The 57,671-nt window shown below is 62.7% G+C and carries 47 protein-coding genes and 4 pseudogenes (1 of these 51 running past the window's edge); 16 read left to right on the top strand and 35 right to left on the bottom strand.

Annotation, left to right across the window (positions count from 1 at the left end; translation table 11 throughout):
• The first annotated feature begins 22 nt into the window (after positions 1–22).
• Together MHEC_RS20450 and MHEC_RS20445 are read left to right on the top strand one after the other, a co-directional pair.
• Positions 23–595, top strand: coding sequence for a hypothetical protein (locus MHEC_RS20450; protein WP_071700359.1), 573 nt, complete (start codon positions 23–25; stop codon positions 593–595).
• Entirely contained in the window at positions 583–894 is a 312-nt protein-coding gene (locus MHEC_RS20445) for a hypothetical protein (protein ID WP_048892801.1), read from the top strand. Before MHEC_RS20450 ends, MHEC_RS20445 begins: the two co-directional genes overlap by 13 nt.
• An 81-nt stretch (positions 895–975) precedes the next feature.
• Here the strand turns inward: MHEC_RS20445 and MHEC_RS20440 are convergent, their stop codons facing one another.
• From MHEC_RS20440 to MHEC_RS20425, 4 genes are all read right to left on the bottom strand, one after another.
• The gene (locus MHEC_RS20440) at positions 976–3,750 is read right to left on the bottom strand and encodes a DUF1156 domain-containing protein (protein WP_048892800.1); all 2,775 of its coding nucleotides are present in this window, start codon (positions 3,748–3,750) and stop codon (positions 976–978) included.
• 74 nt (positions 3,751–3,824) lie between these two features.
• Positions 3,825–7,280, bottom strand: a complete 3,456-nt coding sequence (locus MHEC_RS20435; protein WP_048892799.1) for a helicase-related protein — start codon at positions 7,278–7,280, stop codon at positions 3,825–3,827.
• A 1,529-nt stretch (positions 7,281–8,809) separates the two neighbouring features.
• Positions 8,810–9,667 (bottom strand): transposase, encoded by an 858-nt coding sequence (locus tag MHEC_RS24750; RefSeq protein WP_269097728.1) that lies wholly within the window; start codon positions 9,665–9,667, stop codon positions 8,810–8,812.
• Positions 9,553–10,176 carry an IS110 family transposase gene (locus tag MHEC_RS20425; protein WP_160315062.1) on the bottom strand — a complete coding sequence of 208 codons (624 nt, stop codon included), beginning with the start codon at positions 10,174–10,176 and terminating at the stop codon, positions 9,553–9,555. Before MHEC_RS20425 ends, MHEC_RS24750 begins: the two co-directional genes overlap by 115 nt.
• Before the next feature lie 435 nt (positions 10,177–10,611).
• Here MHEC_RS20425 and MHEC_RS20420 point away from each other — a divergent pair, with 435 nt between their 5' ends.
• On the top strand, positions 10,612–12,096 hold the full coding sequence (locus MHEC_RS20420; protein WP_160315061.1) for a GmrSD restriction endonuclease domain-containing protein: 1,485 nt from the start codon (positions 10,612–10,614) through the stop codon (positions 12,094–12,096).
• A 74-nt stretch (positions 12,097–12,170) separates the two neighbouring features.
• On the opposite strand, the gene MHEC_RS20415 is transcribed toward MHEC_RS20420, so the two are convergent.
• Positions 12,171–12,638, bottom strand: a complete 468-nt coding sequence (locus MHEC_RS20415) for a transposase (protein WP_435870349.1) — start codon at positions 12,636–12,638, stop codon at positions 12,171–12,173.
• Between the two features lie 275 nt (positions 12,639–12,913).
• Between MHEC_RS20415 and MHEC_RS24745 the strand changes: the two genes are divergently transcribed.
• From MHEC_RS24745 to MHEC_RS20400, 4 genes are all read left to right on the top strand, one after another.
• Positions 12,914–13,036 carry a hypothetical protein gene (locus tag MHEC_RS24745; protein ID WP_264016531.1) on the top strand — a complete coding sequence of 41 codons (123 nt, stop codon included), beginning with the start codon at positions 12,914–12,916 and terminating at the stop codon, positions 13,034–13,036.
• Positions 13,037–13,245: 209 nt separating this feature from the next.
• Positions 13,246–16,608, top strand: coding sequence for a TM0106 family RecB-like putative nuclease (locus tag MHEC_RS20410; RefSeq protein ID WP_048892797.1), 3,363 nt, complete (start codon positions 13,246–13,248; stop codon positions 16,606–16,608).
• A gap of 554 nt (positions 16,609–17,162) precedes the next feature.
• Positions 17,163–17,438 (top strand): type II toxin-antitoxin system Phd/YefM family antitoxin, encoded by a 276-nt coding sequence (locus MHEC_RS20405; RefSeq protein WP_048892820.1) that lies wholly within the window; start codon positions 17,163–17,165, stop codon positions 17,436–17,438.
• Positions 17,435–17,692, top strand: a complete 258-nt coding sequence (locus MHEC_RS20400; protein ID WP_048892796.1) for a Txe/YoeB family addiction module toxin — start codon at positions 17,435–17,437, stop codon at positions 17,690–17,692. The genes MHEC_RS20405 and MHEC_RS20400 overlap by 4 nt, the downstream gene beginning before the upstream one ends.
• A gap of 139 nt (positions 17,693–17,831) precedes the next feature.
• Here MHEC_RS20400 and MHEC_RS20395 read toward each other — a convergent pair whose 3' ends face one another.
• From MHEC_RS20395 to MHEC_RS20385, 3 genes are all read right to left on the bottom strand, one after another.
• A complete protein-coding gene (locus MHEC_RS20395; RefSeq protein WP_048892795.1) occupies positions 17,832–18,176 on the bottom strand; it encodes a hypothetical protein in 345 nt (114 codons plus the stop codon).
• Positions 18,173–20,602: an AAA family ATPase gene (locus MHEC_RS20390; RefSeq protein ID WP_048892794.1), complete on the bottom strand. Its 2,430-nt coding sequence runs from the start codon at positions 20,600–20,602 to the stop codon at positions 18,173–18,175. Before MHEC_RS20390 ends, MHEC_RS20395 begins: the two co-directional genes overlap by 4 nt.
• 139 nt (positions 20,603–20,741) lie before the next feature.
• Positions 20,742–21,089 (bottom strand): DUF732 domain-containing protein, encoded by a 348-nt coding sequence (locus MHEC_RS20385; protein WP_048892793.1) that lies wholly within the window; start codon positions 21,087–21,089, stop codon positions 20,742–20,744.
• Between the two features lie 302 nt (positions 21,090–21,391).
• Between MHEC_RS20385 and MHEC_RS20380 the strand changes: the two genes are divergently transcribed.
• The 8 genes and pseudogenes from MHEC_RS20380 (at position 21,392) to MHEC_RS20345 (ending at position 29,386) form a co-directional block, all read left to right on the top strand.
• On the top strand, positions 21,392–22,624 hold the full coding sequence (locus tag MHEC_RS20380; protein WP_048892792.1) for an AAA family ATPase: 1,233 nt from the start codon (positions 21,392–21,394) through the stop codon (positions 22,622–22,624).
• Positions 22,621–23,661, top strand: coding sequence for a tetratricopeptide repeat protein (locus MHEC_RS20375; RefSeq protein WP_048892791.1), 1,041 nt, complete (start codon positions 22,621–22,623; stop codon positions 23,659–23,661). Before MHEC_RS20380 ends, MHEC_RS20375 begins: the two co-directional genes overlap by 4 nt.
• A 91-nt stretch (positions 23,662–23,752) precedes the next feature.
• Positions 23,753–24,898: a MacS family sensor histidine kinase gene (macS, locus tag MHEC_RS20370; RefSeq protein ID WP_048892819.1), complete on the top strand. Its 1,146-nt coding sequence runs from the start codon at positions 23,753–23,755 to the stop codon at positions 24,896–24,898.
• Complete coding sequence (locus MHEC_RS20365) at positions 24,891–25,547, top strand: response regulator (RefSeq protein WP_048892818.1); 657 nt, start codon at positions 24,891–24,893, stop codon at positions 25,545–25,547. The genes macS and MHEC_RS20365 overlap by 8 nt, the downstream gene beginning before the upstream one ends.
• 369 nt (positions 25,548–25,916) lie before the next feature.
• Positions 25,917–26,303 (top strand): annotated as a pseudogene (locus MHEC_RS20360) (acyltransferase family protein); the annotation flags it as partial.
• Positions 26,304–26,386: 83 nt separating this feature from the next.
• Positions 26,387–27,733 (top strand): IS256 family transposase, encoded by a 1,347-nt coding sequence (locus tag MHEC_RS20355; RefSeq protein WP_081235376.1) that lies wholly within the window; start codon positions 26,387–26,389, stop codon positions 27,731–27,733.
• A 65-nt stretch (positions 27,734–27,798) separates the two neighbouring features.
• Positions 27,799–28,734 (top strand): annotated as a pseudogene (locus MHEC_RS20350) (acyltransferase family protein); the annotation flags it as partial.
• A gap of 214 nt (positions 28,735–28,948) precedes the next feature.
• Positions 28,949–29,386, top strand: coding sequence for a tautomerase family protein (locus tag MHEC_RS20345; protein WP_048890344.1), 438 nt, complete (start codon positions 28,949–28,951; stop codon positions 29,384–29,386).
• Positions 29,387–29,585: 199 nt separating this feature from the next.
• Here MHEC_RS20345 and MHEC_RS20340 read toward each other — a convergent pair whose 3' ends face one another.
• From MHEC_RS20340 to MHEC_RS20330, 3 genes are read right to left on the bottom strand one after another with little or no spacing between them, the layout of a single operon-like run.
• Entirely contained in the window at positions 29,586–31,109 is a 1,524-nt protein-coding gene (locus tag MHEC_RS20340; RefSeq protein WP_071700385.1) for a flavin-containing monooxygenase, read from the bottom strand.
• Entirely contained in the window at positions 31,106–31,522 is a 417-nt protein-coding gene (locus tag MHEC_RS20335) for an SCP2 sterol-binding domain-containing protein (protein ID WP_048890343.1), read from the bottom strand. Before MHEC_RS20335 ends, MHEC_RS20340 begins: the two co-directional genes overlap by 4 nt.
• A gap of 33 nt (positions 31,523–31,555) precedes the next feature.
• On the bottom strand, positions 31,556–33,037 hold the full coding sequence (locus tag MHEC_RS20330) for a carotenoid oxygenase family protein (protein ID WP_048890342.1): 1,482 nt from the start codon (positions 33,035–33,037) through the stop codon (positions 31,556–31,558).
• A gap of 354 nt (positions 33,038–33,391) precedes the next feature.
• Here MHEC_RS20330 and MHEC_RS20325 point away from each other — a divergent pair, with 354 nt between their 5' ends.
• Positions 33,392–34,459: an Lrp/AsnC family transcriptional regulator gene (locus MHEC_RS20325; protein ID WP_160315033.1), complete on the top strand. Its 1,068-nt coding sequence runs from the start codon at positions 33,392–33,394 to the stop codon at positions 34,457–34,459.
• A 215-nt stretch (positions 34,460–34,674) separates the two neighbouring features.
• Here MHEC_RS20325 and MHEC_RS20320 read toward each other — a convergent pair whose 3' ends face one another.
• The 24 genes and pseudogenes from MHEC_RS20320 to MHEC_RS20195 all read right to left on the bottom strand — a co-directional run.
• Positions 34,675–35,172, bottom strand: coding sequence for a hypothetical protein (locus tag MHEC_RS20320; RefSeq protein ID WP_071700384.1), 498 nt, complete (start codon positions 35,170–35,172; stop codon positions 34,675–34,677).
• A 591-nt stretch (positions 35,173–35,763) separates the two neighbouring features.
• Positions 35,764–36,072: a hypothetical protein gene (locus MHEC_RS20310; protein ID WP_053093974.1), complete on the bottom strand. Its 309-nt coding sequence runs from the start codon at positions 36,070–36,072 to the stop codon at positions 35,764–35,766.
• Positions 36,073–36,847: 775 nt separating this feature from the next.
• Positions 36,848–37,465 carry a hypothetical protein gene (locus tag MHEC_RS20305; RefSeq protein WP_053093973.1) on the bottom strand — a complete coding sequence of 206 codons (618 nt, stop codon included), beginning with the start codon at positions 37,463–37,465 and terminating at the stop codon, positions 36,848–36,850.
• 22 nt (positions 37,466–37,487) lie between these two features.
• A complete protein-coding gene (locus tag MHEC_RS20300; protein WP_235434746.1) occupies positions 37,488–37,985 on the bottom strand; it encodes a hypothetical protein in 498 nt (165 codons plus the stop codon).
• Between the two features lie 43 nt (positions 37,986–38,028).
• Positions 38,029–38,322, bottom strand: a complete 294-nt coding sequence (locus MHEC_RS20295) for a hypothetical protein (RefSeq protein ID WP_235434745.1) — start codon at positions 38,320–38,322, stop codon at positions 38,029–38,031.
• 229 nt (positions 38,323–38,551) lie between these two features.
• Positions 38,552–39,142 carry a hypothetical protein gene (locus MHEC_RS20290; protein WP_053093972.1) on the bottom strand — a complete coding sequence of 197 codons (591 nt, stop codon included), beginning with the start codon at positions 39,140–39,142 and terminating at the stop codon, positions 38,552–38,554.
• A gap of 181 nt (positions 39,143–39,323) precedes the next feature.
• Positions 39,324–40,025 carry a hypothetical protein gene (locus MHEC_RS20285; RefSeq protein WP_048890383.1) on the bottom strand — a complete coding sequence of 234 codons (702 nt, stop codon included), beginning with the start codon at positions 40,023–40,025 and terminating at the stop codon, positions 39,324–39,326.
• Between the two features lie 58 nt (positions 40,026–40,083).
• On the bottom strand, positions 40,084–41,028 hold the full coding sequence (locus tag MHEC_RS20280) for an MlaD family protein (RefSeq protein ID WP_048890337.1): 945 nt from the start codon (positions 41,026–41,028) through the stop codon (positions 40,084–40,086).
• Positions 41,025–41,957, bottom strand: a complete 933-nt coding sequence (locus tag MHEC_RS20275; protein ID WP_172442076.1) for an MlaD family protein — start codon at positions 41,955–41,957, stop codon at positions 41,025–41,027. Before MHEC_RS20275 ends, MHEC_RS20280 begins: the two co-directional genes overlap by 4 nt.
• A gap of 62 nt (positions 41,958–42,019) precedes the next feature.
• On the bottom strand, positions 42,020–43,126 hold the full coding sequence (locus tag MHEC_RS20270) for an MCE family protein (RefSeq protein ID WP_071700387.1): 1,107 nt from the start codon (positions 43,124–43,126) through the stop codon (positions 42,020–42,022).
• Positions 43,126–44,106 (bottom strand): MlaD family protein, encoded by a 981-nt coding sequence (locus MHEC_RS20265; protein ID WP_082169617.1) that lies wholly within the window; start codon positions 44,104–44,106, stop codon positions 43,126–43,128. The genes MHEC_RS20270 and MHEC_RS20265 overlap by 1 nt, the downstream gene beginning before the upstream one ends.
• Positions 44,094–45,095 carry an MlaD family protein gene (locus MHEC_RS20260; protein WP_048890336.1) on the bottom strand — a complete coding sequence of 334 codons (1,002 nt, stop codon included), beginning with the start codon at positions 45,093–45,095 and terminating at the stop codon, positions 44,094–44,096. Before MHEC_RS20260 ends, MHEC_RS20265 begins: the two co-directional genes overlap by 13 nt.
• Entirely contained in the window at positions 45,092–46,258 is a 1,167-nt protein-coding gene (locus MHEC_RS20255; protein WP_048890335.1) for an MlaD family protein, read from the bottom strand. The genes MHEC_RS20260 and MHEC_RS20255 overlap by 4 nt, the downstream gene beginning before the upstream one ends.
• Before the next feature lie 9 nt (positions 46,259–46,267).
• Entirely contained in the window at positions 46,268–47,074 is an 807-nt protein-coding gene (locus tag MHEC_RS20250; protein ID WP_048890379.1) for an MlaE family ABC transporter permease, read from the bottom strand.
• Positions 47,075–47,112: 38 nt separating this feature from the next.
• The gene (locus MHEC_RS20245; protein WP_048890378.1) at positions 47,113–47,940 is read right to left on the bottom strand and encodes an ABC transporter permease; all 828 of its coding nucleotides are present in this window, start codon (positions 47,938–47,940) and stop codon (positions 47,113–47,115) included.
• Between the two features lie 945 nt (positions 47,941–48,885).
• A complete protein-coding gene (locus MHEC_RS25140; RefSeq protein WP_363119396.1) occupies positions 48,886–49,014 on the bottom strand; it encodes a hypothetical protein in 129 nt (42 codons plus the stop codon).
• Positions 49,011–49,720, bottom strand: a pseudogene (locus MHEC_RS25135) (integrase core domain-containing protein). Before MHEC_RS25135 ends, MHEC_RS25140 begins: the two are co-directional and overlap by 4 nt.
• 306 nt (positions 49,721–50,026) lie before the next feature.
• Complete coding sequence (locus tag MHEC_RS20225; RefSeq protein ID WP_048890334.1) at positions 50,027–51,604, bottom strand: phytoene desaturase family protein; 1,578 nt, start codon at positions 51,602–51,604, stop codon at positions 50,027–50,029.
• Positions 51,605–51,626: 22 nt separating this feature from the next.
• Positions 51,627–52,538 (bottom strand): hypothetical protein, encoded by a 912-nt coding sequence (locus tag MHEC_RS20220; RefSeq protein ID WP_048890333.1) that lies wholly within the window; start codon positions 52,536–52,538, stop codon positions 51,627–51,629.
• 186 nt (positions 52,539–52,724) lie between these two features.
• Entirely contained in the window at positions 52,725–53,012 is a 288-nt protein-coding gene (locus tag MHEC_RS20215; RefSeq protein WP_048890332.1) for a cytochrome C oxidase subunit IV family protein, read from the bottom strand.
• Position 53,013: 1 nt separating this feature from the next.
• The gene (locus tag MHEC_RS20210; protein ID WP_071700380.1) at positions 53,014–53,610 is read right to left on the bottom strand and encodes a cytochrome c oxidase subunit 3; all 597 of its coding nucleotides are present in this window, start codon (positions 53,608–53,610) and stop codon (positions 53,014–53,016) included.
• Positions 53,607–54,341, bottom strand: a complete 735-nt coding sequence (locus MHEC_RS20205) for a hypothetical protein (RefSeq protein WP_160315031.1) — start codon at positions 54,339–54,341, stop codon at positions 53,607–53,609. The genes MHEC_RS20210 and MHEC_RS20205 overlap by 4 nt, the downstream gene beginning before the upstream one ends.
• A gap of 1,062 nt (positions 54,342–55,403) precedes the next feature.
• Positions 55,404–56,558, bottom strand: coding sequence for an FIST signal transduction protein (locus MHEC_RS20200; protein WP_048890329.1), 1,155 nt, complete (start codon positions 56,556–56,558; stop codon positions 55,404–55,406).
• A gap of 38 nt (positions 56,559–56,596) precedes the next feature.
• A pseudogene (locus tag MHEC_RS20195) lies at positions 56,597–57,671 on the bottom strand (YecA family protein); it runs 1,484 nt beyond the window's last position.

The raw sequence follows: 57,671 nt of genomic DNA, 5'->3' as shown, positions 1-57,671 counted from the left end.
CTCTGCAACGCTCGTGCACCAAATGGGTGCCAGCAACAAGCCTCCAACCGAACCGCCCGGCGACGGTCGGCTGGTGCACGCTGGCGAGGAACTCGAGACCGGGTGGATTGTTCGTGGCGTCGTGGCGGTTCATGTGCGTCCCGGCGGGGCGCCCCGCGAGAAGGTTCCGCCGAGCGTGGCCGAGCTCGAAGCCGCGGGGCTCGTCGCACCAGACGATGATCCGTACCGCTACTTCAGCCCAAAGGAACGGGTCCTCGCGGACTGGTTGACCGCGCACGGCATGACGGGTCTACGGTCGGTTCGCGCCCGTGACCGGCCCGGAAAGCCGACGCCCGATGCCGTCTTCGACCACGTGGATGGACGGGCCACCCTTGAAATGAAGACCCTCGACAGCCCCGCTGAGAACGCCGCCCGCGCTGGGGTGCGATCTGGCCGGAAACAGTCGCCGATTGTCGTCGTCGACGGGCGTGGTGTAGCCATCCCGCCGGATCGGGCGGCAACAGCACTACGCAAAGCTATCCGGGTGCACGGAGTCGATGTCCGGCAGGTGGTCGTGGTGCTTGCGGACGGATCGGCGCTAGGGTGGAAGCCGTGAGCATGGTCCGTGCTGTCTATGTCGGTGAGCAAGCCACCCTTGAGCAGGTGAGGGCGGCGGTCGAAACCTGGCAGCACCAGACCGGCGACGCTACTTATCTCGATGTCGAAGCCGATGGCGATGGCTACCCAGGCATGGGTTATGTGATCGATCTCCTCATCCGTGACGAAGATGCCCAACTCGCGGCTCGTGACCGGCTTGCAGAAGGAATCAAGCCTCTGCTTCCGGGGATTCCGGTCGCCACCGACACCGAGATGAACGATCGGCAAATCGCCGCCGCGCCTGAGCGGCATCGGTAAAAGCCGCGGCATGACCGTCCTTAACGCCTGCGAAGGCCATGATCCAGGGCTGCGTCGGCGGCTACTCTCCTGTGCTTAAGCTCAGGTGTAGTCGAGTGTCGGTCTTGCCGCGGTTGTCGGTGCGGTGCGGGCGATTTCGTTCCAGGCCGCGCCGAGCGCGTTGAAGTCGACGGCGAGCTTGGTGCGTTTGATGCCCTCGGCGATGTGAAAAAGCAGGGTGGCCAGCTCCTTGCAGTGGTCGCGGTCGATGCTGGGCGGCACCTGCCCGAGAAACGCAGCCGCTTCCGGGATGCCGCCGGAGGCGAAGCGTTTGGTGAGGTGCATGACGACCTCCCACACGCTGATCGACGGGTCGGCTGCCGGATCGTAATTGTCGTCGAGGTCGGTGTAGTTGACGAGCGCCGCATGACCGCCGCCTTTGGTCAAGATGCCCGCGCGTTGCAGGTGGTCGAGTGAGGCGTTGCGGGCGCGGGCCAGGTTGTCGGCGTCGCCGTAGGGGCCGCGGTCGAAACCGTGCTGGCGGAACCAGGCTATCGCGAAGCGGGTGTCGGCGTCGAAATCGCCTTCCTGCTCGTTGAGCACCTCGTCGAGGATCTCGTTGATCCGCTGCAGCGCGGTGCGCACACTCATCCGGGTGCCGTCGTCTTCGAGGACCGCGCTGTGGCGGGAGAATACCGCCATGCCCGGGCCGATCGCGGCCTGCGGCAGGTCGACGGGCGCGATCGCGCCCTGCCGCAGCTCCCGAAGTGCTTCCGGCAGCTCGGCTTTCAGGGTGGTAATGAACCTGCGGCCGTCAATGCGCGGGGCATTGTCCGGGCGTGGGCGAAGCGCAAGCACGATGGAGGAAGCCAGCGCGTTGGTGCCGACACTTAGCATCCGCCCGCCGCGTTCACTTCGCATCGGCCACGTCGCGGTGATCGCCCAGCCGGACTGAATCATCCCTTCCAGCAGGGTTTCCCATCCGGTCGACGAGTCACCGCCGAGTTCGGATTCCTTCTGTTTGAATGCGTAATACACGGTGATGGGGAAGTCGAGCAGCGTGGTTTCGCGAGCACGACGGAATACTTCGCGAAAACCTTTCTCGAAGAACTGGTGTGCGCCGTCTTTTCCGCCGTGCCGGTACGGGTTGGCCACCAGCTCCTCAGCCTTGGGAACGAGCATCGTGCCGAGAACGCTGGGATGGATGGCTCGGAGGGAACGCCGCAGCCAGACGTAGAAGAAATCCGACAGGTCGGAGTAGCCCACGTTGTCGTAGTAGGGCGGGTCTGTTGAAATGAGCATTTCCGAAGCAGCGATTTGACGTGCGTCGGCTTGCTCGACGTACGCGATTGTTTCCGCGGCCAAATGAGCCAAAGCATCGCGCATAGTTTCAGTGGCTATCGCCACCGAACCGGCAGCGTCAGCGAACGGATTTACCTCAACGAAGTCCCATGACATTGGTATCGCTTGGCGTGCAAACAAGTTTCGGGTCTGGTCGCGTGAGCTCGACCAAGTTGCAATCGAGTTCCCGAGGTCTGCTGTCCGACTCACCCCCAACCCCAAATACGTTGCGACGGCGTCGGCGTAGGCGGCGGCTCCGGTGCCGCCGGCGTCAAGGCGGTCGCCTTCGGGCATGCCAGCGGCGAGAGCGTCGCGCAGCACGAGCTCGCGCGCTTCACCAACAAGGTCGCTGAACGTGGTCAGCGCGGTGAGCTGGCGCGGGGTGAACAAGTCGGCGAAGGTGGTCAGGCCATATGGCGGTGTCCACACATTGCGCGGGTCGTAAGCCAATTCGCCTTCTGGCACGTCTTTGGGGCTCGGTACATCCGCCGCCCGCTCATGCTCCTCGGTCGGCTCCAGATAAATCCTTGTGCGATTGCCTTCGGCGACGGTAGCCATCAGCTGCGCGCCCATGCGACCGGCACGGCCTTCAGCCTTGATGTGTTCACGATCGACCGCCGCGCCGCAACCGATGCACCGGGCGCCCGAGCGATCGACGGTGCCGTCATCCTCCTGGCGGGGCGCACCGGCCAGACCATGTCCGATGGCGAAGCGCACTGTGCCGTTGTCGACGCGCGGGATGACGTAGGTTTCCTTGCCTTTCTTCTTGCCTAGCCACCACTTGCTGGTCAGCGGCATGGCGATCCCGCAGCGCGGGTTGGGGCAGGTGACGGTGCGCGCCCAGATCCAGGCGATCACCGTCGCTGTGGCGCCGCCGGGCAGGGTGGCTTTTGGATACAGGTGACCGATGCGTTTTTCGGCCTCGTCGCGCATCCATCGGCCGTAGCGGCGCACGTCTTCGGCCAGCCCGCTCGCCCCCGGCCAGGTGCTGAACGTTTCGTTGACCGCGCCGGGGAACACCGGTGTGCGCCCGGCGAATTTCGGTGGGATCTCGATGAGCGCCTTGGTGATCAGCACCGCCACCGGGTTGAGGTCGCAGGCGTGGGCTTGCAACCCGAGCCGCTGCGCCTCCAGCGGGATGGTGCCGCCGCCGGCGAACGGGTCGAGCACCGGCGGGGGGTTGCCGTCGGTGGAGTTCAGGATTTCTTGGTGGGCTTCGCGCAGCAGCTCCTGGTCGCCGATGTTTTCCCAGACCACCAGCCGCTCGATGAGCTCATGCAGGCGTTTGCGTTCCGCGGCCACGTCCTCGTCGGTGGGGAACCGGTCGGGGTGCGAGGACGGGTCGTCGACCAGCTGCGCGAACAGCACCGCGCGGGCGGTGGCCAGCGGCTTGCGCGACCACCACAGGTGCAAGGTGGAGGGGTGGCCGTGGCGGATCGACTTTTCGCGCGCGGACTCGGCGTTGATTTTCTCCAGCGGGATGGCCACCTCGATCAGCTTGCGGCGCGGAACGGCGGCTGTGGTGGGATCGGTCATCGGGCACCTGTTCAGGTCGGCGGTGAACAGAACAGCACAGCATACCCACGCGGCCCGACACGGCGGTGGTCATTTCAGAACGGGTCCGACCCGGCGGCCCACAGCTTGGCCCAAGTCAGCCTGGTGTCGGTGACCGGCAGCCCGCCCAGTTCGACCCGGGCGAACGCGTCGGCGATATAGCGCAGCTGATCATGCTCAGGCCCGTCGGGGCTGACTTCGACCAGGGCCAGCCGGTGCTGGGCCCCCATGTTCTTGCCGTGGATGAGCTCGCTGTAGGTGAGGGTCAGCGTGTCGGCTCCGGAAAGCCGGCCCTTGACCTCGATATGCACCACCGGCTCACCGTCGCGGGCCGAGGCGATGTCGTATCCCTTATTGGTGTGGGCCATCTCGATCGGCTGGCGGCCGATGCGGCGTTCGGCGGCGAGCACCGCGTCCAGCGCGCGGCGCTCCACCGCGGCGGTGTCACGGGCGTGCTGGGCGATAGTCGGTGAGAGCATGCCGGCGGGCAGGATCAGCGCCGCGGCAACCACCCGGGGCTCCTTGGCTGACAGCAGCATCTCCAGCTCCAGGCGTTTGGCACGCGCCGCCAGCCGGGCGTCGAGTTCCTCGGCGATGGCTTCCATCCGCTCGGGGCTGACCCGGATGCGCCGGCGAGTCCCGGCGGCGATCTCCTCACGCAGCCGGCCCGCCTCGCTGGAGAGATAGTTGATCTGCTGCAGCAACCGGGCCCGCACCGCGTCCTTGGTGCGCTGCACATACGGCACCAGACGAGCCCGAACCTCGTTGAGATGCTCGGGCTGAAAACTGCTGACCGCCCAGGTTGTCGCGATGGCGTCCACCCCGGCCGCCAGCCAGGGCTGCCGCAGCGCGGCGCGCACCGCGCCCTCGTGCTCGCCGGTGATCGGGTGGGCGTCCAGATAGGGGGCCGCCCCGGCGTCGACCGCGGCCCCGGAGGCCCCGACGCTGACGTAGGCGAATTTCTTGCTCACCGTCTGGCCGGTGCCGTCGACGATCTCGGCGGTCAGCGCGATCAGCAGCTTGGGCTCCTCGCCGGTGTCGGTGTCGTCGACCAGCACCGTTCCGCGGTCCAGGGCCGCACCATGGCGCTCGATGATCTCGTCGAGCACCGCGTCCAGCAGCGGATGACCCGGGGCCAGCAGCTCAGCGCGCGCGGCACCGGCTGGCTCGATCGCCGCCGGTTCGAAGGTGACCCGCTCGTAGCGCAGCGTCACCGGGACCAGCGACCCGGCGCGGCGTCGCACCCGCAGCGGCGCGGGCACGTGCGTGATTTCGAAGCGGTCGGTTTCCCGGCGCGACATTCGCCCGCCGAGGTGAGCAAACGCGGTCAGGAAAAAGTTTTCGATGAAATGTGGTTGCAGGCGCTGGCCCCGGGCCTCGTCCATCCGGCGGCGAATCTGGTCGACCTCGATCGGGGTCAGCGTCTCCCGGGCCAGGGCACGTTCCTGCGCGAGTTCTTTAAGCCCCGAGCCGATTTCGGCGTCGATCACCCGGTCGAACTCGGCCATCCGCGCTGGGTCGTCACCGTAGCGGATGGCCTCGATCAGCAGCTCCCGCAGCGGCCGCTCGGTGAACGCCTTACCCAGCACATCAAACAACCGCCCGCCGTAGGCTTTGCGCTGTGCCTCCATCTTGGCCAGCAAGGTGGTGAACACCTGGCCCTCGCGGGTGTCCTCGGCGACCAGGTTCCACAACCGGCATACCTTCTTTTGCCCGATGCGGTGGATGCGTCCGAAGCGTTGCTCGATGCGGTTGGGGTTCCACGGCAGGTCGTAGTTGATCATCAAGTGGGCGGCCTGCAGGTTGAGGCCCTCACCGGCGGCGTCGGTGGCCACCAGCACCTGGCAGGTGGGATCGTGGGAAAACCGCTCCCGAATCTGGCGGCGATCCTCGCGGCGGACGCCGCCGTGGATGACCACCACCGGGTCGTCGCGGCCCAGCACGTTGCGGATCTGGGCGGCCAGATAGTCGAGGGTGTCGCGGTGCTCGGTGAAGATGATGAGCTTGCGGGGCCTGCCGTCGTCGTCGCGGCGCAGCAGGTCGCGGTCGATGATCAGGGTGCGCAGCTCGGCCCACTTGCGGTCCTGCCCGAGGTTGCGCACCCGGGTGGCGCGCGCCACCAAGTCGTCGAGTACTGCGATCTCAGCCGCCAGCTCCTCGGCGGTGCGCGCCGCGGTGGCGGCGTCGACGACGTGTTCCTCCAGTTCCTCGGCCTCGGCGCTGTCGAGCTCGTCGTCGTAGTAGTCATCGATCGCCGCGTCTTGTGCCGGCAGGTCGAATGCCGCGCCGCGCAGCAGGGCTTGGCGGGTGGTGTCCAGGCGGGCGCGCCGGCGTTGCAGCGAACGCAGGATCGCGTGTGTGCTCGACGCCAGCCGGCGCTGCAGCACGGTCAACGCGAAACCCACTGTGCGTCGCCGCGGGGAATCCTCCAGCGCGTCAGCGCGATTCATCTCGGTTCGCACATAAGTGGTGACCGCCTCGTACAGGTCATGTTCGGGCGGGGAGAGCTGATAAGGCACCGTTTCGGCGATGCGTTCGGGAAACAGCGGCTTGCCGTCAAACGTCAACAGCTCTTCTTTGACCATCCGGCGCATCAGCCCGGCGGTGTCCGCCGAATGCACGTCCGGGACGTAGCGACCCTCGAAGCGGTCCGGGTCCAGCAGCGCCAAAAACAGCTGATAGTTCTCCTCGCTGCCGGCGTGCGGGGTGGCCGTCATCAACAACAGATGCCGCGACACCGCCGAAAGACGCTGCCCCAGTTCGTATCTGCGGGTACGGCGGACTTCCTGGCCGATCCAGGTCGCCGACATGCGATGCGCCTCGTCGATTACGGTGAGATCCCACTGGCTGGCGGCCAGGTGTTCGAGCAGATCCTCGTCGCGGGCCAACTGGTCCATCCGGGCGATCAACAGCGGATGCGCAGTGAACGGGTTGCCGTCCAGCGTGGCGGCGATCAGGTCGCGGGTGAGCAGCTCGGCGCGGACGTCGAAACGCAACGCCAGCTCGTCTTGCCACTGCTCGACCAGCCCACCCGGCGCGACGACCAGCAACCGGGCCACATCGCCGCGCAACATCAGCTCCTTGGCGTACAGGCCCGCCATGATCGTCTTGCCCGCGCCGGGGTCGTCGGCCAGCAGGAACCGCAGCGGGGTGCGCGGCAGCATCTCCTCATACACCGCCCGGATCTGATGGGGCAGTGGGTCGATCTCGCTGGACGACACCGCCAGCATCGGATCATGCAAGCCGGCCAGTTTGATGCGCATGGCCTCGGCGGCCAGCTGAAACTCCCGGGCATCGGCGTCAAAGCTCCAGCGTGACCCCGGTTCTTGTAGTGCCAGGCCGTCGAGGTCGGAGCGGTACAGCAGCTGCTCACCGAGCTGGCCGTCGGCCTGGCGGAACACCAGCGCGAGCGCGTCAGCGCCTTGGGGGCGCGCGTCCAGGATTGTCACCGGGTCGGAGCGCAGGCCGACCACAACCACGCCCGGCCTGATGGCGTCGAGGTCGATGGTCATCGTCGTACTCCCTGATCGGTCAGCCCAGACACGATACGCGCGTCGGGCGACAGCGAAAGGGACTCGGGGCACTGTTGGTGCACGTCAGCTTTATAGGTAGTGAACGTTTTACTTGATGCTGGCTGGTCAAGTGGTGGCTGTCCTGGTCGTGCGGATTTGTCCGGATCGTTTAAGGCGGCTGCAGAACGTTGCATGATGTCTGCTTCCGCATCCGGTGTTTGTGATGCCGAGTGTCGGCGGCCAAAAGCCGATGCGCAGCAAAGCTCCGAAGGGGGTCATCGCTGTGCGGATCGCCAACCCACAGAGGCCAACCCTGCACCCAAACCCAGCGGGTCCGTCGTCGAGCGCGCCCAGCCGTGCTACCTTGGCGGCGACCTCCGCCGCACTCCGGTCTTAGAGCCCTTTTGTCGTTTACCTGTCGCGCCCGCTACGCCGTCGCCATCGGATTCGGTAAGTGCGCCTTTTCCAACCCGCGACCAACGGATTACGAAATCGCTGGTCTAAATACGTCCCAATAGTACCCGAGAATCTTTGTGCGACAATGTTTCCCGTAGGTCACTGATGGTCCTTGTTCGGAAAGTGGCCGTGCGTTACGTCTACAGACGAGTAGGTCGCACACCAGCGCGCATATCGAATGGTCGCAAACTGGTCCACATTTTCCGAGTGGCACCGACGGCTGGACGCTGCCGACCGCCGAGATTCGGCGCAATGACATCGCGCACCATGTTAGTGGGAATCACGCCGACAAGTACTGCCAGTCAGGATGGGTATGCACACCTAGTGATCTGAGTAGCGGTAACACAAGACCTGCGGTTAGCTTATCGGGCTCGGCTTCCAGCTCGGCAAAAGTGCGCTCGATCGATCGGGTGTATGTTGCCTCGGTATAGATCCCACGAACCACAGGAAGTTCAACAGATCAAACGCGTAAACCCTTCACGTCGCAGGTGAGAAGTTCCGAACACTCAGATGCTCGAGGAACGCGTTCACCACCTCGACGTCTGCCAGCGGCACCCTCGATGCGGTGACCCGCCGAGCCAGACACCACCCGCAATCCCCTCAGCTCCTCCTCGAGCCGGACCCGACCTCAGTGTCGACGCGGCCTCCCATCCCCCGCGGGAGCGCGCTCGTCCCAGCGTGTCGCACTTTCACGAGGGCCGGTTAACCGATCGCGTGTTCCGCAATCGGCACAACTCGGTCCGCCGGATACGATTCCACTGTGTCCACCGCGGACACGCCGAGCTCATCGCCCCACCCTTGTGCCGCACCCGCAAACAGCCGGCCGCAACCCAGATTTCATCCTGATTGCCCGGTCAAAATCGAAGAGATTCCCTAACGGTTGTCAAGGGGTTCTGTGCCTTGTTGGTTGGTGGGTATTTCGGGCAGCGGTCAGTTGACTCCCGGACCGCTCTGGTGTTGGCGCGGGAGCACACATAGAGTGAATCCGCCCGTTGAGCGTCCACCGGGCGCCACGGTCGAGATGCTGGGTGTGTTCAGTCTCGGTAGATATCAACGAGCATTGGATTATGTTGTCAGCGTGTAAGGTTCGACTTCCGGACGGTGGTAGTCTGGGCGCGCGTTCGTGCGCGGGTGCTGGCATTGACGCGGTTGTGAGCGTTGATGATTTCTTTGGCAGCCCGGGCGGTGACAGGATCACCATTGGTGTCCCGCAGCTGGTAAGGGCGGCCGGTGGTGATCGTCACCCAGATACGTTCGGCGAGCTTGCGGGCGACGGCGATGGTGGCCTGGGTGTGGCAATGGCCCTGGGTTGTCATCAGCCGGTGGTAGAACGCCGCCAGTTGCGGATCGGTGCGGCGGGCGGCGCCTGCGGCCTGGAATAGCGCCAGCCGAAGCGGCGCTGGTCCCTCCTTGGTGATCGCCCGGCGGGGTTGGCTCATGGTTCCCGAAGACCAGGTTGGGGGGGGGTGATGCCGACGTAGGACGCGGCTTTTTTTCGCTGAGCAGAAGCTCGAGCCGTCGCCGAGAAAGGCGCGGACGGTGGCGGCGGTGACTGGCCCCATCCCGGGTACCGAGAGCAGCAGCTCGTCGTCGCCATAGAGGTGTTCCCACCATCGGGTGCTGTGGGCGGTGAACCGCGCCACCCGGGCCTGGTCGTCGGCGAGGTTGGTCAGATGCTCGGTGACATCGACGGTGAGTGCATCAAGGTCGAGGTGACCGGCCCAAAAGGCGGCCCAGCCGGTTGCGGCGGTCTTGATGGCCTCGGCGCGGGCGGGGGTGTCATCGACACCGCGGGTGTGCGCGGCGATGACGGCGGTCAACGTGGCGCGGCGCGCGGACGCCAGTAGACGGATGTCGGGCCAACGCTGCAGGACCGCAGTCGCGGTCGGTAACGACCCGGCGAACGCGGTCCATACATCGGGAACGCCCACCGCGCCAACGACATCAACCGACACCAGGACCGGTTCGCGTCAATCACTGCGGCGGCACGAGGATCACTGATCGGCGTAACGCCAACTGCGCGGGCGTCGGCATGTGTAAGGGGTGCCAGGTCGAACACCTGGCTGGCGCGGGTGAGGACATCGGCGTCGATGACGTCGGACTTGCTCTTGCCGACGATCGCACCGCGCAGCCGAGCAGAATGCCGCGCACCGACCATATGCATAGTGCCACCGGCCTTCTCGACAACGATCGTGAGCGGCAGCCACGTCATCGAGGTCGGTTCGACGGTGGCGTGGACCTCGTCGTAGCCGCTCAGCTTGTCACTGAGGGTGCGCAACCCTGCCAGCGTGGGTTCGACACCGAATCGAGTCGACTTCCCACCGGCATCATCGAGGATGGCGATGTGGTGACGGGCCGTGATCGCCGCGTCGATTCCTACCAGCGTCCGCCCACCTTCCCGTGGATTCTCAGCCGCCGGCGGGTTATCGTTGTTGTGCATGGAGGTTCTTCCCTTCATCGTCAATCATGTTGTTTTGATGAAGAGTTCACGCATTTCAGGGCCACCCAGCCGACCGTCGTGCGTGAACCCGTTGCGGTGGGAGAACCTTCGTGCGCCCAGCACTGCCGGCGGTCTCCCACACCGTCCCCGACCACAACGCGGCGGGAGTTCACGCGCAGCTCCCGTGCTTGTAGATGATTCGGTGCCTATCCCCAGGCAAACGTCGATGCTGCGCAACTTCGCAACCTGGCCACCAATTCCCTAAACCGAGTCAGCTCGCGAGACCAGGCCGATGGAGACGATCTCTTTCACGAGCCCGAACACTCAGCCGAAAAACGTCGAGCCCTCCAGCCCCCTCCCGAGGCCACCGTACGTGACCACCACCCCATGAAAGGGGTACTACAAGAGATACAAGCCGGGATAGGCTTTACAGCTGTGCCAGTCATCACGAATGCCTACCGTTGCGACAGCTGTGGGTGGGACTACCTGCCAGAGGAGCATAGTGGGGTCGAACTGGACGACCAGCCTGAGGGATGGACGTGCCTGAACTGCGGTGCCAACCGTGATCATTTTCAGATATTAGTCCCGCCAACAAATGACGTTGCTGAAGCGGCCGAAGACGATGCGGAGTCTGCGCAGATGATCGACATACGAAAGCAGCGCGTCGTATACACCAAGTCGACGCAGCCGAATGTGGCTACGCTCCTTGATAATTACAAGGACGGCACGCTCGACCCTCAACCAGACTTCCAACGCTACGAAGTCTGGACACCGCAGAAAAAAAGTAGGTTAATTGAGTCGATTCTGCTAGATCTACCCATCCCGATTATCTATCTGGGGCAGGAGCAGGATGAGACGAAGATCGTCATAGATGGGCAGCAGCGACTTATGGCGATCTTCGATTTCCTGGACAATAAGTATTCTCTAAAAGGATTAGGCCCGCTGAAGGCAACATTGGAGAATTTGCGTTTCAAGGAAATGCCGCAAACGTTGCAACACCGCGTACGGCAATTCCAGTTGTCCACGGTCGAAATACTCAAGGAATCAGACCCGCTAGTAAAGTTTGATCTGTTTGAACGCCTAAATATGGGCGCCACGAGCTTAAACGATCAGGAATTACGCAACTGCATCTATAGGGGGCGGTTCAATGAGTTCCTCAAGGAACTTGCGGCGCTGCCCGAGTTTCGGCGGAACTTTTTAAAGCTCGATGGGCCCCATAAGAGGATGACAGATGTCGAGTTGGTCCTACGTTTTGTTGCATTCTGGGATCAGACCTACCTAAAACACTTAGACAAGCGGACCGGAGAATTCCTTAACAGGCAGATGGAGCGTGGCAGCTATTGGTCCGATAATCAGTATGCGAAAGCCAGAAAGGCGTTCAAAAAGGCTGTGGCATGCACGTGGACCGTTTTTGGCGACAAGGGCTTCAAGCGGTTCGGTGCAGGCGCGGACAAAGAACATCCTAACGGCAAGTGGGAGCGCACCAACAATCGTGCGCTGATGGACGTTCAGCTCTATGGCTTCGCACAGGCTAAGTACACCCAGGGCGTTATTACCTCACGAGCAGACACGATTCGTGAGCGAGCTATCGAATTAATGCTGGAGTCCGAGTTTTCGGATCTAATACGCCACACGATCTCAGAGCAGGCGCGAGTCGAACGGCGTTTCAAGCTATGGCTTGAAATGCTAGACAAGGTACTTAAAGATACTGCCCAAGGTCCTCGGCTATTTAATCGCCAGCTCAAAGAAGAGATGTATAAACGGAATAAGACCTGTGCAAGATGCCACCAGAAAATACAAGATATCGATGACGCGCATCTTGACCACACGATTGCTTATGCGAAAGGTGGAAAGACCATTCCGCCGAACGCTACGTTGCAGCACCGAATCTGTAACCTTCTTAAGGGCGCTGGAGCTTAATTCAACCAGCCAATCCTGGAATACAATCATCTTCGGCTCCAGCGCTGCGAGCTTTCTCAGGTGTTTTTGCGGGATCAATTCGAACGACAGGCATGCAAAGACTCTCGCAGCGGGCCGCGGTGCACACTGCTGACCTTCGGCGGGCGGATCAAAGTTGATCGGAGCTGGTAGACCGCCTGGTAGATGCTTTCGTGCCATAACCACATCGACCGATCCCCGGGATACTTCCGTGGCAGGTGCCGGGCGATCTGCTGCGGGCTCCACCGCTGCGCCAACAGCTCGGCGACCACTTCGCACACCTGTGGATTCTTGTCGATCCGGCGTCGGTGATGGCGGGATCTGCGCATCACCGCCCAGCGGTGGGCTTCAAACGGCCGATAGGTGCCGTCGCGGCGGCTGTTACGGCGCAGCTCCCGGGACACAGTCAATGGATCCCGGCCGATCTTGGCGGCGACGTTACGGATACTCAGACCCGCGCGGCGCAGATCGGCGATCTCGATCCGCTCATCCTCAGATAAATATCGATCACTGATTTGGCGCACAGCCAAACGATCGAGCGCGGGAACGAATCCGACGACCTCGCCACGCCGATAACTCTTGTATCCCCGCGCCCAATTGTTTGCCAACGTGCGCGACACACCGACTTCACGGCCCGCCGCCGAGACGGACCAACCACGGGAGCTCCATAAACCTCTGACGCTTGGCCGACTGCGGCCGACGGCCCGGCCCCTTCTTCACACGTCGAGATGACGACAACACAACCTCCAGACCCTAGAGAAGTGTTGCGACAGAACCTAGAAACCACCCCAGCGTGAACATGCGCATTCGACTGATTGACGGCAAGGAGCTGACGAAACTGATGGTTCGCTACAACGTTGGTGTGCAGGTGCGTGAAACTTTCGACTTGAAGCAAATTGACGAAGACATCTTCGAGGGCTAACAACAGATCAACGGCATCGGCAAGGACGGTCGTCTCCGGTGTGTCCGCGTAAACGCGCTGTATAGCGACTCCTGGGTCTGGCGAAGACTGACGTTGTGTCGGTGCCGCCAACTAGGGTGGCGACCTGGGAGCGGCGGCGGCCGGCCGTCAGCCGTATTCACCGGTGGGCGGGCCTATCCCGAGCATGCCTGGCGATTGGAGTGAGTGCAGTGGCGGATCGCTTGCTCACGCCGTCGAAGATCACGGCGTGGCTGGAGTGCGCGCATTTTCTCACGCTGAGGAACCGCGTCGATGACGGCCTGCTGGCGGAACCTGATCCGAAGTATGGGTCATTCGCCGGCTTGCTCGTCGCCAAAGGGAACCAGCACGAGCGTGAGTGTCTGGCCGAGTATGCCCGGCAGGGCAAGTCGATCCGCGAGATTCCCGCCAGAGAGCAAGGCGAACCATTCACGGACTGGGTTGCTCGCGTCGGGAACCCGTTCGATGCGGGCTGGGATGTCATCTACCAGATGCCGTTCGTCCATGACGGTATGCGCGGGATCGCCGACTTCGTCGTGCGCGTCGAGGACCCGGAGACCGGAGCGGTGTCCTACGAGCCGGTCGACGCCAAGCTCACCCGTGTCGAGGCCAAGCCGGGACACGTTCTACAGCTGTGCTTCTACGCCGAGGCCATCGAGGCGCTCACCGGTGTGCGGCCGCGCCGGATGCATCTGTGGCTGGGCTCGGGGCGAGTTGAAGCCCTGACCGTCGACGAGTTCAGCCCGTACTGGCGTCGGCTGCGCGGCCAGCTCGCCCGCGCCTTGGCCGCCGGGCCGGTGGCGGGCACGGTTCCCGAGCCCTGTCCGCACTGCACTTTGTGCGAATTCTTCGAGCTGTGCACCACACAGTGGCGCGACGAGGACTCCCTGGTCTATGTCGCGGGCATCCGCCAACCGGAGCGGGCGGTGCTCAATGACGGGGGTGTCTCGACCCTGGCCCAGCTGGCGGCCCACCGGGGGCCACTGGACGGGATCCGCCCGGAACGGTTGGTCCGGCTTGTCGACCAGGCTTCGCTTCAGGTTGAGGCTCGGTCGCGGGGCGCGGGCGCGCCGCCGTATACCGTGATCGAAGCCGGCGATGACCCAGAGTGGGGTCACGGATGGGAGCTGTTGCCGGCGCCCGATGCGGGCGATGTGTTCCTCGACTTCGAAGGCCATCCGTTCTGGCGACCCGACGCCGGGCTGTTCTTTTTGTTCGGTCTGCTTGAGCGCGACCCCGATGATCGGTGGCGCTACCGCGCCTGGTGGGCCCATGATCTCGACCAGGAAGCAGCCGCCGTGACGGAGTTGATCGACTTTTTGGATACGCGCCGTGCCGCCTGCCCAGACGCTCATGCCTATCACTACAACCACACCGAGCGCTCGGCCCTCGAGCGGCTGACCGCCACCCACGGTGTGCGAGAGGTCGAACTGAACCGGTTGGTGGAGACCGGGTTTTTCGTTGACCTGTTCGCGGTGGCGCGCAACGCCATACGGGTCGGTGTCGAATCCTACGGCCTGAAGTGCCTGGAACGGTTGACCACTTTTCAGCGCGGCCACGACATCGACCAGGGCGCCGGCGCGGTGGTCGAGTACGAACGATTCATGGCCGATCAGAACCTGGCCGCGCTTGAGCGCATCGCGTCCTACAACGAGGACGATGTGCGGGCCGCTCAGGCGCTGCGCGATTGGTTGATCGAACACCGTCCCGCCGGGACGCCTTGGCGCGCAGCGCAGCTGGAGGCAGACCCGGGTATCCCGGAATTGGACGAGCAGGTCACCCGGCTTCATGCCTTCGGTCCAGATACCGCCGAGCACCTGCTGGGCGATGTGCTGGGCTATTGGCTTCGGGAGTGGCGCGCGTACATCGCCCCCAAGATGGCCAAATGTCAAGCAGACCCGATGACGCTGTTCGACGACGGTGACGTGCTGTCCGGGCTTTACTCCGCCGAGTTGGTCGAGCGAATCGGTAAGCGGGGCAAGCCGATCCTTCCAGTCATGCGCTTCACATTTCCCGCCCAGGTCGCTGACGGCTTTCCCAGCCAGGGCGGCCAGGTGGTGTACCTGACGCCCGACGGGATCAAGCGCTACGCCACCATCGCCGGACTTGACCGCGACACTGGTCAGCTCGACCTAGTCTGGAACGACGGCTGTCAGCAGTCAGGTTATGTGCCGAGCGTCGTCGTCGTGCATGACTGGGTTGACACCAAACCCAAGGCGAGGGCTTTGTCGGAGTTCGCCGCCCGCCTGGTGGACCACGGCGGGCCGGCGCCTAACGCGGTGACGGCTGCGTTGTTGCGCTGCGAACTCCCCAGATTCACACCCGGCGGCGGGCCAGCCGACGGCACCTTCAGCGACGACCTGGCCGAGATGACCGGGTGGGTAACTCAACTGGACCACAGTTATGTGGCGATCCAGGGGCCTCCCGGCGCCGGCAAGACCTACTCGGCGGCGCATCTGGTGCACACCTTGATCACCGCCGGCCAGCGGGTCGGGATCACGGCGATGAGCCACGCGGCCATCGACCATCTCCTCGCATGGATCGTCAAAGTCTTCGGCGACGCGGGTATGAGGGAGCGGCTGTGCGCGGTGCGCAAACCCGGATCAGAGCCCGGTAGCGCGCTGCCCGGCGTCATCTATGTGGACAACAACAAGCGGTGCGCGCGAGGCGAATTCAATTTAGTCGCTGGCACGACCTGGTTGTTTGCCTCCCCGGACATGCGCGCAGCCCCTGTTGATGTGCTGCTCGTCGACGAATCCGGTCAGCTGGCGCTGGCCGATGCACTGGCCGCTTCCTGCTCGGCGCGCAACCTGATCCTGCTCGGCGACCCGCTGCAGCTTCCCCAGGTCGTCCAGGCCGACCATCCCGGTGGCGGTGGCCGAAGCGCGCTCGAGCACGTCCTCGGCGACGACGTCACCTTGCCCCCACACCGGGGAGTTTTTCTGTCGCAGACCTGGCGTATGCACGACGACGTGTGCTCTTTCATCTCCGAGCAGATCTACGGGGGGCGCCTGATCAGCCATCCCAGCTGCGCGCAGCAGACCACCGTACTGGGAACCGGGCTGCGCTGGCTTGCGGCCAACCACCGCGGCAACAGCACCCGATCACCGGAGGAAGCCGATCTGATCGCCGCCGAAATCGGGCGGCTGATCGGAACCCCGTGGACCAACCAGAAGGGTGAAGAAAAACCTTTGACGGCAGTCGATTTCATGGTGGTCGCGCCCTACAACGACCAGGTTCGCTGCATTCGTGACCGGCTCGCCCGGGACGCGCACACCGCGGGGGTACCCGTGGGCACCGTGGACAAGTTCCAAGGACAGGAAGCCGCTGTGGTGTTCTTCAGCATGGCCACCTCAACCGGCGAGGACATGACGCGCGGTGCCGATTTCCTGTTCTCCCGCAACCGGCTCAACGTCGCGATCAGCCGCGCACGCTGCTTGGCCTATCTGGTGTGCACCGAGGAATTGCTCAACACCCGCGCCCGCACCGTTGACGACATGCGGCTGATCGCGACACTCAACGCGTTCGTCGAGCGGGCACCGCGGCTGCGGTGACTGTCTTATGAGGTTGTCCGAATAAATGGCAGCGCATGCGACTTACGGCAGCGCCGAAAACGCGAAGACCCGCGGCATTGCCTGCACCCGACGCGCTAGATCGACAACCGGCACCCGCTACTTATCGCCGGGGCGGCGCTAGCGTGTCGGTGGCCAGCGCTTAGATGCAGCAGTCATGGTCATCGAGGTTGAGGTAGCAACGCTTCGCGGGGGCCTGGAGTGCCGTGGACACGGCTGATCGCAACCTCATGGACGAGGGTTCCGCCCTGCTTACTCACCGGCCGACTGTGCGAGATCAGGTCCTTCAACACATTGTCGGACGTTTCACCGCCGGGCCGCGTTCGGTGCCGGTCGGCCCGCTACGTTCGGCCCGGGCGAGCCCGCCGACAGTCTTGTGGTTGAGTTCACACGCCAGCACCTCGGGCCGGCGAACCATTGTCTTACGTTCTTGCCGTATCTGTCGTACGCCGTTGCAGCCGTCTGGGACACATCTGTACAATTTATTCGTACCACTATAGTACGGAATGATCGTACAACATCATGGAGTGTCCGACGTGAGCATCAGCGCAAGTGAAGCCCGCCAACGCCTGTTTCCTCTGCTGGAGCAAGTCAACACCGATCACGAGCCCGTGCGCATCACCTCCCGGGCCGGAGACGCGGTGCTGATGTCGGCCGACGACTACGACTCGTGGCAAGAGACGGTGTATCTGTTGCGCTCACCAGAAAACGCCCGGCGGTTGATGGAAGCCGTCGCCCGCGACAAATCCGGACACCCGGTACACAGCACATCGATAAACGAGCTGAGGGAGATGGCCGGCGGCCAGCAGTGAGAAGCATCTGCTTCGACCCGGACGCCTGGGAGGACTTCCTGTTCTGGCTGGCCTCCGACCGTAAAACCGCCCGCCGCGTCGTCCGCCTCATCGCCGAGATCCAACAGGATCCGTTCACCGGGATCGGCAAACCCCAACCGCTGAAAGGAGAACTGTCCGGATACTGGTCGCGCCGCATCGACGACCAACACCGGCTGGTCTACCGGGCAGACGACACAGAAGTCAAAGTGCTCAAGGCGCGATACCACTACTAACTGTTCCACTGCGATTGATTGTCCTTACCGCTACCCGACTGCCGCCGGGTTGATCAGCGGCGGTGAGTGGTCCGAGACACCGGCCGCGTCGCAGCTCGCTCTCGTCGGGGGATCCGGCACTTACCGGAAAGCTGCATGCTCACTTCGCCTGTGGTAGCAGGGAAGCTACGACACCGCAGAGTTGCTCGATTTCCACTACGGAGGGCTGCATTTCGTAGGCGTGCACGTGACAGGCGGTGCTGAGCCGGTTCCAGGCGAATGCCGCGGTGTCCCCCACCTCCGAAGAATCAAGTGTGCGCAAAATGAGCAGCTTGCTGCGGGTGGTCGCGTTGGGTGCTGTCACGCCGAGAGCGATGCAGCGCTGGTTGACGATGTGTTCTAATGCCTGGCGAGCGAGGAAGGCTGCGATGCGCGCCGACAACCCGCCGATATCAGCCCGGGTGAGGACGCGCTGGGCATGTCCCAGCAGTTCAACGGCAATCACTTGAGCGCCAACACTTCGCGGACGGTTTTCTCCAGATCACGCACGTCCTCGATGGTGATCGCCTGGGCCGCGCCGTGGACTCCCGCGTTGGCGATCCAAAGCGCACGATCGCGTGCCCGGTTGCCATCACGCCATGAAGTCAAGTCTGCCGAAGCGTCGCCGTGGACAGCGAGCGCTAGCCGGCTCGCCGTCTTCTTCGCTTTGGCCCACTGCGCTTCGGATTCGATCCGGGGATGTCCTGCCACGCTTTGCCGCCGGTAAAAGGTTTGTTTGGCGGCCGATTCGAGCGCCAGCCGGAACAGCCCGGGCGCGGCCCGCCGTTTGACCTCGTCGGGCATGTTCTCGTCCTTGACTAGCGCGAACGCATCGTCGACCGCGCGCAGGGCGGGATTGACGTTGTCGCGCAGGCAAATCCGCGAACCCGCCTCGCGCACGACTTCGATCATTCTGGCGTCGACACCGGTTTCCCGGATCACCGAGGCCAGCCGATCGTCATGGGAGAACACCACGACCTGACGCGTCTTGGCGAGCTCGGAGAGCAGTTGGACGAATCCATCGATCTTGGCCGGATCCATGGCCTGGATCGGGTCGTCGAGCACGATGAACCGAAACGGGCTCGCGGCAGCGGTGGCCCGGGGAATGAACAACGCCAGCGCGAGGGCATGCAGCTCGCCTTGGCTCATCACCGACAGCGCTTTGGTGGGCTGGCCATCCACAAAGCCGCCCAAGACGGCGCGCCGCCGGGTGGCTGTGCCCTCCAACGTGATATCGCCCAAATCCACGTTGCTTTCCTGCCGGAGCAGACTCCAGATCCAGCGCGCTTGAGCGGCAATGGGTTGGAGCCGCTCATTACGGAACTTGCCGGCATGATCGCTCATCCATTTCTTGGCGGCGGTCATGGTCTTGACAGTCGCGTCGTGGCTTCTCGCCTCCGCCTCGAGCTGGATCCAGCCACCGAGTTGAGCGGCCAACGGCGCCCATGCGTCTTGCCGTTGCGCATGGGCCTCGGAGGCTTGGGCGCGCAGCGCCTCCGCCGCAGCGATGGCACCGCCAACGGCGGTCTCCAGGTGGGCAGCCAACCCGCTCTCATCAGGCGGGACCTGTTGGGCGGTGGCCCGCGCCGCGGCGTAGGTGGCTAGCGCCGGAAGCTCGACGCCCTCGACGGCGGCCACAGCCGGTAATCGTTGACTGAGACTCGCGGCAGCGGATCGCGCTGCCTTCAATTGCGCCGTATGCAAACGGTATTCAGCAAGAAAGTTCTGGGTTTCGGCGATGGTGTCACGGACCTGGGCCGCCCACTCGGCATCAAGGCGGCCCTCCCCGCACACCGGGCAGTCGACGTCGCCGGCATGGTCGTGGTAGTCCAGTGCGGCCTGCAGCAGCTCGGCGCGTTGCTGGGTCAGCTCGGCTACGTCCGCGGCGGACCCGGCCGCGGCCCGGGCGGCCGCTCGAAGCTCTTCGGCGATGGTCTGGATCTCCTCGCGAGTTGGGACTGTGAGGTTCGCCAGCGCCCGCAGCTGCGGGATCGTCTGCAGGTGTGGGTCGTCGGCTCCGGTGGCCAGCGCGCGCAGCTCGTCGAGCGATGCCCCTCTTTTCTTGCCCAGCAGAGTCGCTGCGCGCACAGCCCGCTCATCGGTGGAATCCGCCAGCAAAGCCTGTAACCGCTTACGCTCGCTGTCGGCTTTCTCGCGAGTGGCCTTGGTGTCCTTAAGGCGCGCCGCCAGCCACTTTTCGGCGTCGGCGAGCAGCTCCAGCCCCAGCACTTTGGCCAGTGCGTCATACAGCGCAGCGGGGCCGCCGTCGAAAAGCCGGCCCAGCTCTTCGTAGGAGAGCACCGGGCGGTAGAGCTCTAGCGCACTCGCCCACCCGAGCCGCTCGGTGCCCTCGACTCGCTTGTCACCGACGGTTTGAGTCCATGACGTGCTATCCGTCAGCGCGGCCTCGGGCGACCATGTGATCCCGATAGCGAACGGTTTGGCTCCGTCTCGAGTGAAACCGATCTGGATTTCGCAGGGATTGGGCTGGTGCAGGTTTCGCCATGCCTCGGCCCACAGCGTCTCCTTTTGGTGCCAGCGGAAGCTGGTGCCGGTCAGCGCGAGCTCCAGCGCTTCGACGAAACTCGACTTGCCGGAGCCGTTGCGGCCGCTGACCACCATCAGACCCGGCGCCGGGTAGAGGTCAAGAGATGTTCTGGAGCCGATCCCACGAAAACCGGCGACGGTGATGCTCGCCAGGTACGTGGCGGGCGCACCCATCTGTTGCGGGGTGCCCCCGCCGCCGGTGACCTCCGCCAGCGCCTCCAACACCGCCTCTCTGACCTCGGCATCTAGGCCTGGATCAGAATCCAGCAGATCCAAAATGATGTTCTGAATCGACCGCTCCGCTAAATCACCGGAGCCGGGCGCCGCGATGATTTCGGTTGTCATGGGCACGATTCAACAACGACACACCGGCCTCCGCGGACACTTGACTGGTTCGCGGTCGCCGACATGCCGGACGGTGAGGGTCCGCTGGCGGTGACAACCGTTCGCAGGCGCCGGCGATTCCCGGCCTGGGCCCGACGCATCAGGCCACCGTCATCTGCTGCGCGGGCGGCGGCGCCGAAGGGGGCGGGGCATCCTGCAGGCGCGGGTCCAGCGATGGGCAGTACGCCACGACTGCGGCTGCGAGGATCATCGACGCCTCATGCAGTGTGTAGCCGGCGTTCATCAGTTTGGTCACGGTGATTCGCCAGTTGTTGCCCATCGCCATGTCCTGACAGGCGCCGATACCCAGTGCGCGCATCGCGGGGGGATTCCAAACCACCATCCCAAGGCTGTGCAGGGTCGAGTAGTAGAGGTAATCCTGCGCTGGATCGGCGTGCGCGGGCCCGGCAAGCCCGAGCCCGATTGCCGTCGCGGCGATGGCAAGCACTGACCTTAGCGGCCACCGTATTCGGGGAGTCATCATCTCGGCGTCACTTCCTGTCTTTGCGTGGTGCCAGCGCGGACTGGCCGCGTCGGCACCCGACTGGTGGTTAGCCGAGAGAAGCTACAAGCGCCCACCGACAAATCCGTGAGTGCACTGTCGGCGCAGTTGTCAAGTCGACACGCCGCAGGCAATGAGACGGCGGCAGATGGTTGGACGGCCCCCATCGGCACTACCAGGTCATGGGGGCGGTGTGATCGACGCTCGTACGATTGGACCGACGTCAGCGAGCTCGTTGGGAGGCTCTGGTGACAGAAGACCCGGTGATAAGGGAATTGTCTGCGGCGGTGGAACGCAGCCCTGATGCCATCGAACTGCGCCTGCACCTGGCCGGACTGTTGGCCGATCGCGGCCGCTATGCCGAAGCGCTCGGGCATTGCAGCGCGGTGCTGGCCCGAGATGCCGGCCACGCTGGGGCGCTCGCTCTGGTGCAACGGTGCAGCGCGGCGCTGGCCGCCACCCCCGGGGTGGAGAGCGCGGGCGGCGGCGCACCTTCGGCGAAGGAAGACTTCGATTGGTCCGCTGCCGAAAGCGAGGTTGCCGACATTATCCAACCGGCATTCATCGAGGAACCGGCTGATGTGGTGGGCCAAGACGACTACGACGTGGTGGAGCCCAGCCGTGTGCGGCTGGCGGACATCGCAGGCATGGCCGACGTGAAAAGACAACTGCAGCTTGCCCTGCTGGGCCCACTTCGCAACCCCGAGTTGATGAAGGCCTACAAGATTTCGGCTCGCGGCGGGCTGCTGCTTTACGGTCCTCCGGGATGCGGCAAGACCTACATCGCGAAAGCGGTCTCGGGCGAGATCGGAGCGAGTTTCTACCAGGTGGGCATCGCCGATGTGCTGCATCGCTGGCTCGGCGAAAGCGAGCGCAGTATCCGGTCGGTGTTCGACAATGCCCGTCGAAATGCCCCGTGCGTGTTGTTTTTCGACGAAGTAGACGCGTTGGGGCACCGGCGTTCGGCGTTGAGCGGCACCTCGGGCCTGCGGACAATCGTCAACTGTTTGCTCGAGGAAATGGACTCGGCGGGCGCAGCCAACGACGGGGTGTACGTGCTGGGCGCCACCAACGCGCCGTGGGACGTCGACCCGGCGATGCGGCGGCCCGGCCGATTTGACCGGATGATCTTCGTAGGCCTTCCCGACGCCGAAGCCAGGTCCGCGATCGTGCGTTTGCACCTGCAGGACCGGCCGGTGTCAGGAATTGACCTCAAGTCCATTGCGGCGCGCACCGAAGGGTTTTCCGGAGCAGACCTGGCGCACATGTGCCAGACCGCAACACAATTGGCCATGGCCGACTCAATGAGCACAGGGCAGGTTCGTCCGGTGAGAATGGACGATATCCACGCTGCACTCGTGCAAATCCGGCCAAGTGCTGGGCCATGGTTCGAAACCGCCCGCAACGTCGTCGAATTCGCCAACGATGACGGCAGCTACGACGAGTTGGCACGGTATATGCGGGGCAGGAAGTTTCGGTGACTTCTGGTTCGGTCACCGACGACAACGCCGAGGCCGCGCTCGACGTTGCCCGGCGCTATATCGATGTGGGCAACTACGGGCGTGCCGCAGATCTGCTGCGAACGGCTTTGTCGCAGCACCCCGACGATGCCGCGCTGTTGGCACAGTACGCCAGGGCTGAATTGCTCCTCGACAACTACGATGCGGCAGCGCATAGCGCGTATGCCGCGCTATCCCGTTGTCCCCAAGATGCGTTCGCGATGCGGATTTATGCGCTGGCGCTTGAAGGGCAGGGCAGACTCCCCGAGGCATTGTTCATGGCGTCGCGCACGGTGGCGGATCACCCACACGACGCGTATGCCCACCTCGTGTACGCAAGGATGCTCTGCACCGCCCGTCAATTGAATTACGCGCTGGTCGCGGTGAACGAAGCCCTACGGCTAGAACCGACTTACGTGTCCGCACTTGTCTTGCGCGGCTACATCCTGCACGGCCTTGGCCAACTCCGCGAATCCACCGCGGCGTACCGGCAGGCGCTGTCGCTGGAGCCAGGTAACGCCGAAGCGCTCCACAACATTGCCGTCAACAAGCTGAGCCGCGGTAAGTTCGGACGTGCGTTGCGTGGGTTCCTCGGCGCCGCAGCCTTAGACCCGGCGATGGGGGATCTGGCCCGCAGGAATATCGGCGCGGCTCTCGCCAAGATTTTCAAACGTATAACGGTGCTCGCGGTGTTCCTCGGCATCCCTGTCGCGATGGTCGGCGAGATGCACAGCACCGGCGAGTCGACGGCGGGGCCCCGGCTGGTCGCAGGTTTGGTCACGACAGCGCTGATTGTGAGTCTGGCCTGGGTGCTTCGTGTCATACCGCGGCGGGTGCTGGTTTCTGTGTTGCGACAGCGCGCATTCGTAGCAGCCCGGCTCGTTCACGCGCTACTGGGAGTCGGCGCCGGGGCTTGGGCCACCATCATTGGCGGTTCGGCCTGGATGATCGTGGCCGGCGTCGCGTTGGTGGTGGCGGGTTTGCTGTTGATCCGGATCGGGTGGATGATCGGCGCCTGACCTGCCGGTGGTTCAAGGCGGCTGTCGATGCCGGACGCCAGATTGGCATGACCGCGTGACCAACGGGTGCGCTGTTTATGCTGAACCCGTGGTGACGGCGCGCGGCCCGGATCCAACGGCACCGCTGTGGCGTGCGGCGCAGGCGTTTCGCCTGCTGAGTTGGCTGTACGCCCTGGGTTTTCAGATCGCGGTCAATTCCGATTTGCAGCGGCCCGGGCTGGCGTGGCTGCTGTTCGCTTTGCTGACTGGCTGGAGCGTGGTCTGTGCCGTCGTCTACCTGAACGGGTTTGGCGCTCGGGCACGGTGGGTGCTCGCCGAAATCGCGGTTGTCGTCCTGCTCATGTGGTCGAACAAGATCGTCGCCTCCCCGCACTGGGCTGCCGAGAACCAGACCTGGCCGACGACGCTGTGGGCCAGCAACCCGACCATTTCAGCAGCGCTGCAGTTTGGTCCTGCCACGGGCATGCTGACCGGATTGGCTGTGATAGCCACCAATTTCGCGGTCAAGCAATACGTCAGTCTGAACCTCGGACACAACGCCACCCTGATTATCGAGGTGGCTCTCGGCCTAGCCGTCGGGATGGCCGCCCAGACTGCGCGGCGCGCCCACGATCAACTACAGCATGCAGCCCGCTTGAGCGCTGCGGTCGAAGAACGGGAGCGGTTGTCGCGACACGTCCATGACGGCGTTATCCAAGTACTGGCGCTGGTTGCCAAGCGTGGACGCGAAATCGGGGGTGCCACAGCCGAACTAGCTGAGTTAGCCAGCGAGCAGGAGCGCGCGCTGCGACGGTTGGTAAGCTCCGCCGAGTTCAGCCTGGATCGCAGTGCCGCGACGGTTGATCTGCGCACACTGCTTAGCCGCAGGGAGAACGACCGGGTGTCGATGAGCCTGCCCGCGACTGCGGTGATGGTTGACCAGCATGTGGCCGCGGAACTAGACGCGGCGGTGGCCAACGCGCTCGACAATGTGCGTGCGCACGCCGGTCCCGATGCCCGGGCCTTCGTCGTTGTGGAAGATCTGGGAGATGCTGTAACGGTCAGCATTCGCGACGACGGCGTCGGCATTGCACCGGGAAGACTGGAGGAAGCGGCCCGGCAGGGGCACATTGGTATCTCGAAATCAATTGTAGGAAGGATAGTTTCGTTGGGCGGCAGCGCACGACTGCATACAGAGGTCGGCGAAGGCACCGAATGGGAGCTCAGCGTTCCGCGCCGGGATGGCCGCCATGGGTGACGACATGTCACCGACGGTGATGGTGGTCGATGACCACCCAATCTGGCGAGATGCCGTTGCCCGCGACCTCGCCGAGGACGGGTTCACTGTGGTCGCCACCGCCGACGGGGTGGCCGCGGCACGCCGACGTGCCGCGGCGGTGAAGCCCGATGTGGTGCTGATGGACATGCGGCTGGTCGACGGCGATGGCGTGCACGCGACGAGGGACGTGCTCGCGGTTTCGCCGGGCTCCCGAGTGCTGGTGCTGTCGGCCTCCGACGAACGCGACGATGTTTTGCAGGCCGTCAAGGCAGGTGCGACCGGATACCTGGTGAAAAGCGCGTCGAGACACGAGCTGTGTGAAGCCGTGCGCGCCGCCGCCGCCGGGCGCGCCGTGTTCACGCCCGGTCTGGCCGGGCTGGTCCTGGGTGAATACCGCCGTCTGGCGCGCAGTCCGGAGTCGGGGCGGTCCACCCCAACCCTGACCGCGCGGGAAACCGAGGTGTTGCGCTATGTGGCCAAAGGATTGTCGGCCAAACAGATTGCCGCAAAACTGTCGTTGAGTCATCGGACCGTGGAAAACCACGTCCAGGCGACGTTTCGTAAACTCCAGGTCGCCAATCGGGTGGAATTGACCCGCTACGCGATGGAGCACGGCCTAGACGACTAGCGCCGCATTGGGTAGTGCTACCTATCGGAATTGAGTAGTACTACGCATCTGTATCGATGGCCCGGCCGTCATCGTGGCAGGCATGACTGAATCCAGGCTATGCACTGCCATGCTAACCGCGACCGCATCGCCGGCACCGACTGGCGTGTCTCCGTTGGCCGCTGGCCTCGTGACCACGGTCTATGTGATCGCCATGCGGCTGGCATGCACCCCGCCAATGGGTGACTTCTCGACACCGTTCAGGTGCTGGCCGCGATCGACAGGGTGCTGATCTCGGCGCGAGCCGAAAGCTCTGGATCCCGACAATCCAAAGACCTCCTCTACTGCAAGCACTTCCACCTCCACGACACAGAAAGGCATTCCCTCGCTATGACAACTCTGATGGGTTTTCCGCGTCCGGCCGAGCTGGCTGACCGCACCCCGGCTGATCGTGACCGTGCCATCGACGTTATTCGCATCGCGGCGTTGATCGCCGTGGTGATCGGCCATACGGTGATGGCAATCAGCGTCATCCGGGGCGGCGTTCTCATCTGGGCTAACCTGCTTACCACGTCGGCGGTGTTTCAGGCCCTGACCTGGATCCTGCAGCCAATGCCTCTGTTCTTTTTCGCCGGCACCGCAGCGTGCCTGGGATCCTGGCGGCCTGACACCGACTGGGGTAAGTGGCTAATGGCACGCTGCACCAGATTGTTTCGGCCGGTGTTCTATTATCTCGGGTTCTGGGCGTGCGCGTTGAGCCTGCTGCATCTGCTGCTGGTCGTGTCCCTCCCGCGGTGTAAAAGAATCCGGACGTAGGTTCCCTCGAAGACCGGCAAGTCTGATGGAAGGAGCCCACGTCCGTGTTGAAGAGGGTATCGCCTGTGCAGCGGTTGCAGGCAGAAATTGATGGTGTGTTCGCTGGCGGCGAGGACCTGGCGGGTGCGATCGAGGAAGTAGCCCGGCTCGGCGCCCGATTGCTGCTGCAGACCGCGATCGAGGCCGAGGTGAGCGAGTTCCTCGGCCGGGACCGCTACCAGCGAGCCGCGAGCTGCGACGACGCCCGCGCTGGGATGCGCAACGGATATTGCCCGACCACGGTGAAGACCACCGCGGGACCGGTAACGCTGGCCCGGCCGAAGGTGCGCGGCACCACCGAGCGGTTCGCCTCCCAGCTGTTCGGCAAGGGAGTGACCAAGACCAACGCCCTGGAGTCGCTGGTGATCGCCGGGTTCGTGCGCGGCCTGTCGGTCCGCGACGTGGAGGCCACTTTGGTCGAGGCGCTCGGCGAGGCCGCCGCGGTGTCGAAGTCGACGGTGTCGCGGATCTGCGAGGACATCAAGACTCAGTTCGAACAATGGAGCGCCCGCCGCCTCGACGACGTCGAGCTGGATTACCTGTTCCTCGACGGCAGCCACTTCAAATATCACGCAAACGCCGCGGCCGAGCCGGTGCTGGCCGCCTGGGGCATCGACACCGACGGCAAGCCCGTGTTCGTCGGGCTGGACGCGGCATCCTCGGAGTCCGGCGACGCGTGGGAAGGGTTCCTGTCCGGGCTCGGCGAGCGTGGGCTGGCGTGTCCGCTGCTGGTGATCAGCGACGGCGCGCCCGGGTTGATCGGTGCGGTCGAGCGCACGATGGGCACGGCGTTGCGGCAGCGCTGCCTAATTCATCGCGCCCGCAACATCATTGCCAAGGTGGCTAAAAATGCGCAGGCCGACGTCAAAGCCGATTACTGGGCGATCTTCGACCTGCCTGAGGACGTCGAACCCGGCATCGAGGCGGTCAAACTCGCCCAGAACAGGATCGACGTGTTCGCCAAGCGCTGGCGCGACTCTTACCCGGCGGCGGTGCGGGCCCTGCTCGCTGACCGTGAATCGCTGACGGTCTATCTGCGGTTTCCGCGCGAGCATTGGACCCGCGTGCGGCATTCGAACTTCATCGAGCGCACCTTCGGCGAGACCCGCCGCCGGGTCAAGGTCATCGGCAGGCTGCCCGGCGAGTACTCCTGCCTCAAACTGGTGTGGGCGGTGCTCGACCGCGCCTCGGCCGGATGGCGCGGATTCACCATGACCCCGGCCGGCCTGCGGCTGCTGGCCGACCTACGCAGATCGCTGCATGACCCACCAACCGAACTGCCGCAAAGGAATTCGGAAACAAACCCCGAAACCGGCATGGTCCCAAGTGAACCTGCCAGCGCCACCGCATAGGATCATGAACGCAAGCGAGCGGGACCTACGCCAGGCCACTTTTACACCGCTCCTGGGACGCCACCCTGCTGCTGCCCCAGCACGTCTATGAGCCAATCGCTGGCGTCAGCATTCAGGCCTTGTGGTTTCTCGGCGCCTACGTGTTGGTGTTGGCCGCGATGCCGGCGCTCTACCGGATCACCACTCCCGGCCGGCTTGCCGCGGGTATCGGCATTGTGTACGGCGCGATTGCGGTCATTGACACGATCCGGCTAACTTGGCCTGCCGCGGCGCCGCTGGGCTATCTCAACCTCGCGGTCTGGCTTATCCCGGCAATGTTTGGCGTCGCCTACCGCCGCCGGTTGCTCGGCGGCCGGACCGCCCTGGCGACGGCGGCGGTGATGTTGACCGCCAACGTCGTACTGGTGCGGTGGGGGCCGTATGAGCCGAGCATGGTCGGCACCGGCGACCATCACCTGTCCAACACCAGCCCGCCGTCATTGCTGTTGGCCGGGCACGCCGTCATCCTGAGCGCCTTAGCAATCTGCCTCGCTCCGGCGATTGCCCGATGGGCGCAACGGCCACGAGTGTGGTGGTGGACCGCCATCGGCAACTCGGGAGCGATGACGCTGTACCTCTGGCACATGCCGGTGTTGCTGTTTATGCACCTGCTCTTCGACGACCTCGGCTACCCCCGCTACCCGGGCCACCAACATTTCGCCGCGATCAGCCTGCTGCAGCTGCTCATGATGGTCGCCGTGATGGCAGTCCTGTTCGTACCGCTGCGCTCGTTGGAGAACAACCCCTTACCCGGCTGGGATGGCCCACTCGCGGTGATGCCGGGCCGGCGAAGCGTGGTGGTCGGTGCACTGCTCATGCTTGCCGGGACGGCAATCCTGGCCGCGATCAGATGGGGCCTGAAAGACGACGGCCTGATTTGCCTGGCCGTGATGCTGGCCGCGCTCGCGGCTGCTCGAGCATTGGCCAGTTTGACTGGCTCTCAGAATAATTCACGCAAATGACAGCAAGAGCCGATATCACGTAGGGTTGCCGATCAAGGTGACCGCTAGAAAGGCGCAATCCCGCCGTGACAGCCAAGGCGGCGGTGGTAAAGGAGTTGTTTGCCATGGGAACACCCGCCGATCGGCGCAAATCGGTTTGGTGGTCATCCAGGAATCGCCCCTCCACGTGGGAGAGAATCTTGTTCGTTGGCCACTATGCGGAGATGGATCTGCCATGCCGATGATCGACCTGACGTTCGTGCGTGGTTCCCTGGACCGCCGCGCTCTCACCGCGTTGACTGACGAGCTCGTCACCGTGCTGCTGCGTGCCGAACGCGCTCCGGACACGCCCTTCTTGCGCGACAACACCATCGTTCACCTGCATGCCCTCGAGCCGGCCGCACAGCTGGTGGGTGGCCGCGAACCCGGCGCACCTCGGTTCCGAGTCGATATGACGGTATTCGAGGGTGCGCTGTCGCGAGAACGCAAGGAACAGCTCGCCGCCGACGTGCACTCGGCGGTCTGCGCGGCGGCGGGAATCGACCCCGAGGGTCCGCGCGCGCTTCACGTCTGGACGCTGATCCACGAAGTGCCCGAAGGCAATTGGGCCAGCGGCGGCAAAATCGTCTACCGCCAGCAGGTCAAGGGCTTTGCCGCAGACGACGCACCCTGATCAGGCTGTCGATCTGCCCTGGTATTAATCCAGGCAGGATTATTGTTCCCATGGTGTCAGCGCTCAACACGGCGGCCTGCGCAAGCACCCGCTGCGGCGGGTGCTTGCGCGTGGTGTTTTACCGTGCAGGGTCGGTAGGTCCGCGGGTTTACGGGTCGTCCGGTCGAGCAGTTCGCGAATGCTCAATGCCACCCACGCCTTAGTCCGTCACCACGCATTGGTTGTTGTGCAGTGACGCCGTGGTCGGGGCCAACCGTTTGTTTGCGACAATGGTGTACCGGTCAGGACGAAACTTCGCCGTCATACGGGCATACGTCAGGTGCGACGCCGGCCACATCGCGGTGACCTTTCCTTCCTCGTTGGTGTACCAACCGGGGCAGTTATCGGTGAAAACGGTTCTGTCCAGCTGTTTTTGGAGCCACACATGAAACTTTTGATAAGTGTCAGCGCTGACATCGAGCCACTTGACGTCATGGGAATCCTTGTACTCCAAGGCTTGGCGGATGTATCGGGCTTGGCGCTCGAGCATGAACACGATCGTGTTGGTGATGCTGTTGGTGTTGGGCCCGAAAAGCATGAACATGTTGGGAAAGTTGGGTGCACTGATACCGAGGTAGGCCTCGGCCCCGTGGCGCCATTGCTCATGTAGGTCGATGCCGTCACGACCGATGACTTTGATGGGGCTGAGGAATTCGCTTGCTCGAAACCCGGTACACCAGATCACCACTTCGGCGTCGATGCTGCGGCCGTCCGCAGTGACGACACCCGTCGGTGTTACCCGTTGCACCGCCGAGCCGACCAAGTGGACGTCCTCGCGGCCGAGCGTTGGATACCAGTCGTTAGACAACAGCAGCCGGTTGCAGAGCAGTCGATAGTGGGGTGTCGCCGCAGCAATCTCCTCGGGATCGCTCATGTGGCGCTTGATGTTTCGGATAAACCACCATTGGTAGAACTTGCGGATCGGCTCCGCGGGCCGGGTGACGAGTGGATAGCGTGACTCGTAGGCGAGAAACAGCACGACGTGATGCAGGGTGCGCAGCAGTCCGGAACGCTTCATCAGCGTCGTCTGCAATCTGCCGGGCCTGCGCCGGCTTTTCCACATCACCCAGTTGGGCGACCGCTGCACCACGGTCAAATCAGCGGTGATGTCCGCGATTGCTGGCACGATCTGGATCGCGCTAGCACCGCTACCTACCACCACCACCTTCTTGTCGGTCAGATCGACGTCGTGACGCCATTGCGCGGAGTGGAAAGAATCGCCAGCGAAGGTATCGATGCCCTCCACGTCGGGCAGGCGTGGCCGACTGAGCTGACCGGTGGCCATGATGATTGCCTCCACCTGCGCCTGTTCTCCCGTATTGGTGGTCACCAGCCAGTGTCCAGTCGACTCGTCAAACACCGCCGATGTGACTTCGGTATTAAACCGGATGTGGTCAATAATCCCGAACTCGTGTGCGACTTCGTCGAGATACCGGTGGATTTCCTCTTGCTTGCCGAAAAGCCTCGACCAATCGGGCTTAAGAGCGAAAGAGAAGGAATAAATCGGCGAGGGCACATCACATTCAGCGCCAGGATAGGTGTTTTCGCGCCACACGCCGCCGACCGAATCCGCCCTCTCGAAAATCGTGAAATTATCAAATCCCGATCGCTTGAGTTCGATTGCAGCGGCGAGGCCGCCGAATCCACACCCGACAATCGCGATGCGGGTCCGTCGTCTTTTCACGAAACCACCAGCAGTTCGCCGTAGCCCTTCTCCGCAAGGTAAGCGCGGTACCTGGCGAACGCAGGGTCAAGCGCTGGCAAAAGGTTCATCATCTTCGCCACCTGCCCGGCAACTTTGATTTTGCGTTTGGTGATCGCGGTAGTGATTTTGAGTTTGCCCATCCAGAACAAGTGCCCGTCGTCGGCCTTCATGGTTAGCTGAACGTCGGGCTTGACATCGGAAAGACCCTCCGTGATCTGGATCGGATCTTGGGTGCAATCGACGAGGATCGATGCGTCCGGATCTATGTAGTTGATTCGAAAAACCGTCTTGGATTGGACGAACTTGGGTCCCAGCTGTGGGTCGGCCGCCATGTCTCGCATGAATCCGGTGAACACGTCATACAGCTGTTCGGCGGAACTGAAGAATGCCAAAGATTTAGCTCCTTTAAATCAGGTGAGTTGCTGTTAGTGGTCAAAATTCATGTAGTGACCGTGCGGTGTCCATCCAATCTGGAACGGAAGTTCAATGCGCGCAATGGGCCCGCTAGCGAAATCTTCTGTATCGAAAATCTGATATTCAGAGGTATTTTCCATAAAATGTGAGATTGGTACAATAAGGTAGCCGTCACCTTCTGCCGAGTCCACGGAGCGAGGAGCAAATGTGGGTTCAAACAACACCGCCGATTGCTCTGTGGTATCGATCGTAAAACTTTCCTCGGCGCCGGTGTGTACATTTCGCCGCATTACGGTGTCGAGCGACCACAAGTTCTCGCCAGCGGTGAGGAAGCCCCATTGGTAGTTCTTGCCATAGAAGCGCTCATCGACTTTGGGGAATTCGACCGCGCGGTCGTCGAGGCGTTCACTCTTGATCTTCCCGCTGGTTAAATCGATAGTCCAACGTCCAGTTACACCGGACCCGAACGGCACGAAATCCACGCCGAATTCGACTTGGTCTTCGAAGGGAAAGGGTGGTCGGTCAAAGATCGGCCCATCGAGAATCAGCATGTCGCCGACGTGGTTAGCCGACATCGTGTGCATAATATATTCTTCGTTGAAATCGGCGGTGATCCATTTAATAGGAGCATTGATGTCGTTACGTGGAATAAGCGCCAGCATGGTGGGCAGGCTCGGATCCCAGCCGAACACTGACAGCCCCCGATCGATACGGTCCTGACCCACAATGAACGGCTGGAATGGCAGCACGACATAGTTTTCGGTCAGCCACATGTCGTGTGCGTTTTGGGCGTAAGGAGCATCGTCGATGTCGCGGGATTCCACGTGGCCGTCCGGGTGGACCCAATGCAGCGTCACGTAGGGTTCGGTATCGCGGTATGCCCAGCCGTACAGGATGCCGGTTTCGGTGTCCCACTTGGGATGAGCGGTGAACGCGTTATCGCCATAGCATGCTGGAGGGGTCATCCCAGGGGAGAGCTTGGTAGACCACGGCACGATGCCGCGGGTGTCAAGGGTGATCGGGTCAATTGCGATTGGCGGAATTCCTTGCTCGCCGGATCCCAGGATTTCCCCGGCGAACGGGAACACGTTGACGATCGGGCTACCGCCGGGCACGCCTTCGGTGTATTGATTGGTAATCACCCGGCCCAACCCATAACCGCGCCAGTCGGTGTACACACCGTCGGTCCACTCAAATAACCCGACGCCGTGCTTGTCCTCTAGCAGGTATTTAGGGGTCCTGACCCACTTGTTGGTGAAGTCGGCCTTGCCGTCGTGGAAGACCAATCCTTGCACCATCGCGTCGGTGGCCGCGAAGCCATTGAAGCCTTGCCGGGTGGGGCGTTTCCACGTGGGGCCGATCCGGTAGAACCCGCCGTGCAACTCACGGGGAATCTGCCCCTCCGCGACCACGCAATCTTCCACGCGGGCCTCGAAGCGCATCGGCTTTAGCGGACCGAACAGACGAATGTCGTCGGGAATCGCGGTGACCATCGACCCACCCTCCTGGTGTCTGGCTGGGATCATCGTTACTCTAAGCGGCCCCGCCTCCGCTTGTCAAATATTCGTATTCGAATGAAGAGTTATCGACGCAAAAATGAATTACGACTAATAGCAGCTAAGTGTTGCAGACTTTTCCTCGATGTTCCATGACGGCTATGCCTGCGAGCAGTGTCTCGGCCACGGGGTCTGGACGGCGCCAATCTGCGCGCACGCGCGGAGCTACACGCTCAGGCAGCGGGAAGGTCGGCGATGGGGGGCAGGCCAGCCCGCGGGCGACGTAGGCGTTGAAGGCCGCGCAGTGCCGATAGACTATTTCGGTGGATTTCCACTGCGATGGGCTGTGAAATGACCAAACGCGATTCAGGAGCTGACCGGGTGCGGTTGCGGCCGCCGGCTACCCAGGGAGCCTCTGCGGGCGCCAAGCTCTTGCCCCGAGACAACATGGTGCTGCCCGAGGTAAGCCTGGATGACATCGACCGCGTTTTAATCGAATATCTGCTACAGGACGGCAAGATGAGCAACCGCGTCTTGGCCGCCCACGCCGGGATCAGCGAATCGGCGGTGAGCATTAGGCTGCGCAAGCTGGTGGCTAGCGGCGCGATCATTTTTACTGCGCTCATCGACTGGGAAGAAGCCGGCTTCGACTGGTTTGTCATCGCACGTATCAAGACCCAAGCCCGCTCGCCGCGCGACGTCGCGACGGATGTGAGCCAGATTGAACAGTGCGAGGCGGTGGCGGTGTGTTTAGGAAGCCACGACGTCATCGCCTACTTCTTGGTCAAGGATCGCGTCGAGCTGCACCAACTGACCAACGACGACCTGCCCGCCATCCGCGGAATCTCCGAAATGAGCATCGATCTGGCAACCGAAACCTGGGTCACCGAAAACGGGCGCCGACTGTTTTTGGCCCGCGCGGCCCCGCCTATCAGGCTGCCGGCCCCCAAGGTCGAGTTAGATGACCTCGACATCGCGATCCTGCAGGACTTGATCGACGATGGGCGACAATCCAGCCGTAAAATCGCCCGCTCCCACGATGTGTCGGAAGGAACCATCCGCACTCGACTGGCCCGGCTTACCCAGGCGGGACTGGTCCGGGTAGTGGCGATGGTCGAGCCAGTGGCTTTGGGGTTGGCCGGCGTCATCGCGTGCGTCTCACTACGGGCGAACCGCGCGAGTCTCAGCTCTATTAAGAAAGAACTCGCCACGATGCCTGAGCTGGTATTCATGGCAGTCTGCGTCGGTAGCGCCGACCTCAACCTCACCTTAACCGCGGCCGACCCCCAGCAAGCGATCGAGTTGATCGCCACCCAAATTCAGACCATTGAAGGCGTCTTGGCCACCGACACCATCGTCATGGTCGACGTGATCCGCTTTAGCCCCTACATGAAACGACTCAAAACACCCGACGAGTAAGCGGGATCCGCATACCGTCCGACGGGGGGCACGATGCCTGCCGGCCAGCGCCCGGATCGGCGACTCATTCGCATGGCCGCCCATTCGGTCTCGTAGTCAGCATGATGCTCCCGGTCCAGCCGGCTCTTCATGAGCCGCTGGCCTACACGGGGACGACCTTTTCTCGGCTGCGCCTGGTGACGGCGGCTGTCAAGCCTGCCGACTTGACACAGCTCTCAATGAGTTACAAGAGCCGTTGCGCCGGGGATTAGGGGGTCGGTCTTGTCAACGTTGACTTCTTGGCTGTCGGACACCCCATCGCCATCGGTGTCAGGGTTTTTCGGGTCGGTGCCATAAAGTTGGACTTCGTCGCCGTCCGACAGACCATCGTGATCGGTGTCTGGATCGAGCGGATTGGTGTTTTCGAACCAAGGGAGGACTTCGATCTCGTCGCGGAGTCCGTCGCCGTCGGTGTCAGCTTTAGTCGGGTCAGTGTGGTATTTGTGTACCTCGTCGTAGTCCGACAAGCTGTCGAGGTCGGAGTTCTTAGAGTTCGGGTTCGACTTGAGGACGAGCACTTCGAGCCCGTCGTCCAACCCATCACCGTCGGAGTCCTTGTTGAACGGATCGGTTTTCGACACGTCCCGCTCGAACTGATCGCTAAGGCCGTCGCCGTCCGAATCAATTGACGGGGATGGGTCGGCGGCGGCTGGCACCGGAATCGAGACCGCCATTGAGACGATCGCTCCGACGGCGAAAAGCGCTGCGGACCACCGTCTGACGACAGCGCATTGGACATGGTCGGGCATCGCGAATCCTTCGGCGTGGTAGTGGTTGCTCAGGCGGGCGGGTCGGAGACTCGGTAGGCCAGTTGTGGGCAGTACTCGTTGACGGACAGCACGAGGAGTTCGTGCGCCTTGCCTTCCCCCGGCTGGGGGTCTCGGCCCGGCGGTGGGATGGACGCGGGTTCGAGGTTGAGGTACCGTGCGATGTGCTGCTCTACGTCTTGCGGGAGCCTACGTAAGTTGGGGTACCCGTATGCATCCCGGCGGCCCGGCCCGCCAGCGAATCTCTCGAGCTCGCCATTCTGAAGAAAGCGACATGCGGACAGCGCCGTTCTGATCAGAACGTCGTCGGATTGCGGTAACCCGAGAGCACGAGCGCCGGCGAGGAAGCTTGCCTCATCTGCTTGCGCTGCTGGCGCCGTCGCAAGGAGCATTGCAAACATCGTTCCAATTATGGCGCAGCCTAAATGTCTTGCGGGATTTAGCATCTCGGTTTCTCCTCTCGCGTCAGGTGCTGTCATTTGGCGAACATGGACCGGTTCACCGCGGGCACAGATATACGAGCGCGAGTTGGGTGATGACGGGAGGCAGCATGTTCGATTCGTATCCGACCCTCCCGTTATCACGCATGAAGCACGCCTGCCTGCCCTGATCCAGCAGCTCTCCATCACTGTTGAATGCGACCATCGGATCGGGAGCGCGCGGGAGCAGCCGGCGCGCTTGATCGAGGAACTGCATCTCGGCAGGAGTAGGTGGGGTTAGTGGGTCAGCGGGCGCTACCGGCGCACTGAACAGCAATGCCGGGCCAACCAGCAGCAGTCCCGTCGTCAGCATCTTGAGTGTGGTCAACGCTCTCTCCTGTTGTGTTGCGCCATCAGCCGTGCATGGTCCTCAGGCGGGTGGAGGACCCGGTCGCGCGCCATTGGGATGCTGGATCGCTGGCACGCGAGCCGGGTCTGTCGGGGCCGTCTTGGATAACGGAGCGTTAGGTGGCTGCGCCCTTGCCGAGTCCGGTAGCGGTTTGGACTTCGGCGGGGCTGTGGTGGCCGCGCCTGTTGATCGAGTTCGTCCAATACCTGTTCGAGCGTGGCGGAGACTTTCGGGTTGATGTCCGCTTTGATCGGTGAACGATCGCTCGTCGTCGGTCCGGCACCAGGGTTGGCTTTTGCCTTGTCGAGGGCCGGCGCGGTGGGCGCTGGAATGCGCAGCGTTTCCCGCCCGGCAGGACGCAGCGTCTCCCGCTGGGCACGACGGAACGGGTTGTGTGCATTGTGAAGAGGGGGAGGCGCCTCTGTACCGAGCCAGGTGAGAACCAAGCCAAACGTGACGGCGGCACTAAACGCAGGAGTTTGCGCTCCGCGGATCATTATTTGCCACGCTGGTGCGTCAGGGGCAATCTCCCCACCCGCGAGCTTCGGAGAGCGATCCGGCCGCAAGGTAAGCGAAACCCGCCGCCGCAACGCCGGTGCATTACGAGATGCTTTCGTAATCGGCGACGTGTCGGCTTGCCTGTGCGCAGTATGACGCGGCCCACTGCTGTGATGAGCTACTTCGCCGTTTAGTGCGGCGTGCTTCCTAGGCATCGCGTGAGTTCGTCGCTGACGTTCACGGCGGTCGCGAGCCATCACGGCGGGCTCAGAAACGTTTTGGTGGGCGTGATGAAGAACCGGTAAGGGCCATGCGCACAGTAGGTGCTGTTATCCGTCATGGTGGCGCACCTCGTTCCGTTGTATTCCACGTAGCTGCGTGGCGGCAGCATTCGCTCCGCCCGCCCAGGGGGGAACTGAAAACTCAGCAGGGGGTCATAGCGGGTCACGATGTTCCCGGTAACCCAACCGATGTGGGTGTCTCCCTGCGGTGCACCCGGAATACTCCCCGCGCAGCCAAAGCCGCCTCGATCCCAGATGCCGCAGTTCAGCCCCAAAGGGGTGGAGAACCATACGCCTTCATTGCTCGCGGTGAAGAATTCACTGGGCTGCTGTCGCTGGTAGGACTGCAGAATGGGGCCGGCGTCGGGAAATGGAGTGGACTTAGGAGGTATCGGCAAGTCAGCCTCTGGCTTGTTCCCACGCAGATCGCCCGCGGAAGGGGGAAGGGGATCAGCGGATACCGGCGCGCCAGCGACATTGTCGACGTCGTCGTCCGGCTGTGCTTGCCCGGCGGGCGCGGCACCGACCGTCAACCCGATGAGACACGCAGTCGTCGCCAACCACCGGCAGACCCCCGCGCGCATACTGACCATTGCCAACCTCGCGTCCTCGTTTCTAATTGACACGGCCCGGATCCACTCCTGGCACCAATCCCGATGCCGGTTCAGGAAATAACGGACTCCGGTCATACGTCGAGTCGGTGTCCGGCGAGTGCGGCGCGCTGCCGTAGCATGTCGCATTACCAACGTCGATAGTGTTTTCGCAGATGACCTTGCCGCGGAAAGAAATGCGCACCGTCACCAATTGACCCTGCAGAACTCGGCCGACGGTCGCCGCCGTCCTGAAATTTGGCCGCCAGTCGGCGCGTACCTCGGCGCCCGCGTCTTCCGGGCTGAACACGTTGGCCACGGGAACCGTGATCTGCCAGGGCAGCGGCACCGCGGGTATTAAGTGCTTTCCCGATAGATCGCGGTATTCGATCCCATCCACCTGGTCCACGAAGCTCGAAAAGACCTCATAGGTCACCGTGTCTTCGGCGTGAGCGACAGGGGCCGACACGATCGCCGCAACGCCCACGATTACCGAAGCCCCCGTGGTGTGGAGTCGATTCATGAGCACCCTCCATGCAGAATCGGAACGCCGCGCCGCGTATGCATCAGGCGGCCAAGACGATCGCGGTGAGGACGTAGTTAGTGGTTCGATTCCTGATTACGCTGGCGCCGTAATCGGTGTAGGAGCAATCGGGGATTTCGAGATAGCCTTCAAGCAACAGAGCTTTTATCGCGTCAGCAGTGGTGCGGGCTGCGCCTTGCAACAGACGGGCCTTCTTACCGCCATAGCCGCGGTCCTTCAACAGTGGAAGGGGGTCGTCCACCGGCGCGACGCGTCCAGTGTGATCGAGCCACGCAGCGGTTGATCGATTCACGTCTTCAGCGGTGCGTTCAACCAACGGGTCAGGCCGCAAGGGCCCACAGGACGCTGAGCGCACCGAGCCCACCGCGGCCCTAAGGCTGTCGGCGGAATCTGCGACCGCTGGCGGGGCCAACAACATGTTCGCGGCCAGGAATGGCAGCACCGTGGCTGCTGCTGAAATACCCTGAAGGCGGCGGTGCGACAAGGAATAGGTAACCCTCCTGGGGAAGGCAGGCCGAGCATCCGCGCCCATCGTCGTTTTCCTGCTAGTCGCACACATGAGAGCGAAAGATGTCGCTGCCATGGCGTTTCGCCTTTTGGACCGACGGTCCCGTGAACCAGTCTGGCTGGTGGGCCTTGATGCCGTTGCTAACGTTGACTAGTTGCTCGTAGAGCTTGAAGAACTGCTCGCCCTCGTAGATGGGAAAGTAGTTGTCTCCGAAACTGTTTTGAGCGATGGTCAGCGCATGAACGCGGGGGTCCAGGAAGGCCAAGGACTTATCGATGTTTCCGGTGACGATGTCGACTTGTTGTTGAATGTCGCCCTGGTTGTAGTCGAAATCTTTACCGTAGGAATCGATTCGGTTGAACTGGATCCTGTCGATTTGGTCTCTCAGGGTGGCGTATTGACGGTTGTACCATTGGCACATTTCGGCCATGGCGGTGATATCCGCCGGTGTGACGCGGTCTCGGGTTTGGTCGTAGGGAAACGGGAATTTTGGCTTCCAGTTGGACGGCGTCGGCGTGAATGCCGGAAACGCGTACAGCAGATCGCTATCGGAGGGGGGTGCGGCCGGGTCCGGGTCGGCGTTCGACGTCGGCGGGAGGAAGATTGCCAGCGCCGATAGAACCGTCACCCCAGCAGTGGTCGCGGCCCCGCGGAGACGCGATCGGATTCGTGCCGTCCGATTCACCGCTCGCACGAACCGTATTCGCCTTTCCTGCAAGGTTATTGAGCCCTTCAAACCGAGCCCCGACACTGGCTGGGTAACAGTCCTGACACTCATAACTGACTCATTTTCCCGACGATTCGCAGATTTACTTCGGTCCGACGACCGCGCCAACTCCGCCGACATCTGTGATCAGCCAGTTGTTATTGCTGTCGATCGTCAGGCTGTATGTCGCTGTTGATTGCAGCGGTTCGGGGGATTGCACGGTCTTGGTCTGAACGCTGACAAAGCAATCGACGACGAAAAGTCCGCCACTTCTCGAACGAACCTTGGCTACGAGCGGTTGTGCGGTCGAACTCCATTCCAGGGGGACCAGGACCTGTTCCATGGAGTTTGCTGCGTCGCTCAACTTATGGTTGAGTTCCGGGCTGGTCCCGGCCACGAGTTTGACCTTCCACGCCTGGAGATCTTTAACGTCTATCGTCGCGGCGTTGACCGAATAATCGAGCGCCACCTTCTCGGCCCGGGCATCGTTCGCCGATTCGCGAGCCCGTGCGTTCAGCTGGCCTCGCGCTCCAATGTAGAGCCAAGCCAACGTGCCCACCGCGCCGGCGAGGATAGCGATCACCGCCGCGACCGCCAAGCTACGAACACTGAGCGAGATCGAACGGTGCACTCGCGGTGACCGTGGGTGGGTGGCCGCGTCGTCCGCCCGTGCGTCGGCCGAACCCTCAGGCTTCGTGCAGGCCGGTTTTTCAAGCCGCAGGTCGGCCGATTCCGCGGATTCCGGAGTGGTCGGGTCCGTTTCGGCCGGAGCCGATTCCAGAGTCGCACTCCTTCTTAGCTTCATGGCCATCCCTTCCCTAGATTGCATGTCACGGCGGTGCATTTCTTGATTTCAGTTCGCCCTAAGGCACGACGCGAAGCGTCATGATTCCGTCGGGTGGCACCGCTGCCAGCACGCGGTCCAAGATCTGAGCGGTGTCGAAGTTTGACAGCGCGGCGGCGATCGCGTTCAGCTTCGGCAGGAACGCCTCACCCAGCACTTTGAGGTCCGGGCCTCGATCGTCCAGGAACAGTTGAATTCGTCTGACGAGTTTGTTGAGGTTGGCAACATTAGATACCCCATCTCCGTAGACGAAGTTCACTGCTTGCTTGTCGATATCTTGAACCCACACACCCAATTCCGTGACGCGGGGCGTCAGTCCGGTTAAGACAGGGGCGACGTATTCGGCGTGTTTTAGCAGTGTCTGAATATTGTCGAGCACTGCACGCCCGCTGCCACGGAAGTCCGCGATGGTGTTTCTCAATAGGGTGCTGGCACGCGATATGTTGGGCAGGACCGCGACTGGGTCCGGCAGTGCGGCGTTGGCCTCGGCGACAATGCGTTTGAGTGCCGGTGGATTGAGCTGGTTGAGAACTCGGACGACGCTGGTGGTCAGGTCGGAAATCGACGGGGGCGTGGTGACCGCTTTGGCCGCGATGCGCTGTCCGTCGTGCAGCATCGGTCCGCCGGCACTGTGCGGTGTCAGACTGATGTAGGACTCCCCGAGCGCCGAGAGATTCTCGAGCCGTATTTGACTGTCGAGCGGAATTTGGTAGCGGCCCTCAATGTAAAAGTCGATGGTTGCGGCCTGGATGGTTGTGCCGATTTTGGTGACTTTGCCGATCGGCACCCCGCGCAGCAGCACGTTGGATCCGACTTCGAGACCATTGATGTCGGCGACCTCCATGGACAGGTTGGTGCGCCCGGAAGGCGGTTTGACTCGGATTCCGAGTGCTGCAAAGTAGCCAAGGACAAACACGATGATGGCGGTAAATGCGGCAAACGATATGACGTCTCGCGCCCTCATGGCATCGCCCCGAGGATCCGTAACACGTTTTGCACATTGCCCGACAGTTCGCGCCCATCAGGCCCGACTATCGAGGTGATGTTGATCGCGGGATACTTGTCTTCTGGTAGGAAGAAATTAGTGAATAGTTTTCGGTACTTCGGTATCTCCTCTTCGAAGGCGATTTTGGAACGCTGAAAAAGCGCGGCGAAGGTATTGCCCAGCGAATTAAGTAAAGGAACAAGCCAATATCCGCCGAGGGCGATGCTGCCGACCCCGGGTAGAAGAGTGGCTAAATACCGGTAGAAATGCACACTGCGTGCGATGGCCAGCTGCCCCCTGGGCGACAAGTAGTCCCGCAATTGCGGAATTCGGGCATTTAAGACCTGAGCCGTTCCGGACACGCCGTTAAGGAGTTGGTCGACCCGATCGATGTTGTCGGACAGGTCCGTGAGGTCGTTGACGACCCGGGACGTGAGCCTGCGTACTTCACCGGATCGCGGTGTCAGGCGATTGAGGCGGATCACCGTGTTCTGGATGCGCTGTATGGACCCACTCGACACGAAATTCGCCAGGCTAGCGATGGTGTCTTCCAGCGGGGGTGGTGACATCGTTTGGGCTCGGGGGATCATTCCGCCCGGACCCAGTGCGGGTGCCGGCGGACCGCCAGTGTGGGGACGCTCCAGGGCGACGTAAATGTCACTTAGCACGGTGGCTTGCTGCAGCGACGCCTTGGTGTTCGACGGCACCACAGTGCCGGAACCGATGCGCGCGGTGACATCAACCTCCTCACTCTTGAGAGCAACATCGGTGACCACTCCGACGGCCACGCCGTCCAGCACCACTTTCGCCCGCAACGGCAGGTTGAGCACGTTATCGAACGCGAGGACGATGTCGTACCCGTCGCGATAGGACTTGCCTGGCTGCGGCAGTGAGTTGACGTCAATCATTGAGCACGACGAGACAGCGACGACGGTTGCGACTAGTACGGCCAACGGGCCGGTCGCGCGCCTCAGCGGTTCGCCAGCATCAGAACGTACTGAAGGAGGGCGACGTCGACCGCATACGGCGTTCCGGCGACGTTCACACAGCTGCCGGGCATTGCTGCGTTCATGTATCCACATACAAACGCTCCATTCGGCGTACGGACGCGGTAAAGCGGCGGGCGGTATTTGATATTGAACGCCGCGAAGCCAGAGGTCCCGCGGGTTTGTACGAAGTTGGCGACGCCGTTGATCAAGCGAGGCGCGATGTTGAGGGTGCTCGCGTAGAACGGTGCGCGCCCGGCGAGCTTCCGCGTGACGACAGACACCACGTCAAGGGTTTGCTGGAGTTCCCCACCGAGTTCACGTTCTAAATCTCCGGCCAAGGGGATGAGCATCTGAAGGCCCTCGAGGGTCTTGGTCGTTCCCAGTGCGGTGTTAACTGCTTCGGGCGCGATCTCTTCAGTCTCTGTCAGCACCTGCTTGAGCGTCGGCTCGATCGCTCGCAGCGAAGAAGTCAGAACAGCGAGGTTTTTCGTGATAGCGCCGATGTCGCCGATCGCTTGATCGGGAGAATCAAGCGCAGCCGAGGTCGAGGTCAGCAATTTGCTGATACCGGGCCCCTGGCCGTGAATTGACTGATCGATCCCGTTGACGACATCACCGACATTCGTCGACCCGTGGGGGTTGATCGCGTTGATGAAATCCGTCGCCGAACCGATGACCCGGGTCAAGCTCTTCGGGGTGAAGGATCGGCTGAGGGGAATGCAACCGCCGGCGTGCAGTTGGGGACCTGAGTCGTAGTTGCCAACCAGTTCCAACGATCGGTCGGCGAGGATCGACGGCGACCTGATGACAGCCTTGACGTCAGCGGGCAGCGGACGCTCACCCGCTGTGAAATCCACCCGGACGTTGAGGGTCTCGGGGGTGATGGCGGTGACCTTGCCGACCCGGACACCCATTTGGGTGACCGGGTTGCCGACATATAAACCGACGGTGTCGGGCATGATCGCGCAGTATTCGGGGTGCTGCCGCAGGATGGGTGGCGCGCACGATCCGCACAGGGCAACGATGGTCGCGGCGACCAGTGAGACCGCGGCCGCCCAGGTGATTCGGTGCCTACGTGGCGCGGCCATCAGCACGCGCTCCCTGGCATGGGGATACATAGGTCGGTGGCCAGCAGTCCTGGGTTGGCGTCCTGGCCGTTGAGGACTCTGTCGAACAAGTTCTGCAGCCGCTGCAGCAGGCGGACGGTGACACCACTGCGTTCTACAAACAATCGTGTCCTGTGCATATACTGGCGGACCTTCTCGATGAACTCCACACGGTGGGTGGCGTAAAAATCCCCAACCGGTTTGAGTGCCAGCGTGGTCTCGCCCAACCCGTTGCTTAACTCCTCGAGCCCCTTGCCGTACAGGATGAGTGTCTGGGTCACAATCGCGATCTTGCGGATCAGCTGGACGAGTTCCCCGCGATAATTTTTGAGGGCCCGGATGTATTCGTTGGAGACGTTTAAGATCTTGGTCACCTCTCCGCGTTGTCTGTCTATCGTCGACATAATGGAATTTCCGGCATCAACTATCGCGGCAAGCGCCTCCACGTTCGTGCCCTTGAGTCCCTGCTGTATTGCGTTGAGCGATTCATTGATCGGTTTCGTGGCGACATTGGCGGTGATCTTCATCGAATCTTCAAGAGCATCGGTCAAGATGTACGGCAGTTTGACGCGTTCCGACGGAATAGGTTCGGCGCCCAGTGGCCGGTCGCCAATAGAATTGATGTTTACGTAGTAGCCGCCGACCACGGTGAGCATGCGCACATCTACTTGTGACTGGTCACCGATGAATGCGTCGTCATCGATGCGCGCCCGCACTCGCACCCGTTTCGACTCCAACGCAATGTCTTTCACCTTACCCACCGTGATCCCGGCCATCCGCACATCATCTCCTTGCCTGATCTGCGCTGCGTCATCGGTGTAAAAGGTGACGATTTTTCCCTGGCCGGGAGGGTTATAATGGATATAGCCCAGCACGAGGGCCACTACCGTCGCGAACGCGATCCCACCAGCACCCCAGCTGACCGGGTTTCGCAGCAGTGAGCGCAATTTCAGTGGTTGCATAGGACGACCCTTCTGCCATTCAAAAGTACATCCATTGTCTCAGGTAGCTGAAAGCGACCCCGAGTGCACGGCTCGGGCGTGCCGGCTTGCCCCGGCGGCGGAATATTCTCGTTGATTACCGGCAATAATTTGAAGGCGTCGAAGAAATTGTCGAGATTGCTGAAGGCGCGGTCGAACGCCTCATCGATATTGACTCCATTCCGAAGTCCGGCATTATGCAACAATCGCACAACAGGATTGAAAAATTCGTTTCCATACAGTAAATCTTTTCGAAACTCGTCGAGCACCGTAAGGGCAGCGTCGACCGGCTGTTGCGCCAATTCGAGTAGGTGGATGAATTGTTTCGATGTGCCGTTGATGGCGTCGGCAAGCTCTGCAAGGTTGTGTATTAGTGTCGCCACGACTTGCTGCCGGTCCGACACGAATTGGGTGAGCTTTCGCAGGCTGTCCAGCAGCGGCGCCAGACCGGTCTCGTCGCCGGACAAGAAGGATGCGGCATTCGCTGTGAAGGTGTTGATCTCTTCTGGACTCAATGTGGCGAGCACCGGTTGCAGCCCGTTGAACAGAGCTGTGACGTCGAAGGACGGCTGCGTCATCGTCGTGGGCAGTTGTCTGACCAGATCGGCCGCCGAGTAGCCCTCAGCCGGGTTGGACACATCCACATAGCGCACGCCCGTGAGAGCTTGGAATTTGATGGCAAGCCTGGTGACGGACACGACACCGTATCGCTTGTCGAGGGTGAAGGTGACGGCGGCGATGTTTTGCTTGCCGCGTCGTAAGAGTTTGACCGACTTGACTTTACCGACGCGAACTCCGCGGACGCGTATGTCGGCGTCGGTTTGCAGTCCGGATGCGTCAGTGAAATCTGCCGTGTAGGTGCGAGTGTCCGTCGCCACGGGGTGGGTGATGACGTTACGGATCGCGATGAGCACCACGATGGTGATGGCAACGGCGATCGCGAGGCGCCACACTGCGGCTTTCGGCTTCATCGCCGCGGCCCACCCTCCGCATCGGGGGGCACGCTCTGCACTCCCAGCGGTGCCGCAACACCGGGGAGGCTGTCCAAGAGAATTCGAACTTGTAGGGCGCGCTGTTCACCGTTGCCTCCGAACAGTTTCTCAAACCGAGAACGCAGCTCCGCCAATGTCCGGGCGAGGTCAGCAGGCCTCAGCAGAGAAGGCACCGGGTCAGACAGTTGTTTAATCCCGTTGACCAGAGGTAGCAGGTCATCGGAATGACTCTTCACCACCGTGCCGACAGCGAGAAACAGGCCGCCCGAGGCAAGTTCGAGGAATCGCAAGTAGGTGTTTTGAAACTCTTTGTCGCTGATGGAAGCGACATCTTTCGTCTTGGAGAATTCCTTGTATGGGGGTGTCAGTTTTCTGCCGGACGCTGCCGGCGATGACGGTGGCGGGATCGTGGGGTAACGGCCACTTGGGTCGCCCGGCTCCGGGTAATAGTCGTTGTCGGATACGCGCGCGGCAAGATTGACCGTCGCGTTAGCAAACCCCGGGTATGCCGCGCTGATGGGTGCGGCATTAGCCAACAGTGTCGCCGTCGAGACGTTCTGCACGTCGGCGACTGCTTTCGTGGTGGTCACCAGGGTTTCGAGCAGCGGGTTGAGTCCGTCGGTGTATCGAGTGACCCGATCGAGGACCGAGATCAGCTGAGGAGTCAGCGCGGCGGCAGACACATTGCCGAGCTGGGACAACAGCGCCGAGAGTGTGAAATTTCCCCTCGGCATCACGCTGATCTCCGTCCCGTCGCGGACTGCTTGGCCGCCGGGAGCAGGGATAATATTCACGCCGGGAACACCGAAATAATTGATCGGGCGAAAATCGATGTTCATCTTGTCGGTGAGGCCGGCTACCGGCCCCCTCTGCAGGCCGATGGCGAGTCGGACACCACCGCCTGGCGACAGAGCCACGCTGGTGACCTTGCCAACCTCGACCCCATGGAGGACGACCGCGGTTCCCGCCTCGACGCCCTGACCGACGAACGGGGTATCGATCGCGACGGAAATCCGATCAGGTGGTGGACCGCTGAACGGCTCAATCACTACAGCAAGCATCGCGAGCACCACGCAGAGCAGCACCGCGGTGCCGACGAGCGTCAGTATCGAGTCCTGACGCTTTTGCGATCCTCGTAACATCACCGCTGGTCAGCCTTTGAACGCATAGACGGGTTGGAGGCCCCAGAGCATGACGGTCGTGGTCAGGTCCAGGATCATGATCGTGACCAGACTCGCGCGTACCGCGCGGCCAGAGGCTTCGCCGACACCGACCGGTCCGCCCGAGGCGAAATAGCCGTAGTAGCAATGGATCAACGTCACCGCCACGCAGTAGACAGACGCTTTAATCAAGGAGTAGGTGAGGTCAATTGGTGTCAGGAACTGGATGAAGTAGTGGTCATACGTGCCGCCAGGCTCGTTATTAACGACTGTGACCACCGTGTCCAGCACGAAGAAAGTTGTGACAATTGTCAGCAAGTATCCCGGCACCACACATAACATTCCACCGATCAGGCGAGTGCCGACGACGAACGGTATGGGCCGGATCGCCATTGTTTCGACGGCATCGATCTCCTCCGCGATGCGCATGGCGCCGATCTCCGCTGTCATTCTGGTGCCCGTCTGCGCCGTAAAGGCAATACCTGCCACAAGCGGCCCGATCACGCGGACGGCGCCCACCCCGCCGATCAGGCCGGCAAGTGCCTCAAAACCAATAACTTTCAAGACCGCCAGCGCTTCGATAGCCAACGAGGCGCCGACCGCCATCCCGAGGATCAGCAGGACGCTAATCGTGCCGCCGTCCACAATGAGGTTGCCGCGGCCCCACGCAAGACTGATCGTCTGCTGCAACGTCTCCCTGGTGTACCGACGGGCCGTCAGGGGCAGATACCAGACCGTCTGACCGATGAACAACGCCCACTGGCCCGCTTCGCGCAGCGGTGTGCGGATTGCGCTCATTGAGGCGATCCGGTTGCGCAGCAGCACTGAAGCAGTCACTAGGCGATCGCCTCCGGGAAGAACATCGTCTGGATCTGCGTGATCGCAAGATTCGCGAAAACGATCAGGACGACATTGACAACGACCGCGGCATTCACGGCGTCGGCGACACCGCGGGGGCCGCCCTTCGCCTCCATTCCTCGCAACGACGAAATTATCGCCACGATCGCGGCAAAGACGACACTCTTCCCCACCGCGAACCATACGTCGGTCATTCTCGCGAACGTTCCGAACGACTGCCAGAAACTTCCAGGCGCCACTTCATTCACTGCCACCGACAAAATGAACGCGGCACCGGTTCCCGCGCCGATGATGATCGCGCACAACATCGGGGCTATCAGAATCAGCGCCAGAAACCGTGGCACCATCAGACGGCGGACCGGGTCGACGCCGAGTACCCGCATCGCATCGAGTTCCTCGCGCATTGCGCGCGCCCCAAAATCGGAAGCGATAGCCGACGCCGCCGCACCACCCATCAAGAACCCCGCGGTGATGGGCGCGCCCTGCCGAACAACACCCACTCCACTGGCGGCACCAAGCAGCGCGGTCGCCCCCACTTGAGCGACCAATCCCGACGTAACCACGGTCACCATCGCGCCGAACGGCATGGCCATCAACAGTGCGGGTGTCGCCGTTACTTTGAGCAATACCCATGCCTGCCACAGCAACTCGGTCACTGGCAACCGCAACGTGATGGTATCGGTAACCGCGTAGCGCACCACGTCAACGCAGAGACGCAGACCGCGGCCGGTCGTGGCTGTGGATTGCACTGGCATGTCGCGAGCCCGCTTCGCCGCACCGCCCAGTCTGACAAGGGTTGCGGTCATCGTGTCCTGCACACCATTTCCGTTGAGACCGGTCCTCAGCGTCCGATCCTGGCTGTCCGGCTTCTGGCTGCGCCGTTCACGAACGGAATCCACTGTCCCCGCAACCTTCACCATGGGAATCGAAACACCTCGGCCTCAGCGGGCGGAGCAAGCGAAAAGCCGACTGAGATCGCGGTGACCACGCTGCATGCGTTGTGCACTGCTTCGGCGTCCAACATAAGGGCAAGGGAGTCACTCACAGCGCGCTCCGGCCGATATGTGGCATTTACAAAAGGCCGATAGGTGGCATCCAATAAGCACACCTGATGAACACACCGCCGCGCCCTCCTTCGTCGTTGTTCCTCCCGTTGGCGAGGAACGATGATGTGGTCGCCCCGCGATCGGCATGACGCACGTCCTAATGACCCCGAGGTGTGCCCTGTGACACAGCGTAATCATCGGAAGCGTACGACACGCAAATCGTAGATTCAAGTGGGAAATCCAGGAAATTGCACATTGAGGTGTACGGCCAGGGTCGCGTCCTGAAACCGGTGTAACTGGGACCGGGCGTAGGTTTTGCTTCGAGACCTACCAAGTCATCGAAGGAAAGGATGGGAAATCCGACTGTGGGGGTGAGTTCATCAGTCATGAGGTCGCCGCGTGGTTGCAGGCCCGCGACATAGAGCAGACCCGCTCGCGGCCGTGCCAGAAGAACGACCAGGCGCATGTGGAGTCGAAGAACAACCATGTGGTGCGCAAGCACGCGTTCTACTGGCGCTACGACACCGGCGAGGAGTTGGAGCTGCTCAACCAGCTGTGGGAGCTGGTGTCGCTGCGGCTGCACTTCTTCACCCCACCCAAGAAGATCATCGGCTACACCACCACCGCCAACGGGCGCCGCAGCCGCGTCTCCGACAGGCCGGCCACCCCCTGGCAGCGGCTGCAGGCATCGGGAGTGCTTGACACTCACCAGCTCTCGGATTTGGCCGCCCGCATCGAGGGCATCAACCCCGCCGACTTGACCCGCCAGATCAACGACATCCAGATGCAGCTGCTGGACCTGGCCAACCGGGGTTCGATGGAGGCTGGTTTCATTGGGAGCCGACCTCGGTCAGCGCCGGTTGTTGAGCGTAGTAGGCAGGCTCGTGTTCGATCGGTGTGCTCATCGCGAGCTCGCCACGGAGCCTGCGGTGATTCCACCAGTCGAAGTACTCGAAGAGGGCGAACTCGAGCTGATCAACGGTGCGCCAGTGCCCGCGTCGGTGGATAAGCTCGGCTTTGATCTGCCCGATTGTCGACTCGCACAGGGCATTGTCGTAGCTATCGCCCCGGGATCCGACTGATTCTAATGCGCCTGCGGCAGCGAGTGTTTCGGTGTAACGAATAGCAAGATATTGGCTTCCGCGGTCGCTGCGGTGCACCAGCTGATCCAACCGGTGCTGGCCTCGAGTCCAGATCGCCATTTGCAACCCTGCCAAGGGGAGTTCGGTGCGCGAGTGGGTGGCCAGCGCTCAGCCCAGGATCCGGCGGCTGAACACGTCCACGATGATCGCCAGGTCGCCGCCCACTCCGACGGATAGGCCGGCACTCCAGGGGTGTAGCCGTCGTCGATGTCGGCTTGGCGTACCCACTGGCGAACCGATTCCACCCCATATCCGAGCTAGCTGGCGACCCCCTGGATCACCCCGTGCTCAGTGCCCAACTCCGTGCGCAGTGTCCGGACCATCCGGGCCGCGCCGGCCTTCTGCTCGGCGCTGTAGCGGCGGCTCGTCGGCCCGGCTGACGGTGGCTGTTTCTTCAACATAGGTTCAATCTTCGTTTCCAAGGTCTGGAGATTCCATCGACCCCAGGACGATTCAAGAGCCGCTTGACGTGGGATTGAATGCGAACCTCCCCGCCGTCGTTGACTGGCTACTGGGATTGCAATGCTGGCCCCCGACGGCTGGGATCGTTGTTGCGACAACGCAACTCGCCGACAACAACAGACAGTTCCCGCAGCTTACAACCCGCGATTTCGTATCGGAGAAAATCGACACATTGCGCGCCTGATGGTTAGGCCTTACCTCTATCTGTAGCGCAGCCTGTCGCCGGCGCCGCTGAGATTGGTCTACCGACGCCGACCGACGTCCGCAAGTACTGCCAGCGCGGCATGCTTGCCGGGAAGACCCGAAACGCCACCGCTGGGGTGGAATCCCGCCCCCGTGCAGTACAGATCCCGAAGCGGCATCCGGTACCCCGCGGCACCGAGAGCGGGGCGCAACGGTCCCATGCGGGTCACCAAATGATCGACGTGGTAGAGGCATCCGTTGACCGTTGTTGTTCTTCGTGTCAAATCTTCCGGGGTTTCCACCAGCCGGCCGATCTCGAGCGCGTGAACGCCGGGTATCACTTGGCCGACCTGATCGATGAGCAGCTGCGCTGCCTCCTTGCGACGCAGGTCCCAACCCCCCGCCGCGATAACCGGTGCGGGGCTGTACAGCTGGGCAGTATCCTGCCCTGGTGGAGCCTGCGAGGAGTCCATCGCGGTAAATATGGTGCACCACCACGGGGCATCGGTCGGAAGTTCGCCCCGCGATGCCTGCTCGCAGCTCTTCACCACCCCGTCGAATGACCCGGTGAAGAGGGCGGGTTTGCGCAGGTCGACATCGCTTCGCCCGGGCTGATGGGCCGGCAGTCGCAGCTGCCCCGACAATGCGAGGTTCACGGTGAGGGTCGCGACCCCGCCCGCGTTCGCGGGCGCTGCTCGAAGCCGCTCGGCAAGGGTTGCAGGAAGACCGTCACCGATCAGGTCGGGTATCCGTTGCGGCGGAATCGCGGTGAGGACGGCATGTCGCGCTGTAACCGTTGTCCCGTCGCTGAGCGTGACACCGGTAGCGCGACGGCCGTCGTGCTGGATGTGCACTGCCGCGACACCAGTCCGCACGACGCCACCGAAATGTTGAAGGCATTTCTCCAGTGCGAGGATCAGCCCGCCCATCCCGCCGACGGGGCGCGCCGCTCCTGCTCCATGCAACGATGACGTGGCCAGCAGTGCCAGTGCGCTTCCCTCGGCTGTCGGAGCGCCCAGGATCGTCGCGATCGACGCGAAGGCACCGCGCAGCTGGTCGGATTCAAATGTCGACGTAATCGCATCGGCCGCCGTCCCGGTCAGCAATCCTGCGAGCGTGGAGCGGAGTTTGCGGTCTTGCACCAGCATTCGAAGGCCGACTGCGATGGTACCGAGAGAAGGCCGGTTGGGAGGTCCACCACCGTAGCGCCCCTGCAGCTCAACGGCTTTGAGCGCTACGGTGATCAGTTCGCGGTAGGCTGCAGCATCCCGCCTACTGAAGCGCGCAATGTCGGCCACCGTCTTGTGGACATCGGCTTGAAAAAGCAGAGATTCACCGCCGTCACCGAGCCACGCCCATCCCACACTGTCGACCTCCCGATAACCGAAGCGCTGCAGGCCGAGGTCTTCAACGATCCCGCCGGCTCGCAGGTACACGTTTTCATAAGCGCCTGGATTGACCATGTGTCGCGGAGCCGCGTCGATCAATGGGGCGCTGAGTGCCATTCCGCCCAAGCAATTGTGCCGCTCCACCAGCAGGACGGACTGGCCGGCGCGGGCGAGATAGCAGCCGGCGACTAAGCCATTGTGACCCCCACCGATAACGATGACGTCGTAGTTCTGGATGATTTCCGCCATTTACGTGATCGCCGTCATCACGTCAGCCAACAGACCCCACCGACATGCCGTGCGCGGGTGGGCTGATGCCCACACCGACCTTCGCCAGGAACACCTCTGACAGGGTGACCTCAGGCCGGATCGAAATTACCGCTCGCTGTTGGGCTTTTGCGATCTCGGTCACCAGAAGCCATACCAGCAGCCCACATAGGGCAATCGTCAGTAACCCCCCCAAATAGATCAGCCCCGTAGATGCATTGCCATTGACGTCTTCGCGGTAGTTGCTGTTGAGCGCGGTGAAGACCGGCCATCCAGTCGCGCCGTTTAGACCCGCATAGAGCATCGGCAATAACGGAATCACTAGCAGCTTCCCCCAACCCGATAACTTGTCGCGCAGACCGAAGAATACAAAGCCGGCCAGCAGCTGCAGGGTGGCGTCGATGGTGAACCACCATGCCGGAGCGCCGGCAATAAGGAAGGGTTGATGCCCGTAGTACCGGTAGAGTCCGAACGCCCGGCCCGTGATCTGCAACCCCAGGTCAAAGACCCATGAGACGGCGTAGGCGCAAAGGAAGAACCTGGCGCCCTTTCCCAGCAGGATTGCTCGATAGATGATGTAGGACTGCAGGCCGAAGAAGAATGCATAGCCCAACACCACATAGAGCGGGATGTGCCGCCCGAAAAGATTGACGGCGATGGCCACGTTATCGCCGGCGAACCACAGCAAGCCGTTGTAGTCCAAATACGGCTCGAGAACCCCCATCGAGAGCCCGCCCAGAAGGAAATAAATGCCTAGCGTCTCCCCGCGCATTGCGAGGCGGGCGATCCATCCGACAGCGATCGCCATAAACGCGACACAAATCAGAGTGAAGGCGAGGCTAGCCCCATGGCTAGCCGACAGGTCCGCCGGCGGCACCGGATACGACGGCGGCAGCTGGGTGGAAATGCCAATCATGCGGCTCCTTACCTGTGTTGAGGCCCGGTAGAGGCGGATCCATCGATCATTTCGTGTTTCGTTGGGGCTCGTTCGGACTCGTTCGGTGCGCTAGACCGCAGTCGCGGGAACCGACTGGTGGTCCATTAAGGCCGTGGCTGCTCGTAATGAGGTGAAGGATGAAGTCCGCAGTCTTCATGTTTCATCTCATCGTGCGATGTAAAGACCCAAGACCAGAGTGCCGGTGATGAAAACCCAACCGTAGACGATTGCTTTTAACCAGCGCGGTGAATGCCACATGTCCATAAAGAAGTGTGTGACAAGCCATACCTTGAGGAAGGCGATCAGCAGGACCACCGCCATGGCCAACCGGGAGAAACCTAACAAGTGGTCTGTTCCCAGCCAATACGAACCGACGGTGAGGACAATCAGCACCCCGCCCACCAGCAGTGCTGTCGCGGTGAGCCCAGATGCTTGTTTTTCGTTGATTATCACGTCAGTTCACCAGGTAGAAGAGCGGAAACAAGACGAGCCACAGCAAATCGACGAGGTGCCAGTAACACGTCGCGGATACAAACAACTCGCTGTCCCGCGGGCCGACGAGTCCGGCGGCGACCCGCTGACGTGTTAGACCTAAAACGGTGACGCCAACAAATACGTGCAGCAGATGAGCACCCGTAATAACAAAGAACACCATCCAGTACACATTGGTGTGAATCCAGATGCCGCGGTCGATCACCATCCCGTACTCAATCGCTTTGATGGCGGCGAACGTTCCACCGCAACCCATCGCAAGCAGCAGCATCCGCGAGGCGGAGTGGTATTCGGCTCGCCGCGCCGCACCGATGGCAAGCACGACCATCACCGAGCCAGCGATTAGCATGCAGGTATTGATCAAGCCGAGAGGTTTGGTCAACATCTGCTGGCCGCTGGCAAATATTTGTGGGCTCTTGCTGCCGTTGTACAGAATCACTGCGAAAAGTACTGTGAACACTGACATTTCGCACACAAGGAACACCCACACCCCGGGTTCTCCCGGCACCTGTGGTGGTTGCCGCACGCCCTCGACGGGCCGAGGGGCCAGGGAGATCACCGCGCCGCCTCCACTACGTCGGCTGTGGTTGGCGCATCGCCTACCACAGGCGGCGCCGGCGATACGCTCCGGCGCGCGCGCCGGTAAGTCACGTGAAACTGGCCAAGCATTATCGCGAACCAGACGAAGAAATTCGTAGCCGCCACCCAGAATGCGATGGCTCCGTCCCACGCGAAGGCGTTGTCGGTGAAAAAGGGAATGAGGCAGCCCATCATGGAGCCGAACGCCATGAACAGGCTGTACCAGCCCACCCATCGGGGAAAAACCGGCGAAAGCGACTTATCACCAAGGACGACGACTGCCACTGAAAACGCCTGCAGCGCCCCTGGCTCCCAGAGTCCCGCCCACGCCATCCACGTCACAAGACTGCTGAAACGGACGATCACATCGGGTAGGTCAGGGCGCAACATCACGGTCAGCAGAAACGGCCCAAACACCATCATCAAGGTTGCAGACGCCACCGCGGCGCCGAATTGGCATTGAGCCAATGGAATACCGATGCCACCACGGCGACGCAGCCGATCAGCGATCGCCGCGCCAAACGGGATAAACATTGTCCCACCGATGATGAGGCTGATCACCGCCAACCGTTTGAAATCCAGATCCGCCCGGTAGAACTGCGCGGTGATGTGGTCCTCCCCAGGCCAGGGTCCCGGTGGCGGTATGAACTGGCCGCCGATCATGCCGAAGCCGAAGAAAAACATGATTCCCCAGCCGGCGATGATGCCCAATCGCGCACGTGACGTCGCGTCGCTCTCATTCGACTCCACCAGGACCGCCTTCGTTGTCATGTCAACTTCCCTTCAGTGATGGCCTGCGGTGGACATCGGACTCTCTTGTCGCTGCTCATGGCACCCCGGCCATCTGTTGCCAGCCGTTTCTTGACGCCCGACCGTCCCGTCGCACGTCTTGACTGGCCTTTAGCGCCGCACATGGCCACAGGAGCGGCCGTGCCGTCCGGTGGAACTAGTCGAAGCAACTTTCTGCCCGATCTATCGACCTACCAAATTCGCAAAAATCGCGTAATTAATCATGCCATTTAGACGAGATATGTTTGCTATCACTCTATACTGATGTAGTATGCGTAGTCAAGATCGAGCTGATCCTTCCATTCTGTTCCTTACGTGCATAACGGCTGCGCCGCCCGGAGATTCCGCATCCGGATAGTGCCTGCCCGTCAAGCAGGTGCCGTTGGAGGCTGGGATCGATATCGCGCTACCAACATTGGCTGCGCGTGCGAAAAGGGATAGCAGGAGTACGACGGCACGGCGTCTGCCGATCGCCACGGATCGATTGCTGCTGTTGACTGATGAGGCAGGGTTCAGCGCGCCGCCGGGGTTCCGTTGCTAGGCATACGCCACCACGCCGCGCTGCCGTCACCATGACCGACGGCGTCCGGTCAACCTGCCTGCCCTGTCGCATACGTGCTCGGCAAGAGGGCTCACCCGAGCTGCGTACCCGCGATGCTGCACGATAAGACCGATGCCTCGGAGCGGCTCGCAGATGTTGATCAGGGCATGGTCAAACCGGGCCAGGGTGGGTTCGGTGCGGCCCGCGTCGCTGTTTTGCACCTACGGGCCCGCGCGATCATGGACCTTCCCGGATTCTCGGTCATGCCCGCGGGGCTCGATGATTGGGAACCCATCTGGAAACGCCCCGAACACCTCCCGACCGTAGCGAGCCGCGCCCGTATCCGCTTGCTCCAACTGTGTCGCAGGTCGGCAGGGGCGATCGCGCGGGTCAGGACCTGGATGGTCGTCCACGAGCGGCGGCATCAGTGTTTTCGCGCCGTTCTATTCGACGAACAGCGCCATCGACGCGGTAAACCCATGCAGCGCATTGCGACCCGCGATCGGGCCGATCTCCCCGGCGGCGAAGAACCCGACCAGCGGGATCCCGCCCAGCAACTCGGAGATCGTCGACGCGTCGTGGTCGGAGACCCCGAACATGCGCCGCCCCCGCCCGTTACAGGTGAACAACAGCGCCCCGACCGGACGCGCGGGCAGCTCCGCCAAAGCCCGCTCCACGGCCAGGCGCAGATCCTTGTCGGCGCTCACCGGGTCGCGGACCTGAAACTGCACGGTTGCGCCGACCTCGATCACCTGGCCGATTTCGATGGCCCCGGTAGCAGGGTCGGCGCCAACCAGGCCGCGGATCACAAAGTCGCCCTGGCCCGGAGCGGCGAGGTGCTCGTCGACGACGATGCCGACTTGCAGGCCCCGGCTGATCAGCTCCTGCTCGCCGGGCGGTAGCCCCTCGACGATCTCGCGCAGCCGCAGCAGCGGTGGCCGCCCGCCCAGCTCGGTGATCACCGCGCCGTCGGCGCGGGTCACGATGTAGGGATGGCCGATCGGTCGGCACCCCTGCGACACGATCGGGACCGCGTGCCCGCCGCCGGGCAGCCGCATGCCGACCAGGCCCGAGCTCAGCACCTCATGGTCGCGGAACAGGCGGGCATCGCCAGGTCCGCGCCCGCCACTGACCAGTCCGCCCACCAGGATCGTGCCCGGCCGATCGGCGTTGAGGTGCTCGATTAGCAGGTGCGACGGGAACGTGTACGGGTCCGGCAGCAGCAGGTGCAGGTCGTCGCCGGTCGAGTCGAACCGGTAACCGGTGAGCAGCCCGCCCGAGCCGGCGCGGATGAAGTCCAGGTGGAACGTCTCGGCGGGCAGGCCGCAGGCCAGCCACACCGCCACTGCGGGCCCGTCCTCGATCTCGCGGCGGCCCGCGACGACCGCTTGCGCCACGCACCCGATCAGCGCGGGCGGCTCGATGATCTCCTGCACCGCAGCCAGGACCGCGGCGGCCTCGTCGGTGTGCGGGCGCGACGCGAGCAGCACGGCCAGCGACGGGCGCTCACCGGCGAGCTCGTCGCGCGCCTGCGTTGCAGCCTCCACCGCGGCCCGGCGTGCGTCGGCGGCGGTGGAAACCCCGACTCCGATCCGCACCCTTCCATGATGCGCCGTCGGGGCGCAACGCAAAGCGTCTACCGCAACCCGAGCGCGACGCGCAGCCGGTCGGCGTCCATGCCGCCACCGGCGGCTGCGCCGGCGGGGAAGCTGTCCAGGAGTCTTATCAGGTCGCCGCGCCGGGTGGGGTCGTCGGCGGCCTGCCGCGGGGTGTGGCCGTCGAGCGCGGGAATCGGCTCGTCGAGCCAGCGTGTCTCGTAGTCACGGATGAATTCCTCCAGGGCCGCAGCCACTTTGGGGTCGGCAGGCTCGAGCGGGGCCGCGTCGGGCAGCTCCTCAGCCAACTGGGCGGCCTCGCGCATGTCGCGAAGCGGACGGCGCTCGTCGTCCATCACTTTCATCCCGGGGTCGAGGCGCGCCAGCGTGGCCAGCACCCGGTCCATCCGCTTGTCGCTGTTGGTCTCCACCCGCAGGGTGTCGCCGTCAAGCACCAGCGTGGCCCGAATCCGTTTCATGCCATCGGTGGTGACGTGCTCGAACCACTGCGGCTCGTCGCCGTCGACCCGGTCGTAGGTGTCATCGAGCCCAGCTTCGATCCCGGCCGGGTCGCTCACCCGGACCGTGGCCGTGCAGATCGCCAACGGGTCGCCCTCGGTGTTGGTCAGCGTGGGCGGCGCGAACCGGCGACTCAGTTGCGCCACCAGCGCCACCGGGTCGGGCTCGGCGTCGAGCAGGTCGATCAACGTGTCGCGCTCGTGCAGCGCGACCGGCTCGATCCCGCCGAAGAACTGCATAAAGTCCCCGGTGGGCAGCACCCGGGCACAGATCAGCTGCCCGGACTTGAGCTGTCGGCTCGCTGTGCGCTCACGCACCTCATGCCGGTCGCCGGTGCGCACATCGCGCACGGTCACGCCCCGGCCGGGATGCACCTGCTCGACGTCGAACACCGACCGCTCCACCAGCAGCCACTGCTCGGCCAGCAGCCGCTCGTCGTCGGGCAGCAACGATCCGCGCACCTCGAGGAACTCCGCAAACCCCCCCGCCCTCGAACAGCACCGCGTCGATCACCAGCGGATCGGCCAGCGCCGCGTCCAGTGCGTCGAGATCGTCGCCGGTGTGGCGAGAACGCTGGTAGGCCACCGTGATCAGCAG

The organism is Mycobacterium heckeshornense (genome assembly GCF_016592155.1).
Taxonomy (GTDB): domain Bacteria; phylum Actinomycetota; class Actinomycetes; order Mycobacteriales; family Mycobacteriaceae; genus Mycobacterium; species Mycobacterium heckeshornense.
Note: the sequence above shows the minus strand (reverse complement) of the source record. Positions and strands in the feature narration are given on the sequence as shown.

Bases quoted from the DNA above. Each gene is read 5' to 3' on its own strand.
- MHEC_RS20320 (WP_071700384.1), bottom strand. From the start codon at position 35,172: ATGGCGGTCTCGATTCCGGTGCCAGCCGCCGCCGACCCATCCCCGTCA.
- MHEC_RS20255 (WP_048890335.1), bottom strand. From the start codon at position 46,258: ATGTTACGAGGATCGCAAAAGCGTCAGGACTCGATACTGACGCTCGTC.
- MHEC_RS20305 (WP_053093973.1), bottom strand. From the start codon at position 37,465: ATGGTCAGTATGCGCGCGGGGGTCTGCCGGTGGTTGGCGACGACTGCG.
- MHEC_RS20260 (WP_048890336.1), bottom strand. From the start codon at position 45,095: ATGAAGCCGAAAGCCGCAGTGTGGCGCCTCGCGATCGCCGTTGCCATC.
- MHEC_RS20390 (WP_048892794.1), bottom strand. From the start codon at position 20,602: ATGACAACCGAAATCATCGCGGCGCCCGGCTCCGGTGATTTAGCGGAG.
- MHEC_RS24745 (WP_264016531.1), top strand. From the start codon at position 12,914: ATGCGCATTCGACTGATTGACGGCAAGGAGCTGACGAAACTGATGGTT.
- MHEC_RS20365 (WP_048892818.1), top strand. From the start codon at position 24,891: ATGGGTGACGACATGTCACCGACGGTGATGGTGGTCGATGACCACCCA.
- MHEC_RS25140 (WP_363119396.1), bottom strand. From the start codon at position 49,014: ATGAAACCAGCCTCCATCGAACCCCGGTTGGCCAGGTCCAGCAGCTGC.
- MHEC_RS20250 (WP_048890379.1), bottom strand. From the start codon at position 47,074: ATGAGCGCAATCCGCACACCGCTGCGCGAAGCGGGCCAGTGGGCGTTG.
- MHEC_RS20450 (WP_071700359.1), top strand. From the start codon at position 23: ATGGGTGCCAGCAACAAGCCTCCAACCGAACCGCCCGGCGACGGTCGG.
- MHEC_RS20345 (WP_048890344.1), top strand. From the start codon at position 28,949: ATGCCGATGATCGACCTGACGTTCGTGCGTGGTTCCCTGGACCGCCGC.
- MHEC_RS20285 (WP_048890383.1), bottom strand. From the start codon at position 40,025: ATGAAGCTAAGAAGGAGTGCGACTCTGGAATCGGCTCCGGCCGAAACG.
- MHEC_RS20325 (WP_160315033.1), top strand. From the start codon at position 33,392: ATGACCAAACGCGATTCAGGAGCTGACCGGGTGCGGTTGCGGCCGCCG.
- MHEC_RS20270 (WP_071700387.1), bottom strand. From the start codon at position 43,126: ATGGCCGCGCCACGTAGGCACCGAATCACCTGGGCGGCCGCGGTCTCA.
- MHEC_RS20245 (WP_048890378.1), bottom strand. From the start codon at position 47,940: ATGACCGCAACCCTTGTCAGACTGGGCGGTGCGGCGAAGCGGGCTCGC.
- MHEC_RS20265 (WP_082169617.1), bottom strand. From the start codon at position 44,106: ATGCAACCACTGAAATTGCGCTCACTGCTGCGAAACCCGGTCAGCTGG.
- MHEC_RS20275 (WP_172442076.1), bottom strand. From the start codon at position 41,957: ATGATTGACGTCAACTCACTGCCGCAGCCAGGCAAGTCCTATCGCGAC.
- MHEC_RS20330 (WP_048890342.1), bottom strand. From the start codon at position 33,037: ATGGTCACCGCGATTCCCGACGACATTCGTCTGTTCGGTCCGCTAAAG.
- MHEC_RS20425 (WP_160315062.1), bottom strand. From the start codon at position 10,176: ATGCACAACAACGATAACCCGCCGGCGGCTGAGAATCCACGGGAAGGT.
- MHEC_RS20220 (WP_048890333.1), bottom strand. From the start codon at position 52,538: ATGATTGGCATTTCCACCCAGCTGCCGCCGTCGTATCCGGTGCCGCCG.
- MHEC_RS20225 (WP_048890334.1), bottom strand. From the start codon at position 51,604: ATGGCGGAAATCATCCAGAACTACGACGTCATCGTTATCGGTGGGGGT.
- MHEC_RS20435 (WP_048892799.1), bottom strand. From the start codon at position 7,280: ATGACCATCGACCTCGACGCCATCAGGCCGGGCGTGGTTGTGGTCGGC.
- MHEC_RS20440 (WP_048892800.1), bottom strand. From the start codon at position 3,750: ATGACCGATCCCACCACAGCCGCCGTTCCGCGCCGCAAGCTGATCGAG.
- MHEC_RS20280 (WP_048890337.1), bottom strand. From the start codon at position 41,028: ATGAGGGCGCGAGACGTCATATCGTTTGCCGCATTTACCGCCATCATC.
- MHEC_RS20300 (WP_235434746.1), bottom strand. From the start codon at position 37,985: ATGAATCGACTCCACACCACGGGGGCTTCGGTAATCGTGGGCGTTGCG.